This is a genomic window from Caulobacter sp. GW822-FHT01G02, assembly GCF_058802865.1.
Genome location: NZ_JBXAON010000007.1, coordinates 168,230 through 221,463 on the forward strand (window position 1 = coordinate 168,230; position 53,234 = coordinate 221,463).

The following is a 53,234-nucleotide window of genomic DNA, read 5'->3' on the forward strand; positions in this document are numbered from 1 at the left end:
GAATAGGACCTAGAGGCCCGCCAGCTTTCGGATGCCGTCGCCGGTCAGCCGGCGGATGATCCATTCGTCCATCGCGGCCGCGCCGAGGCTGTCATAGAAGGCGATCGACGGGGCGTTCCAGTCGAGCACCGACCACTCCAGGCGGCCCAGCCCCTCGTCGACGCAGCGCTTGGCGAGGTTCGCCAGCAGCGCCTTGCCCGCGCCGGAGCCGCGCGCGGAAGGCCGCACGAACAGATCCTCCAGATAGATCCCGTGCCGGCCGACGAAGGTCGAGTAGTTGTAGAACCACAGGGCGAAGCCGACCGGCTGGCCGTCGAGCTCGGCGATGTCCGCGAAGGCGCGGGCCTTGGGACCGAACAGAGCCGCGGCCGTATCGGCCTGCGTCGCCTCCACCGTGTCGAGCAGCTTTTCATAGTCCGCCAGATCGAGGATGAACTGGTGGATCAGGGCGGCGTCGGCGGGCGTGGCCGAGCGAATGGAAACGGACATGGCGGTCTCTGCGGACTATCGGGACTTCGTTCTGGAGCAACTGGCCCCGCTGGGCCAGATCACCGCGCGCCGGATGTTCGGCGGAGTCGGCGTCTACGCGAACGGCCTGTTCTTCGCGCTGATCGACGACGACGTCCTCTATCTCAAGGGCGACGACGCGCTAAAGGTCGCGTTCGAGGCCGCCGGCTCCCACGCCTTCGACCCGTTCGGCGAGGGCAAGCCGATGGCCTACTGGGCCGCGCCGGTCGAGGCGCTCGACGACCAGGACATCCTGCTGGAATGGTCGCGCAAGTCGCTGGAGGTCGCGGCCCGATCAAGCGCCAAGAAGGCGGCGGGCAAGAAGAAGCGCTAGCCGATCTTCACGCCCGGCGGCGGCGGGCTGCTCTCCGGCACGAAGAAGTCCGGCATCAGGGTCGCGGCCGGATCGACCTTGTACTGGTCGAAGTCGCGGACGCCCTCGCCGTACAGGAAACTATCATCAATCAAGAAGTTCCCCGAGAACTCACGCGACGGCTTGCTGAAGATCGCATGGGCCGCGTCGGCCATGATCTCGACCGTCCGACAGTGCTTGAGGCCCTCGTCGCCGGTCAGGGCGAACTGGATGGCGGCGGTGGCGATGCCGGTGCGGGGCCACAGGGCGTTGAAGGCGACGCCGTCGCTCTTGAACTCTTCCGCCATGCCCAGCACGCACATCGACATGCCGAACTTGGCCATGGTGTAGGCCACGTGCGAGCCGAACCAGCGCGGCGACATGTCCAGCGGCGGCGACAGCATCAGGACGTGCGGGTTCTCAGCCTTCTTCAAGTAGGGGATGCAGGCCTTCGAGGTGACGAACGTGCCGCGCGTATTGATCTGGTGCATCAGGTCGTAGCGCTTCATGTCGGTCGACAGCGTCCCGGTCAGCGAGATGGCCGAGGCGTTGTTCACGCAGATGTCGATCCCGCCGAACTGGGCGACAGCCTTCTCGACCGCCTCCTGGACATTGGCCTCCTCGCGCACGTCGACCACCAGCGGCAGGGCCTTGCCGCCGGCGTCCTCGATTTCCTTGGCGGCCGTGTAGATGGTGCCGGGCAGTTTCGGATGCGCCTCGGCCGTCTTGGCGGCGATGACGATATTGGCCCCGTCCCGCGCGGCGCGCAGGGCGATGGCCAGGCCGATGCCGCGCGAGGCGCCGGTGACGAAGAGGGTCTTGCCCCGAAGCGAATTGGGCTGGCTCATGCGGGTTCTCCACGCGCTTTGATCAGGTCGACGCCGGCGACGACGAAACCGAGAATGAAGCTCATCTTGGCCACGTGCGCGACGGGACCGTGATCCTTCAGAGCGACGCCGACAAGGCCGATGACGAGCGCGGCGATCCACAGGCCGGCAGGAATGCGAAATGCTTTCGCCCGTAGGAGATCGAGAGCCCAAACCACCATGCCGACCGACCAGACGCTGGAAGCGATCAGGTACGAGGCCTCGCCGAACATCCTGGCCGACGAGGTCCGCACCAGCATCACGCCCAGCAGGCCTAGGACGAAGCCGGCCAGGCCCAGGACGCTGGCCGTGCGCCGACTCGCCGACCAGACGCCCAGCATGCCGAACATCAGCAGCAGATCGATGGCCACGTAGACGAGGTGCGGCTGCGGCTCGACCAGATGTGGATAGATGACGAACGGCGCGACGATGTCGATCACCGCGCCGACGATCGTGGCGATCCCGGCCAGACGCAGGATGGACCGGTCGTCCATCAGGCGCCCGCGCCCGTGGTCTTGACCGAAAGGTCCCACAGGCGGTCGGCCGCGTCTGGGTCGAGGGCGTGGGGCATGACGCCGTTCCAGGGGTGCTCCTGGCTCCACGGGACGGCCTGGTTGCAGTCCTCCAGATAGAGCCCGCCGACGCCGTCCAGCTCGTCGCCGACCGCGGCCCATACGCTGGTCGCCGCGCCCTGCTCGGTGCTCTTGAAGCCCTCGCGCGGCTTGTCGTGCTCGTCCAGCCAGCCCATGGCCCGCTGCTCGTCTAGTGTCATGTGCCGCTGTAGCGGAGTCATGATGCCGCCGGGCATGACGGCGTTGGCGTTGACGCCCTGGTCCTTGAACCGCTTGTCGAAGCCGACCGCGAACAGGCTGTTGGCGGTCTTGGCCTGGCCGTAGGCTTCCCACTTGTCGTAGGGCCGGGTCTGGTAGTTCGGGTCCTCGAAATGCACCGGCGAGCGACGGTGACCGATCGAGGACAGCGACACCAGTCGCGATCGGTGGCCCGAGTGCTCGGCGCCGTCGACCAGGTTCGGCGCCAGCAGCGCCGACAGCAGGAAATGGCCGAAGTGGTTCGTGCCGATCTGCATCTCCAGCCCGTCGGCCGTGCGCGACAGCGGGCAGGCCATGACGCCGGCATTGTTGATCAGGATGTTCAGCCGGCGATCGCCCCAGCGGTGGGCGAAGTGGCGGATGGCCTCGAAACTGGAAAGGTCCAGCATGCCGAAGCTGACGCGCTTCAACCCCGCCTCTTCGTTGATCTGGTTGGCGACCTCTTCGCCCAGCTCCGGCTTGCGGGCGGCGATGATCACCTCCGCGCCCGCCAGGGCCAGGGCCCGCGCCGTCTCGACGCCGATGCCGGTGGCCGCGCCGGTGACGATCGCCACCCGGCCTGACAGGTCATGGCCCGCGACGACCTCGCGCGCCGTCGACTTCGCCCCGAAGGGCGAGGTGATCCGTTCCGCCATCTGATCCTCCCAGATCGTAGTGTTGTCGGTGGAGCTTAGCCCACCTTCGAGAAGTCGGGAGCCCTTCGTTCGGCGAAGGCCATGAAGGCTTCGCGGGCCTCGGCCGTCTGCAGGCGCGCGGCGAACTCGGCGCCCTCCATGTCCATCAGGGCGGCGATCTTCTCGGCGTCGCGCATCAGGCGCTTGGTGACGGTCAGGGCCCCCAGCGGACGCTTGGCCAGTTGATCGGCGGCGGCGCGGGCGCGGGCCCGCAGGTCGCCAAGCTCGGCCGAGCCGTTGGCTATGCCCCAGGCCACGGCGGTGGCGCCGTCGATCGCCTCGCCCAGGGCGAACATGGCGTAGGCGCGGGCGTGGCCAATGCGGGCCGGCAGCAGCCAGCTGGAGGCGGCCTCGGGCACCAGGGCCAGGTTGACGAACGGCGTGGTCAGGCGCGCGTCCGGGGTCACGAACACCAGGTCGCAGTGCAGCAGCATGGTCGTGCCCACGCCCACGGCCTGCCCCTGGACGGCGGCGACCAGCGGCCGGGTGGCGTTGGCCAGGGCCTTCAGGAAGCGGATCACGTGCCGCTCGCCCGTGAAGGCTCCGGTGGCCTGGGCCGCGAAGTCCTGCAGGTCGTTGCCGGCCGTGAAGCTGTCGCCGTCGGCCTGGATGACCACGACGCGGACGGCGGGATCCGCCTCGGCCGCCTCCAGGCTGTCGGCCAGCACGCCGTACATGGCGTTCGACAGCGCGTTCTTCTTCTCCGGACGCGCCAGGGTGAGGGTCATCACGCCGGCGTCGATCTCGACCTTTACGTGATCGGTCATTGTTGGTCTCCCTTGGGGAACTTGGTCTGCAGACTGGCGAGCCAGCGCGCGACGACGCCGATCTCCTCCTCCGTGAAGCCTTCGGTGAGGTGGGCGTTGACGCCATCAAGACCCGCCTTCGCGGCCTGGCGAGCGGCGCGGCCCTTGGCGGTCAGGCGCAGGCGCATGGCGCGGCCGTCCTTGGGATCGGCCTGGCGCTCGACCAGCTCGGCGCGGGTCATGCGGTCGATCAGGCCGGTCATCGCCGAAGGGGCCAGGTCCAGCGCGTCGGCGGCCTCGCCGATCAGCGCTCCGTCCTGCTCACCCAGATAGAACAGCACCCCCGACTGGGCGGCGGTCAGGCCGCCCTTGGCCGCCATCTTGCCCTCGATCCAGCGCTGCACGCGCCGATGGCCGGCGTTGAGCAGGAAGATGAGACGGCGATCAGCGGACACGGACATGGCCGCAGATTATGTTTCGTATGCGAAATGTCAAACGAGCGTTTCTAGTCGGGACTAGAAAAAGCCGCGTACCAGGCCACGCCGTCTCCATCCAGCTGGCGCCGGATCTTGCCGCGACCGATCAGGCAGTTGAGATGCGCCAGCGCCTCGCCCGTCGCCATGCCCAGCAGGTCTGGCCCGATCGGCCGCGCGAACAACGCCCCGAAGGTGTCGACCACACGCTTGGACTCGGCCAGCTTCTTTTCCAGCCGCGCCAGGCCCCGTTCGTGACCCGAGATCAGGCCGTCGATCCGGGTGTGCAGCCCCTCGAACGGATCGTTGTGGGCCGGCAGCACGATGACGTCGTCGGGAACCGTCGCCTTGACCTTGGCCAGCGAGCGCAGCCAGTCGCTCAGAGGGTCGGCGTCCGGCTCGGTCGGGAAAACCGAGACGTTGGACGAGATGCGCGGCAGCACCTGGTCTCCGGAGATCAGCACATTGAGTTCGGGGCACCACAGGCAGGCATGGTCGGGCGAGTGGCCCTGCCCCGTCACCACCCGCCAGGTCTTGCCGCCGATGTCGAAGTCCTCGCCGTCGGACAGCCGGCGATAGCTGTCGGGCAGGGCGTAGATCGCCTTGCCGAAGCCGCCGAAGCGGGCCTTGTAGTTCTCGATAGCGTCCTCGTCCCAGCCTGCGGCCTGAAAGAACTTCACCCCGTCCTCGGGCGCCTCGCGGCCGGTGTCGGCGACCAGCATCCGGCACTGGAAATATTCCAGCCGGGTCATCCACAGCCGGCAGTCGAACTTGCGGGTCATCCAGCCGGCCAGGCCGATATGGTCGGGATGCAGGTGGGTGACGATCACCCGGGTGAGCGGCTTGCCGCCCAGGGCGCCGGCGAAGGCGTCGCGCCAGGCCTGGCTGGTCTCGCGGGTCTGGACGCCGGTGTCGACGATCGCCCAGCCCTCGCCATCCTCGATGGCCCAGACATTGATGAACTGCAGCGAGCCGCCCAGCGGCATGCGCAGCCACAGGACGCCCGGCGCGACCTCGACCGCGCCGCCCGAACCGGCCTCCGGCGCGGTTTCGAACGGATAGACCAGCCGCCCGGCCTTGCGGACTTCCGGCGTCTCGGCCGCCGCTTCGTCTTCGAATCCGTCGCGCATTTTCGTTCCCTCAGGCCCCGTTCAACCGGCGCTTGTCGTTGATCCAACCCATTTTTTGCCCTGAAACCCAGTCATCATCACGCCTGGGTCGGACGGTGTCTTGACCCCTGATACAAGCACGCGCTTATGTCCGCGCGAGGAATCCACCCAGGAGATGTTACCCATGAGGCCTTTCGCGATCGGCCTGTCGGCCGCCCTCGCGGTCGCCATTCTCATTCCGGCCGCTGTCATTTCGGCGCCGAAGGAAGAGAAGAGCAAGCCCGCCGCCATCGACGCCAAGTCGCGCGAGATCGGTAAGAAGGACGCCCCGGCCGTCATCCAGGCCAGCGGCGCGAGCTGCACCGTCTCCGACGCCCGCTACATGGGCGAGGACAAGAAGGCTGGCGACAAGTACTACGAAGTCGCCTGTAACGAAGGCATGGGCTTCGCGGTCATCGCCAAGAAGGAAGGCGCCCCGCAGCTGTATTCCTGCCTGGAATCGAGCCAGCCGGGTCCGGACGGCAAGGTCGGCGGCCTCGCCTGCCTGCTGCCGGGCAACGCCAACCCCGGCGCTCAACTGGCCCCCTACGTCAAGAAGGCCGGCGTGACCTGCGAGCAGGAAAACGCCCGCGCCATCGGCTCCGGCGCCAAGAACTCGTTCTTCGAGGTCGCCTGTAAGGGCGGCGCCGGCTACATCGTCCAGACGACGAACCCGATGAACCTGAACGGCGAAGTCGTCGCCAACAGCTGCCTGCTGTACGAAGAGGGCGGTAATGTCAGCTGCAAGCTGACCAACCGTCAGACCCAGCTGCAACTGGTCGACACGCTGAACACGGCCGCGGCCAACAACTGCGTGATCAAGGACCGCCGTTACGTCCTCAGCACCAAGAACGACAACTATTTCGAAGTCGCCTGCCAGGACGGCAAGGGCTACATGTATCAGCAGGCGATGGCCACCAACGCCTTCGTCAAGTCGATCCCCTGCGCCCAGGCCGGCTTCGTCGGCGGCGGCTGCACCATGACCGACGCCGTCGCCGCTCAGACCGAGCAGGCCGGCTTCTACAGCAAGCTGTCGGCCAAGGCCGGCTTCCCCTGCGACGTCGAGAAGTACGGCATGCTGCCGAGCGCCGATCCGAAGAAGGAAGTCGTCGAGCTGAAGTGCAAGGGCAGTGAAGTCGGCGCCATCGCCGTGTTCGCCGCCGCCGGCGGCGGCACGGTGTTCGACTGCCTGACGGCCGAGCTCAACGGCTACCGTTGCTCCTTCACCAAGAAGGACACGCAGTACGCCCGCCTGAGCCAGGATCTGGTCGGCTTCAACAAGGCCTCGTGCAAGGTCTCGGACGTCCGCGTCATGGGCTCGACCGACAACGAAGGCTTCGTCGAAGTCGCCTGCTCGGACGGTCTGCCGGGCTGGGTGCTGGGCTATCCGACGGGCGTCGCCAAGCCGGCGGCCAAGGAGTTCCTGTCCTGCGCCCAAGCCAAGGGCATCGGCGGCGGCTGCAAGCTGCCGACCAACAAGGTCAAGGGCTGATCCCAGCGCTTGATCTCTGAATGACGAGGCCCGCCGGAGCGATCCGGCGGGCCTTTTCTTGGCTAGAGCGCCGCCTCGATCAGGCGCGGCCCGGGCGCGGCCATGGCCCGGGCGAAGGCGTCGTCGAACGCTTCGGCGGTCTCGGCGCGTTCGGCCGGCATGCCCATCCCCTGAGCCAGCTTCACCCAGTCGATGCGAGGGTCGCCCAGATCCAGCAGCCGCGAGGCCGCCGGGCCCGGATTGCCGGCCCCGGTGCGGGAGAGCTCGATGCCGAGGATCCGGTAGGCGTGGTTGGCGAAGACCACGACGGTGACGTCCAGTTGCTCGCGGACGATCGTCCACAGGCCCTGCAGCGTGTACATGCCCGCTCCGTCGCCGGTCAGGGCCAGGACCTTGCGGTCCGGGCAGGCCACGGCGGCGCCGATCGCCAGCGGGATGCCCTGACCGATCGCGCCCCCCGTGAGAGACAGCCAGTCGTGGGCGCGGGCGGCCCTGGTCTGGGTGAAGATCGGCAGGCCGGCGGTCACCGCGTCGTCCGAGATGACCGTGTCGGCCGGCATGTGCCGCGCGACCGAAGCGCCGATCGCCCAGGCGTCCAGGCGGCCGGCCGGGGCGTCGGGCGCGGCATAGGCCTCGACGGGGCCCGCGGCCGGAGCGCCGATCGCGTCGGCCAGGGCGTTCAGGGCCGCCGCCGCGTCGACCTCACGGCCGCACAAGGTCTCGACCGAACAGCCTTCGGGAACCAGCACGCTCGGCCGGTCCGGATAGGCGAAGAAGGCCACCGGACGCTGGGTCGAGACCAGGACCATCAGGTCGACGCCATCCAGATCCTTCAGGGCCTGCTCGCCGAAATAGGGCAGCTTGTCGGGTCGGAAGCGCCCCTCGCCACGGGCCTGACGGGCGGTGAAGGTGTCGGTCAGGATGCGGACGCCGTGCGCCGCCAGCCGCCCGGCCGCCGCCAAGGCGGTCTCGCCGCAGGCGCCCGAGCCCAGCAGCAGCACCGGCTTACTGGCGAACCCCAGCGCCTTGGCGACGCTCTCGACAGCGGCCGTGTCGGGCTCGGCGAAGGCCGGCGGCGTGACGACTGACCCCTTCACCGTCGCTTCGTTCCAGGCGGCGTCGGCGGGCAGGATCAGGCAGGCGTTCCCGCCGGGCGTTCCGTGGCTGGCGACGATGGCCTCGGCGGCCAGCGGGCCGACGCTGTCGGCGGTCTCGGCCGACTTGACCCAGAGCGAATTGGGGGCGGCCAAAGCGGCGATGTCGCTGTTCAGCGGCGCGTCGAAGCCGCGATGATAGGTGGCGTGGTCGCCGATGATGTTGACCACCGGGGTGTACGCCCTGCGGGCGTTGTGCAGGTTGGCCGCGCCGTTCGCATAGCCGGGCCCCAGATGCAGCAGGGTGCAGGCGGGCTTGCCGGCCATGCGGCCATAACCGTCGGCCGCGCCGGTCGCCACGCCTTCGAACAGGCACAGCACCGAGCGCATGCGCGGCTCGCGGTCCAGGGCCGAGACGAACTGCATCTCGCTGGTGCCCGGATTGGCGAAGCAGGCGACGACCCCGTTATCGGCCAGGGTGGTGATCAGGGCGTCCGCGCCGTTCATGCGTTCCTCCGCTTTTTAGGCCTCTTGTCTCCGACATTTCGGCAAGCAGGCCAACCCGGTTGCGCATCAGCCGATCGCCATTGCAGTCTGGTCGGCAAAATCGGGGGGAAACGTTCGATGCAAGGTATGAGCGCGGCCGCGCGTTGGACGTTGATCGCGTCCTTGATCGCCGGCGTCAGCTATGTGTCAACCTGGGGACTGACCCTGCCGCCGGGCGTCGAGACGGCCTGGAAGGGCGCCGGCGTGGCGCTGCTGGCGGTCCACGCGGCGCTGCGGGCCAAGAACCTGGACGGCTGGCTGCTGGCGGCCGTGATGGCCTTTGGCGCGGGCGGCGACGTGTTGCTGGAGACCCACGGCCTGACGGTCGGGGCGGTGTCGTTCCTGCTGGGCCATGTGGTGGCCAGCGGGCTCTATCTGCGGCATCGCAAGCCGGGGACCTTGATCCCGCTGGTCCTGATCCCGGTCGTGGTCGGGATCGCTTATCAGCTCCCGCACGATCGAGCCGGCGCGCCGGGCGTCGCGTTCTACGGCCTGTTCCTGGCGGTGATGGCCACCACGGCGTTGATGAGCCGTTTTCCGGTCAAGACCGTCGGCATCGGCGCCTTGATGTTCGTGGTCTCGGACCTGCTGATCTTCGCCCGGCAAGGCGACCTGCCCGACAACCTGGCCACCGGCCTGGCGGTCTGGGGCCTCTATTATTTCGGCCAGCTTCTGATCTGTCTGGGGGTGGCTAAAGAACTAGAACCCCGTCGTCCGGCATCGTAGCGAACAGCCGCGCCAGCTCGTTCGGCCGCCGGTCCCGCGCCAGGGCCTGGTTGATGTAGCCCTTGTCGGTCAGTTCGCCGCTGGCCGCGTCGGGGGCGCCCTCCAGGATCAGGGCGCGGGCGATCCGGCCGCCGCCGCCCTTGGCCGTCGCGTTCATCCGCAACAAACCTTCGGCGATCGTCGCCCTCACCACCTCGGCGTCCCCCAGCCGCTCGCAGGCCTTGGCGTCGAGGAACAGCATCAGGCCGACGCCGTCCTGCCCCTCGCCGCAAACCACCGCGTCGGAGACCACGCCGCCGATCGCCGACACCGCCGCCACCCGCAGGGCCCCGGCCGCGACGAAGGTGCCGCTGGCCAGCTTGAAGTTCTCGACCAGCCGCCCGTCGAACACCAGCCCCGCCGCCGGGTCCTCCGGATCGGCCAGACGCGCCGCATCGCCCAGGCGGTAGAAACCGTCCTCGTCGAAGGCCTGCTCGGTGGCTTCCGGCTGATCCAGATAGCCCGGCGAGACCTGCGGCCCCTTCACCCGGACCTCGAACTTGCCGCCGTCGCCATCCTTCGTTCCTGGGGCCGGGACCAGCTTCACCGCCGTGCCTGGCGTCGGCAGCCCCACCATGCCCGAGCGGGCGTTCAGCCAGTGGATGTTGCAGGCCGTCGGCCCGGTCTCCGTCGCGCCATAGCCGGCCGCGAAGGTGATCCGCTCGCCGATCGTCCGCACCGCCACGGCCTGGACGCGATCCAGGATCGACTGGGCCATCGAGGCCCCGCCGTACTGCAGCACCCGCACCTTTTCGAAGAACCTGGCCGCCAGCGCCGCGTCACGCTCCAGCTCGCCGACAAACAGCCCCCAGCCGGCGGGGACCATGTTGTGATAGGTCGTCGCCACCTCGCGCAGGTTCCGCACCGTCTCGGCGAAGCGGCCGGGCGCGGGCTGGCCGGCGTCGATGTACAGGGTCCCGCCCCGATGCAGCACCATGTGCAGGATGGCGTTGGCCCCCAGGCTGTGGCTCCAGGGCGCGGAATTGACCAGCACGGGCGGCTCGGGATCGGCGTAGCAGGCCTCGATCTGGGCGGCGTTCAGCGCGATGTTGGCGTGGGTGCAGACCACCGCCTTGGGCCGTCCCGTGGAGCCCGAGGTCAGCAGCAGCTTGGCGACGTCGCCGGGCTGGGCGACCGGCTCGATCGGCGGACTCTCCAGCAGATCGTCGAAGGTCACGTCGCCCGGCCGCGCGTGGCGGCTGACCACGACCGGCAGGCCGGCCAGGAACGGCGCGGCCAGGGCGTCGCCGAACGCTTCGGCGTCGTCGGCATAGACGGCCGCCGGCTTCAGCCGCTCGACGGCGTGTTGCAGCCGGGTCAGATCCGCGCCCTTCAGACCATATTGCGGCGAGACCGGCGCGGCGGGCGCGCCCAGGCTCATGGCGGCATAGGCGATCAGGGCGTGGTCGACGCCGTTGCGGGCCAGGATCAGCAACGGCTGACCGCGCGACAGGCCCAGGCCCGCGAGCCCGCCGGCCAGGGCCGCGACCTTGGCCTTGGCCTCGCCGTAGCTCACCTTTCGCCAGTCGTCGCCCCCCTGCCCATTGGCGCGCTCGGCCAGCCAGACCCGATCCGGCGCCTCGGCGGCCCACCGCGCCAGCGGCTCGGTCGTGGTCCGCACCGCGTCCGAATAGGCCATCGGATTGCGCAGGATCAGCGTCTCGCCCTCATGGCCCCCAAGTCGCTCGACCTCCAGCGCGCGGGGCGCGTAGCGGGCGTCGCGGAAGGGAGCGGTGTGGGGGCTGGATCCGTCCATGCCCTGTTATGCGACCGCCAGCGGCGCGGTTCAATCCGGCCGCCGCGGCGCCCCTCTCGACATTTTTCGTTGTCCGCTGTCGAATCTCGCGGAGCCGGCGCGTCTCAGAGGTCGAAGCGCCGCGATGGTCGCGGGCTCGTCGGGAGATATCGCCATGCAATACGCCCTTTTGATCTACGAGAACGAAGACCTCTACCGCGCGGGCGACGGCCGGGCGTTGGACGGGATCATCGCCGCCCACCAGGCCCTGGCCGGCGAGTTGGCGGCCACGGGCGTCCTGAAGGGCGGCTCGGGCCTGAAGACGGTCGACACGGCCACCACGGTGCGCAAGACCGACGGCCAGCATGCCCTGCACGACGGTCCCTATGCCGAGGCGCGCGAACAGCTGGGCGGCTTCTACCTGGTCGAGGTTCCGGACCTGGACGCGGCCCTGGCCATCGCCAAGCGGATCCCGCTGGCCGGCGACGGCGCGGTCGAGGTCCGCCCCGTCATCGACGAAGATTGAAGACGCCCGACCCCAGAATGGCTCTTGAAGGGGCCGCGCGGGAGGCCGGCGGGCGCATCGTCGCCGCCCTGGCCGCGACCTTCCGCGACCTGGACCTGGCCGAGGAGGCCTGGGCCGAGGCCTGCGCGCGGGCCGCCGCCGTCTGGCCGACGGCCCCGCCCCTGGACCCGGCCGCCTGGCTCTACGTCACGGCGCGGCGCCATGCGATCGACTTAATCCGTAAACGGATCATTCATCAGCGCCTGGCGCCGGACGCCCCCGAACCCCAGCCCTCCGCCGAGGACATCCTGGCCTGCGACGCCCGTCTGATCCCCGACGAGCGGCTGCGGCTGATCTTCGTCTGCTGTCATCCGGCCGTCGCGCCCGAGGCTCGCGCGGCCCTGACCCTGAGGCTGGTCTGCGGCCTGTCCGTGGAGGAGATCGCCCGCGCCTTCCTGGTCGCCGAGCCGGCCATGTTCCAGCGCCTGACCCGGGCCAAGAAGAAGATCGCCCAGGCCGGCGTGTCGTTCGAAGTCCCCGATCCCGAGGCCTGGCCCGAGCGCCTGGCGGCCGTGCTCTCGACCCTGGAGGTCGCCTATGCCCGCGCCCACGAAGACGCCGCCGGGACCGGCCAGCATGCCGGCTATGCCCGCGAGATGCTGGACCTGACGGCGGTATTGGCCGAGCTGCTGCCGAACGAGCCGGAATGCCTGGCCTTCGCCGCCCTGGTCCGCTTCGCCGAGGCGCGGCGGCCGGCGCGACTGGATGCGGAAGGGGCGATGGTCCCGCTGTCGGAGCAGGATCCCAAGCTGTGGCGGCGACCGCTGATCCTGGAGGGCGAGGCGCTGCTGCGGGCGGCCGCGCGCTTGAATCGGCCTGGGCCGCGCCAGCTGCGGGCGGCGCTGCACGGCGTCTGGTGCATGCGCCGCGCACTGGCCGAACCGCCGCCCTGGTCTGCCGCCCTGGCGCTGTACGACCTGTTGCTGGCCTGGCGGGAAGATCCATTCGTCCGGATCAACCGCGCCGTGGCGCTGGCCGAGGTCGCTGGGCCGGCGGCGGGCCTGGCCGAGATCGAGAAACTGGACGCCGCGCGGCTGGACGACTTCCAGCCGTTCCATGCCGTGCGCGCCGACCTGCTGGCGCGGCTGGGCCGGCGGGACGACGCGCTGGTGGCCTATGATCGGGCGCTGAACATGGCGCCTGGACCGGCGGAGCGGCTATGGTTAATCCGTAAACGGACTAATCTCTAGCCAGCCAGCGTCTCCAGGAACCGCACCGGCTCGCCCTTGCCTTCCGCCACGATCTCGTCGTCGCGCATGACCACGACGCCGCGCACGATGGTCGCCATCGGCCAGGCCTTAGCTTCGAAGCCGTCGAAAGGAGTCCAGCCGGCGCGGTTGGCCATCTGGTCGTGAGTGATGACCTTGCGGGCCTTCATGTCGACGATGGTGAAGTCGGCGTCGAAACCCTCGGCGATGCGGCCCTTGTCGGCCAGGCCGAACACGCGGTTGACGCCATGGCTGGTCAGGTCGACGAAGCGTTCCAGGCTGAGCTTGCCGTCGACCACGTGGGTCAGCATGACCGGCACCAGGGTCTGGACGCCCGGCATGCCCGACGGCGAGGCCGGATAGGGACGGGCCTTTTCCTCGCGGGTGTGGGGCGCGTGGTCGGAGCCCAGGACGTCGGCGATGCCGGCCTCGACGCCGCGCCAGACGCCGGCCACGTGGTCGGCCGAGCGGATCGGCGGGTTCATCTGGGCGAAGCCCTTCAGCCGCTCATAGGCCTCGGGGGCGACCAGGGTCAGGTGCTGCGGCGTGACCTCGACGCTGGCGACGTCCTTGTTCTGGGCCAGGAAGTCGATCTCTTCCTTGGTCGTGACGTGCAGCACGTGGATGCGCTTGCCAAGGTTCTTGGCGATGCGGACCAGGCGGTGGGTCGACTGCAGGGCGGCCTGGGCGTCGCGCACCTCGGGGTGGCTGGTCCAGTCGCCGGGACGGGCCAGATGGCGGCGGTCGGCCAGGCGGTACTCATCTTCCGAGTGGAAGGCCGCGCGTCGGTTGACGTGGCGCAGCACGTTCTCGACCCCCTCGTCGTCCTGCACCAGCAGCGAGCCGGTCGAGGCGCCCATGAACACCTTGATGCCGCAGCAGCCCGGCAGGCGCTCCAGCTCGCCCAGGAACGTCGCGTTCTCGTGGGTGCCGCCGACATAGAAGGCGTGATCGGTGTGCATCCGGTTCCTGGCGCGGGCCAGCTTGTCGGCCAGGGCGTCGGGGTCGGTGGTGGTCGGCTCGGTGTTGGGCATCTCGAAGACGGCGACCACGCCGCCCAGGGCCGCGCCGCGCGAGCCGCTCTCCAGGTCTTCCTTCCACTCCAGCCCCGGCTCGCGGAAGTGGACCTGGCTGTCGATGACGCCCGGCAGAACGGTCAGGCCGGCCGCGTCGAACACCTCGCCGGCCGAGGCGTGGGAGAGGTCGCCGATGGCGACGATCTTGCCGCCCCGGACGCCGATGTCGGCGATCCCGCGTCCCGCGTGGTTCACCACTTCGCCACCACGCACGATCAGGTCGAAAGTCTGGGTCATGGGACGGCTCCTGGCGATGGGTTGAGGCGGTCGTAGGACCGGCTCGCTCGCGAGGCAACCGAAACTAGCTGGCGTCCCGCTCGGCCGCGCGTTCCTCGGCCAGGGCCTCTTCGACGACGGCCAGTTCAGGCGAAACCTCTTCGACCGACGCCTCGACGGGTTCGGGCGCGGGCTCTTCGGCCAGCGGCGCGATCTCGGCGCCGGCGGCCTCCTCGGCGATCGTGTCCTCGACCACCGCTTCCTGCGGCGAGACCTCGGCGCTCGGCTCGGTGCGGATCAGCAAGGCCTTGGCCTCGCGGACCACCGTGGCCACCGGCAGGTCGCTCATGTGGCGGATGGCCTGCGAGAGGTCCGGGTCGACGGCCAGGAACTGGTCGAAGCCGCGCGGGCCCCGCACCGCTACGGCCTTGTCGCCCCAGGGCGCATAGCGGCGCTCGTCCGAGGGTCCGAACAGGCCGAGGGTCGGCGCGCCGGCCGCGGCGGCGATGTGCATCAGGCCCGAGTCGTTGCCGATGAACAGGCGCGCCCGGCGCAGGCAGGCATAGGCGGTCAGCAGGTCCACCTTGCCGGTCAGGTCGATGGTGCGGCCGCGGGCCGAGGCCCTGCGCAGCTCCTCGATCATGCGGGTGTCCTCGGGTCCGCCCAGGATCAGCAGGCGCCCCCCGGCCATCGGGCCATCCTTGTCGAGCAGTTGGGCCACCGTCTGGGTGAAGCGCTCGATCGGCCAGACCTTGCCGACCCAGTTGGCGGCCGGTCCGACGGCCAGGATCGGTCCCTCCCCCTGTCCTGCGATTGGGGCCAGCAGATCATCCGCCAGGGCCTGGACATCGGGCGTGATGTAGAGGTGCGGCGCGGGCGGGTCGCCTTCCAGCTTCAAGGTGCGGGCGGCGTCGACCACCTTGTGCACGACCTCGCCCGGCAGCTTCTTCCAGATCGCCCGCTTGTCGCGGCGCAGGAAGAGGGCCGTGGCCGATCCGCGCAGGTCGACGACCAGGCTCCACTTCTTGTGGCGCACCTGCCGCCAGAGCTTGAACCAGTGGCCCTTGCCCTTGCCCTTCTCCATGACGATCACGCGGTCCAGGCCCGGCACGTGGGCGAACAGCGGCGCGGCCAGCGGACCGGCGACAATCGTGAAGCGGGCGTTGGGAATCTGGTCGGCCAGCATCCGGATGAGGCCGGACGAAAGCACCGCATCACCGATGCGGGTGGCCGTGATGAAGAGAATCGGGAAAGCCCGCTGTGTCATCGGACTATCCATAGATCAGTCGGCGAGTCGGCGCATCCCACGTTAACAGTTGAGCTTTCCCCGTTTTCAGGGACTGGTTTTGGTGCGGACTCGGCGCCACATCTCCTGGCATGAGCTCGCTTAATGTCGCCCGCCTCGCTTCCCGCGCCGTCATCACCGTGTCCGGCCCGGATTGGCGCGGCTTCCTGCAGGGTCTGCTGACCCAGGACGTCGAGACCCTCGCGCCGGGCGAACTGCGCTTTTCCGGCCTGCTGACGCCGCAGGGCAAGCTGCTCTACGACCTGTTCGTGGCCGGGACTGATGACGGCGCCCTGCTGGACGTGGCAGCCGAACACCGCGCGGCGATCCTGCACCGCCTGACCATGTACCGCCTGCGCGCCAAGGTGACGCTGGAGGCCAGCGACCGGCCGGTGCTGGCGGTGTTCGGCGACGGCGTCTCGGGCCCCTATGTCGACCCACGCCTCCCCGGCCTGGGCGCGCGCGCCTATGACGACCGCCCCTCCACCACCGACGAGGACGCCTACGAGGCCCATCGCCTTGCCCTCGGCGTCCCCGGCCCCGCCGACTGGGGCAGCGAGACGACCTATCCGATCGAGGCCGACTTCGACCTGATGGCCGGCATCGACTTCAAGAAGGGCTGCTTCGTCGGCCAGGAGACGACCAGCCGCATGAAGCGGCGCGGCGTGATCAAGAACCGCATGCTGCCGATCACCTTCGACGGCCCCGCCCCGGCCTTCGGGACCGAGGTGCTGGCGGGCGGGCTTCGCGCGGGCGAGGTGCTGAGCGGCCGCGACGGCCGGGCCCTGGCCCTGCTGCGCCTCGACCGTATCGAGGGCGCGGACCTGACTGCCGACGGCCGGCCGGTGCGCGTCGACCGTCCGGCCTGGCTGGCCTAAAGAACGGCTCGCCTAGGGTCTTTCGTTCTCGAAAAGTTCTGCTAGCGTCACCGCATGACCGAGAGCACGCGCTGCACCTGGAAGGGCATGAACGGGGACCCGTTCTACGAGGCCTATCACGACGATGAATGGGGCGTTCCCGAGTGGGACAGCCGCGCCCTGTGGGAGAAGCTGGTGCTGGACGGCTTCCAGGCCGGACTGTCGTGGATCACCATCCTGCGCAAGCGCGAGGGGTTCCGCGCCGCCTTCGCCGACTTCGATCCGGAGAAGGTCGCCCGCTTCAATGACGCCGACCGCGCCCGGCTGATGGCCGACGCCGGCATCATCCGTTCGAACGGCAAGATCGACGCGGCCATTTCGGGCGCGCGGATCTATCTGGACATGCGCGAGCGGGGCGAGGACTTCGGCCAATTCCTGTGGGACATGGTCGGCGGCGCGCCGATCCAGAACGCATGGCGCGCCGGAGAGGTCCCGGCCCAGACGCCGTTGGCCGTCGACATGGCCAAGGCGCTGAAGGCCAAGGGCTTCAAGTTCTGCGGCCCGGTGATCGTCTATGCCTTCATGCAGGCCACCGGCTTGGTCAACGACCACTTGGTGACATGCTATCGTCACGAGGAATGCCGGGCGATGGCCAGGCGGGTCTAGGGGCGGAGGCTCCTTCGACTAAGCCCCCCGCTGGCTGACCCGCACCCAGTCGACCTCCATCGTCGCCGGCAGGGCGGTCTCGTCGACGCCCTTGGCGTTGGCGCTCTCGGGCCAGCGGCCACCGAAGGCCAGGTTGAGGATCAGGTGAAAGGGCTGGTCGAACGGCGCGGCGGTTGCCTCCCCCTTCTCGTCGCGCTTCCACTGCGCCGCCTTGGCCTCGGCATAGCGCTGGCCGTCGACGAACCAGACGATGGCTTCGGGCGACCACTCGACCGCGTAGACGTGGAAGCCGGTGGGAGAGGCCGGCATCGGCGTGGCCGTGCTGACCTGCCTGTGAGCGCCGGCCGCATCGCCGGCGAAGTGGATCGTGCCGAAGATCCGGTTCTCACGACCGCCCTCGCAAGATCCGCACGGCGCGCCCAGATTGACCGTCTCCAGGATGTCGATCTCGCCCGAGCGCGGCCAGCCGCCATAGGCTCCGCGCTCCGGCATCATCCAGATCGCCGGCCAGACGCCCTGACCGCCCGGGACGCGAGCCCGGGCCTCGATGCGACCGTAGAGCCACGACGCCTTGCCCTTGGTCAGGATCTTGCCCGAGGCGTAGTCGCCGGTCTTCATCGGCCCCGTCGGCCCAGCCCACGGATTGGTCAGGCCCTGGGTCTTGCGCTTGATCGTCGTCAGCTTCAGCACGCCGCCGCCGACGGACACCGTCTGCGGGCTGAACACGTAGCACTGCCGCTCGTCATTGCCGCCTCCGCCGCAGTCGGCGGCGTAGGTCCATTTGGCGTCGTCCAGCCGGTCACCGTCGAATTCGTCGGACCACACCAGCCTCCAGCCCTCCTCCTCGGCGTGGGCATGGGTTGGCGCGGCGGCCGAGAGCAGGCCAAGGGCGACAGCGACGGTCTTGAAGGTCATGACCCATCTAGACGCGCCGGATCCGGTTTCTCCAAGCGTGACCAGCCCGTTTCCAGCCAGGCCGGCGCCAGGCGGCGCGCGCCCGAGGCGCCGAGATGGTCGTCGTCGAAATAGATCGGCTCCCCGTCCATCATCGCCAGGCAACGACCGTTACGGCACAGGGTCTCGGACGGGAACACCACCGCCACGTTCGGGCGATCCTGGACAGCGGCGCGCAGGGCGTCCTCGGCCGGCAAGGTCCGCGACAGAGGCAGGTCGGCGGCGACGCTGGCGCAGACCCCCGGCCAGCCGCCGATCTGCTTCTGCTGGGCCAGGCACTCGGGCGCGCCCAGGGTTAGCTCCGGGAATGGCCCGACCACCAGCACCCGGACATCGGGCCGGCGACGGGCGATGGCGTCCAGCGTGGCCTTCAGGGCGGTCGACACGCGCTGACGCTTCCCAGGCTGGCCGATCACCTCCATCGTCACGCGCGGCGAGTTGACGTCGTAGAACGGCGGCGCGTCGCGATAGAGCGGCCAGCGGCCCATCAGCACCACCAGCTTCAGCTTCCGGTCCGAGGCGATCAAGGCCATGGCCTGGTCGGCGGCGGCCGCGCACTCCAGCTTGAAGCGGTACATCGTGCGGACATTGACCCCGACCAGCGGCGGGCAGCCGCCGCGCGCTGCCTCACGGACGCTCCAGCCGCGGGCCACCGCCCAGTCGACCACGCCGGGAGTCAGGGCGTCGGCGTGGGAGTCGCCCCAGACCAGGACGTCGTCGCCGACACCGTCTGGATGCGCGCCGAAGCGGCAGTCCTCGGGCTTGGCCGTCCTGGCCTTCTCGAAGCAGGCCTTGCGGGCCGGATTGACGTCGGTCTCCTCCAGGTCGGCCAGGACCTTGGCGGCGGGAGACAGCCGCTGGGGCAGGCCGTGGCTGAAGAACAGCGCCGCGCCGATGGCGATCGGGACCAGCAGCGGCAGGAGCCGGACGCCCAGGCGTCGCCAGGGACGATCGATCGGACCGCGCCGGAACGGCTGTTCGATGAAGCGCCAGGTCACGACGGCCAAGGCCAGCGACAAGGCGACGAGGCCCAGGCGCTGCAATATCGTCAGCGGCTGCTGGGCGACGTCGGCGGCCAGGACCAGCAGCGGCCAGTGCCAGAGATAGAGCGAATACGACACCCGCCCCAGGCAGACGACCGGCGCCAGGCGCAGGATGGCCGGGCCCGGGCGGGCGCCCATGCCGCACCAGATCAGCAGCGCCGTCCCCAGACAGACCGGAACGGCCGAGAGCCCCGGAAAGACGCTGGCCTCGCTCAGCAGGACCAGGCTGGCGGCGATCATCAGCCCGGCGATCACCCCGGCCAGATTGGCCGTGGCGCGGTCCCCCGGCGGCTTGACCAGGCCCAGGGCCAGAACGCCGCCGGCCAGGAACTCCCAGACCCGCGTTGGCAGGCCAAAGAAAGCCCAGGTCGCCGCGCCCAGCCCGACCAGCGCCTGGGCCAGCACCAGCGAGGCCAGCAGCAGGACCAGCGCCAGGGTCGCTCGCCGACCCCGCAGAGGTTTCCACCACAGCAGGGCGATCAGCGCCGGCCAGACCAGATAGAACTGCTCCTCGACGCCCAGCGACCACAGGTGCAGCAGGGGGTTCTGCTGGGCGCCCGGCGCGAAATAGCCGGCGGTCTGGGCGAATAGCATATTGGCCGCGAACAGGCCCGAGGCCGCGGTCGCCGCGCCGGTCATGGCCAGCAGGCGCGGCATCTCGATCACCACCGCCAGGGCCGCCGTGACCAGCACGACCAGCAGATAGGCGGGGATGATCCGCCGCGCCCGGCGCAGGTAGAAGCCGCCCCACGAGAAAGTTCCCGCGTCGCGCGCTTCGGCGATCAGCCGGGTGATCAGGAAGCCGGAGATGACGAAGAACACGTCGACCCCGACGAAGCCGCCAGGCAGCAGACCCGGAAAGGCGTGGTGGATGACGATGGCCGCCACGGCCAAGGCGCGCAGGCCGTCGATGTCGCGCCGATAGCCGTGACCGGTGTCCATGCTCGCCCCTAGTATTACATCTGTAATCAACTGAGCGACGTCACGCCGCGCCGTCAAGGTGAATTATTACGCTCGTAAAATTCTTTCCCGCCTCCGCGAACCGGCCTAAACACCGGCCCATGCGCACCGGACCCGACATGATGCTGGAGCTGGCCTGCGGACCGGGGCCGGTCTGCGGGGTGGACGAAGCTGGGCGCGGTCCGTGGGCCGGACCGGTCAGCGCCGGCGCCGTGATCCTCGATCCCGACCGGGTGCCCAAGGGCCTCAACGACTCCAAGAAACTCACCGCCAAGGCCCGCGCCGCCCTGGAGGAAGAGATCAAGGCCGTCGCCATCGCCTGGGGCGTGGGCCTGGCCTCGATCGAGGAGATCGCCGAGCTCAACATCCTGCACGCCGCGGGCCTGGCCATGTGCCGGGCCATCGAGGGCCTGTCGGTGACGCCCGCCATCGCGCTGGTGGACGGCAACTACGCCTTCAAGCTGCCCTGCCCGATCAAGACCGTGGTCAAGGGCGACAGCCTGTCTTGCTCAATCGCCGCCGCCTCGATCCTGGCCAAGGAAGCCCGCGACCGGATCATGGTCGAGATGGACGCGGTCTATCCCGGCTACGGCTTCGCCGGCCACAAGGGCTATCACGCGCCGATCCATGTCGAGGGTCTGCGCAAGCTTGGCCCTTCGCCGATCCACCGTATGGGCTGGGCCCCGGTGAAGGCCGCGCTGGCCGGTGAGCTGGCGCTGGGCGACGACCTAGACCTCTGATCCGAAAGAGGTTTTGAGTCTGATCGGACTCAAGACCACGCGTTTTGCGCGCATTAACGTCCCGCTAACCACGTCTGCTCACCCCGCATTTACCAGCAAGACTCATGATTCCGTTCTCTTTTGTAGGGACGCGGGACATGAAGTTCGGGCCGGAAACCATCATCCTGGGCGACTGCATCGAGCAGATGAACGCCCTGCCGGAGAAGTCGGTCGACCTGATCTTCGCCGATCCGCCCTACAACCTGCAACTGGGCGGCGACCTGCTGCGTCCCGACAATTCCAAGGTCGACGCCGTCGACGACCACTGGGACCAGTTCGAGAGCTTCGCGGCCTACGACAAGTTCACCCGCGAATGGCTGAAGGCCGCCCGCCGCGTGCTGAAGGATGACGGCGCGATCTGGGTGATCGGCAGCTATCACAACATCTTCCGCGTCGGCGTGGCCGTGCAGGACCTGGGCTTCTGGATCCTCAACGACATCGTCTGGCGCAAGTCCAACCCGATGCCCAACTTCAAGGGCACCCGCTTCGCCAACGCCCACGAGACCCTGATCTGGGCCTCCAAGAGCCAGAACGCCAAGCGCTACACCTTCAACTACGACGCCCTGAAGATGGCCAATGACGAGGTGCAGATGCGCTCGGACTGGACCATCCCGCTGTGCACCGGCGAGGAGCGCATCAAGGGCGTGGACGGCCACAAGGCCCACCCGACCCAGAAGCCGGAAGCCCTGCTCTATCGGGTGATCCTGTCGACCACCAAGCCGGGCGACGTGATCCTGGATCCGTTCTTCGGCGTCGGCACCACCGGCGCGGCCGCCAAGCGCCTGGGCCGCAAGTTCATCGGCATCGAACGCGAGGCCGAATATCTGGAACACGCCAAGGCCCGCATCGCCAAGGTCGTGCCGATCGCGCCGGAAGACCTGGACGTCATGGGCAGCAAGCGCGCCGAGCCGCGCGTGCCGTTCGGCACGATCGTCGAGAGCGGCCTGCTGTCGCCGGGCGACACCCTCTACTGCAGCAAGGGCAACCACGCCGCCAAGGTCCGCCCGGACGGCTCGATCACGGTCGGCGACCTGTCGGGCTCGATCCACAAGATCGGCGCCCTGGTGCAGAGCGCGCCAGCCTGCAACGGCTGGACCTACTGGCACTTCAAGACCGACGCGGGCCTGGCCCCGATCGACGTGCTGCGGGCGCAGGTGCGCGCGGGGATGAATTAGATCAGCCGCTCCGCCGCCAGCGCTGCTTTCAGGAACACGCTGGGCAGAGCGCCCAGGCCTTCGCGCGGGGTCCAGACGAAGTCGCCAGCGTTCACGCCGTCCGCCGCGAACACCCTCAGCGTCAGGGAGAAGTGCGTGAACACGTGCTCGACCGCGCCGAGGTCGCGCCAAGCGACCGCGACCGGCGCCGCGGCCACCGCCTCGGCGTCGGAGAACGGCGCGGCGCGCCAGTCGCTGGTCGGCAGGCCCAGCATCCCGCCCAGCAGACCCTTGGGCGGACGGCGGACCAGAGCCATATCGTCGCCGCGCGTCAGGACATAGGCCACGCCGTGGCGGCGCGGGCGGTCGGCCTTCTTGGTCTTGCGCGGATAGGTCTCGGGCGCGCCGCCCTTGTAGGCCGCGCACCAGTCCGAGATCGGGCAGCGGTCGCACAGCGGGGCCTTGGGCTTGCAGACCGTGGCTCCGAGATCCATCAGCGCCTGGGCCCAGTCGCCGGGGCGATCGTCGGTGACGAGTTCTCCGGCCTGGGCCTTGAGTTCGGGCTTGCTGTCCGGCATCGGCGCCTCGACGGCGAACAGCCGCGCCATCACCCGCTCGACATTGCCGTCGACGACATTGGCCGCGCGGTCGAAGGCGATGGCGGCCACGGCGGCGGCGGTATAGGCCCCGACGCCGGGAAGGGCGCGTAAGGACTCCTCGGTATCCGGGAAGACGCCGCCGTGCTGGTTCGCCACCGCCCGCGCGCAGGCTAGCAGGTTGCGGGCCCGGGCGTAGTAGCCGAGCCCCGCCCAGGCGGCCATCAGGTCGCCGTCGTCCACCGCCGCGAGATCCGAGACCGTCGGCCAACGCTCGGTGAAGCCCAGGAAATAGGGCGTGGCGTGCGGCACGGTGGTCTGCTGCAGCATCACCTCCGACAGCCAGACGCGGTAGGGGTCGCCCCGCACGCCGGCGCGGCGGTCGGCGGGCGAGACGCGCCAGGCCAGGGTCCGGGCCTGGGCGTCATACCAGGCCAGCAGGGCCGCGCGGATCGCATCGCGACGAGAAAGGGATTGGGCTTTCATCATCCCTCGCCTACCGCGAACCGAGCCCGGCATGCTAGTTTCCTCGCATGCGCCGCCCCCTGCCCACCGCGGAAGAAGCCCTCGCGATCCTGCGCGCCAAGCGTACGCGTCCACAGCGCCGTCCGCCGCCGCCCGCCGGCAAGAGCCTGGCGCCGTTGCTGAAGTCGCTGGAAGAGCGCTTCGGCAAGGGGCCCGCCGCCCTGCAGGCCCGCTGGCGCGAGATCGTCGGCGACACGCTCGCGCGTCGGACGGAGCCCGTCCGCATCATAAAAGGCCGCAATGGCGAAGGCGGCGCGCTGGAGCTGCGTGTCGACGGCCCCGTGGCCTCGCTGATCCAGCACCAGGCCCCGCAGATCACCGCCCGTCTCGACATGCTGCTGGGCAAGGGCGTCGTCACCCGCCTGCGCATCGTCCAGGGCCCGGTCAAGGCCGCCGCCGCGCCGGTCGCACAACGTCCGCGCCGCAAGCCGCCTCTGGACGCGGCGCAGGAAAAGCAGCTCTCCGACAGCCTGGCCGACCAGCCCGACGGCGGTCTCAAGGACGCCCTGCTGAAACTGGGGCGCGGCGTGCTGCGCGAGCATCCTTGAGCCGACGATCCCCCCCATGATCCGCCCGACGATGTGATTGACAACCCGACCCTGATCGCGCTGTTGCAAGGCCTTATCGGCGCCCTTTTCGCCGCCTCTAAGAATCGCGCTTAACTTCGCCGCCGTACCGCAAGGAAGATCGAACATGCGTCCGCTGACCCGCCGGCTCCTGACCGCCGTCGCCCTCACCGCCTCGCTGGGCGCTCTGACCGCCTGCGGCCCCACGGGAACCAAGGTCACCGCCGACGACATGACCCTGGGCAACCCCGCCGCCAAGGTCACCGTGGTCGAATACGCCTCGGTCGCCTGCCCACACTGCGCCACCTGGAACGCGGAGGTCTTCCCGGCCTTCAAGGCCAAGTACATCGACACCGGCAAGGTCAACTACGTGGCCCGCGAAGCCCTGACCGGCGAGCCGCGCCTGGCCAACGCCGGCGCCATGCTGGCCCGCTGCGCCGGCAAGGATAAGTACTTCCAGGTCACCGACGCGATCTACGCCGCCCAGATGCGCATCTTCCAGACCGGCGACATCCGCGGCGAACTGCTGACCATCGCCCAGGCCGCCGGCATGAGCGAAGACCAGTTCAACGCCTGCCTGACCGACGAGAACGCCGCCAAGTCGGCGGAGCGTATCGAAAAGTCGATGAAGGCCGACAAGATCGAGGGCACCCCGACCTTCATCGTCAATGGCAAGAAGGTCGGCGGCGAGTCCGGCGGCGAGGTCACCCTGGCCCAGCTGGACGCGGCCATCGCGGAAGCCTCGAAGTAATGGGCCTCGACCGGCGCGCGCTGATCGTCTCGGGCCTCGCTGTCGCGGCGAGCCCTCTGGCCGCGCGCGCCGCGCCGCTGCCGCCGGCCCCGGGCGAGATGGTGCTGGGCTCGGCCAAGGCGCCGGTCCAGTTGGTGGTCTACGCCTCGGCCAGCTGCCCGCACTGCGCCCACTGGTGGACGACGGTGCTGCCGGAGGTCCGCAAGGCCTTCATCGACACCGGCAAGGTGCGCCTGGTGTTCCGCGAGTTCCTGACCCCGCCCAACGAGTTCGCGGCCGCCGGCTTCATCCTGGCCCGCCGCATCCCGGGCAAGTACTTCGAGGTGCTGACCACCGTCTTCCAGAAGCAGGAAGAGATCTATCGCAGCGAGAAGCTGTTCGAGGGCCTGCAGGCGATCGGCAAGCAGTACGGCCTGACCGACGCGCAGTTCAAGGCGACGCTGGAGGATCCGGCGGCCCTGAAGGCCGTCAACGAGCGCATGGCCAAGGCGGTGGACGATGGCGTCGAGGGCACGCCGACCTTCTTCGTCAACGGCGCGCCCTACGATCACAGCGCCGACTTCGCCGTGCTCTCCAAGGCCTTCGCCGCCGCGGCGAAGGGCTAGGGTTCCAGGGGACCGCCTCCGTGCAGTTCCAGCGCCTGCGCCTTTCGGGCTTCAAGTCCTTCGTCGAGCCGACCGAGTTCCGGATCGAGCCCGGGCTGACGGGCATTGTCGGCCCGAACGGCTGCGGCAAGTCCAACCTGCTGGAAGCCCTGCGCTGGGTGATGGGCGCCAATTCCGCCAAGGCCATGCGGGCCGGCGGCATGGATGACGTGATCTTCGCCGGCAGCGGCGCGCGGCCCGCGCGCAACCACGCCGACGTCGCCCTGACCATCGACAATGCCGACCGCACCGCCCCCGCCCAGTTCAACGACGACCCGGTGCTGGAGGTCGTCCGCCGCATCGATCGCGGCGAGGGCTCGACCTACAGGATCAACGGCCGCGAGGTCCGGGCCCGCGACGTCCAGCTCCTGTTCGCCGACGCCTCGACCGGCGCCAACTCACCAGCCCTGGTCCGCCAGGGCCAGATCAGCGAGCTGATCGGCGCCAAGCCGCAGAACCGCCGCCGCATCCTGGAAGAGGCCGCCGGGGTCTCGGGCCTGCACACCCGCCGCCATGAGGCCGAGCTGCGCCTGCGGGCCGCCGAGAGCAACCTCGCCCGGCTGGAGGATGTCGCCCGCGAGCTGGAGACGGCGCTGAATCGCCTGCGCCGCGAAGCCCGCCAGGCCGAGAAGTACAAGCGCCTGTCGTCCGAGATCCGGGCCGTGCAGGGCGCGGTGCTCTACACCCGCTGGACCGAGGCCCGCGACACGCTGGAGCGGACCACGAGCGAGGCCACCAACGCTGCCCGTCTGGTCGAGGAAACGGCCCGCGCCAGCGCCGCCGCCCAGGTGGCGATCACCGAGGCCGAGGCCGCCATGCCGCCCCTGCGGGAAGAGGCGACCATCGCCCAGGCGATCCTGGGCCAGCTGGCCATCCAGAAGGACCGCGCCGAGCGCGAGGCCGAGGCCGCCGCCGCCGAGTTCGAACGCCTCTCCAATGACCTGGCCCGCATCGACGCCGACCTGGCCCGCGAGGCGCAGGCCAAGGACGACGCCGCCGCCGCCCTGGCGCGCATCGACGCCGAACTCACCGAAGTGCGGGAGCTGGTCGCCGCCGCGCCGGAGCGCGGGCCCGAGCTGGCCGCCGCCGCCAAGACCGCCGAGGAGGCCCGCGCCGCCGCCGAGGCCGCTGTCGAGCAACTGGCCGCCCGCGTCGCCGCCGAGGAAGCCCAGTTCCGCGCCGCCGCCGCGCGCTTCTCGGAAGCCGAGGCCCGCGCCAATCGCACCAACCGCGCCCTCGACCAGGCCAAGGCCGAGCGCGCCGCCGTCGGCCCCGAGATCGACCCGGCCGCCGCCGACGCCCGCCAGCGTTTCGCCAACGCCGAGGCCGCCCTGGCCGCCGCCCGCGCGGCGCTGGAAGAGGCCGAGGCCGAACGGGTCAAGGCCGCCGAGCAGGAGGCCCAGGCCCGCCAGCTGGCGCGCAATGTCGAGGACCAGCTGGGACGCCTGCGCACCGAGGCCCGCGGCCTGGCCCAGCTGACCGCGCCGCGCAGCAAGAGCGGTCATGCCCCGGCCCTCGACAGCGTCGCGCCGGACAAGGGCTATGGCGCGGCTCTGGCCGCCGCTCTCGGCGACGACCTGGACGCCGCGCTCGACGCCAAGGCGCCGTCCTACTGGGGCGGGGCCGAGGCGCCGGCCCCGACCTGGCCCGAGGGCGCGCAGCCGCTGGCTCCTCTGGTCAAGGCGCCGCCCGCCCTGGCCGCCCGTCTCTCGCACGTCGCCGTCGTGACCCGCGCCGATGGCGACCGGCTGCGAGCCGCGCTGAAGCCCGGCATGCGCCTGGTGTCCAAGGAAGGCGACCTGTGGCGCTGGGACGGCTTCGTGGCCCGCGCCGACGCGCCCAAGCCCGCCGCCGTGCGGCTGGAGCAGCGCACGCGCCTGGCCGAGGTCGAGACCGAGATCGACCTCATGACCCCGCGCGCCGAGGCCACCGCCGCCGCGCTGAAGTCCGCCGCCGACCGGATGCGCGCCGTCGAGGACCTGCTGCGCGACAAGCGTCGCGGTCCGCCGGACGCCGAGCGGCTGCTGAACGGCGCCCGCGAGGCCGTCGCCAAGTTCGAGCGCGAACAAGCGATGCGGGCCGCCCGCGCCCAGTCGCTGGACGACACCATCGCCCGCTTCGAGGCCGAGAAGACCGAGGTCGACGCGGCCTTGGCGGAGGCCCGCGAGGCCCACGCCGCCGCCCAGACGTCGGGCGATCTGCAACCTCAACTCGCGCAGGCGCGCCAGGCCTCGGCCCAGGCCCGGGAAGCGGCCAGCGCCGCTCGCACGGCCCTCGACGTCGAGACCCGCGAACGCGCCGGCCGCCAGCGCCGCCTGGAGAGCCTGGAGCGCGACCGCGCCGACTGGGCCAAGCGCGCCGAGACCGCCGGCAAGCGCGCGGAGTCGCTCGCGGACGACCGCGTGAAAGCCGCCGCCGCCCTGGAGGGCGCGCGCGAGGCGCCGGCGGCGCTGAAGGAGAAGCTGGTCGTCCTGTTGGACCAATTCGCCGCCGCCGAAGCCCGTCGCGCCAAGGCCAGCGACGCCCTGGAAGCCGCCGAGACCACCCGCCTCAACAACGACCGCGCCGCCCGGGCCGCCGAGCAGGCCGCCGGCGAGGCCCGCGAGAAGCGCGCGGCCCTGGTCGCCCACCTGGACGGGGCCCGCCAGCGCTTCGGCGAGGTCGCCTCGGCCATCCGCGAGCAGGCCCGCATGGAGCCCGAGGAGCTGGGCCGTCACGTCGCCGGCGAGGCCGTGGCCGTCCCGAAGGACGCCGCCGGGGTCGAGGCCCACCTGTTCGCGCTCGAACGAGAGCGCGACGCCATCGGCCCGGTGAACCTGCGCGCCGAAGAGGAGGCCCAGGAATATGCCGGCCGCCTGGAGACCATGCGGGTCGAGCGCGCCGACCTGTCGGGCGCGGTCGGCAAGCTGCGGGCGGGCATCGAGGAGCTGAACGCTGAGGGCCGCGAGCGCCTGCTGGCCGCCTTCGACGTGATCAACGCCAACTTCCAGACCCTCTTCCAGGCCCTGTTCGGCGGCGGCCAGGCCGAACTGAAGCTGATCGAGAGCGACGACCCGCTGGAGGCCGGCCTGGAGATCTTCGCCTGCCCGCCCGGCAAGCGCATGGCCAGCATGAGCCTGATGAGTGGCGGCGAGCAGGCCCTGACCGCCAGCGCCCTGATCTTCGGCGTGTTCCTGGCCAATCCGGCCCCGATCTGCGTGCTGGACGAAGTCGACGCGCCGCTGGATGACGCCAATGTCGACCGCTACTGCAACATGCTGGACGAGATGCGCCGGCGCACCCAGACCCGCTTCATCGCCATCACCCACAACCCCGTGACCATGAGCCGGATGGACCGCCTGTTCGGCGTCACCATGGCCGAGCGGGGCGTGAGCCAGCTGGTCAGCGTGGATCTGTCGACGGCCGAGAAGCTGGTCGCGGCCTAGAACCCGACCGCCTGCCGCAGCGGGTTGGCCGGATCGGCCAGAAGCTTCACGGCCATGGCGCACGAGATCACCACCAGCAGCGGCCGGATCAGCTTGGGTCCGAAGCGCATGGCGAGCCTTGAGCCGACCTGGGCGCCGATAAACGCTCCGGCGGCCATGGCCAGGCCGACCGGCCAAACGACCGCGCCCTTCAGGATGAACAGGCTCAGGCTGCCGACATTGCTGGCGGCGTTGGCCAGCTTGGTGTGGGCCGTGGCCTTCAGCACGCCGTAGCCCAGCAGGGTGACGATCGCGACCATGTAGAAGGCCCCGGCGCCAGGTCCGAAGATGCCGTCGTAGAAACCGACCAGCGGGGCGACGAAGCAGGCGAACGGGATCAGCGCCATGCGCGGCGCGACGTCTTCGGTCTTGAGGGCGCGCGAGAAGCCGAAATAGAGGGCGATGGCGATCAGCAGCAGCGGCACGATGGCCCGCAGCAGGTGCGGCGACAGCAGGCTGGCGCAGAGCGCGCCGCACAGGCCCGCGACCGCGGCGGCGCCAGCGACCGGCAGGGCCGTCTTCCAGTCGATCAAGCCGCGACGGGCGAAGGCGCTGGTCGAGGAGATGGCGCTGACCGCGCCTTGCAGCTTGTTGGTGCCCAGGGCCTGGACCGGCGACAGGCCCGCCAGCAGCAGGGCGGGCAGGGTCACCAGACCGCCGCCGCCGGCTATGGCGTCCAGCGCGCCAGCGAGCGCGGCGACCACGAACAGGCTGGCGATGACGTCGAGAGGGACCATGAGCGGCTCATGATCCCGTTCGAGGCGTCGATCAAGGGAAAGGCATGGCAAAGAAAAAGGGGCCTGATGAGGCCCCTTCTCGGATCAGCCCAGGAGGCTGCCCCACGCGTGGGCGCGAGACGCCTTGCTGTTGCTGGTCTTGCCCAGGGCGCGCAGCTCGTCGCGTTCCTTCGCCTTCTCTTCCTTGCGCACGCGCATCTCGGCGGCTTCGAGAGCCTTGCGTTCCTTGCGCTCGGCGCGCTTGGCGGCCATCAGCTCTTCTTCGCGAGCCAGGGCCTCGAGGCGGGCTTTTTCCTTGGCCTCGGCGCGGGCGGCGCGGACAGCCTCGAGTTCGGCGGCGCGCAGTTCCTCGCGCTTGTCGAAATCGGGGTCCTGGACGGTCGGCTTGGCCTTGAACTTTGCCAGCATGGCCTTCTTGGCCTCTTGCTGGGAGGAGATGCGATCGGCGAATCCGGTGTTCTTCAGGTGCGACATGAATCTTCGTATTGTTTGGAGGCGGCGGCTCTAAAACCCAGATCGACGAAAAAATCAATGCGTGATTGGGCTGCGCCGCACCTTGCCTATGGGGTGTGGCGCCGAAAGAACGCGTGTGATGTAGGAAGCCGTTCCCGCCTCCGGTAGGGGCGCGAACGAACGGCCAATCGAATGAAAAGCGGGATGGTTTTGCCTTCCCTTTAAGCCAAAGGCGAAATCCTTAAGTATTCCCGTAACTTGGCCCGGGAAGCGCTTACCTTGACGCACTGCGGCGAGGTCTATAGGTTCCGCGCCGATCAAGCCGGCCGGAAATGCGCCTTGTTTTGGCGCGCCCGCGGCGTTTTCGGACCTGCCGCTCCCATGCCCAAGGCCGACGAACCGAACGACAAGGCTCTGGTAAGCCTCGACGCTCGGCTCGACGCATTTGAGGCGAGGAAGGCGGCGGAAAAGCCGGCGAAAGCCGCGTCCGAGAAGGCCAACCAGGACGGCTATCGCCTCCTGGCGGATCTGATCGGGGGCGTACTGGTGGGTCTCGGCTTCGGCTGGTTGCTCGACCACTATGTCCACACGAGCCCCTGGGGCATGGTCGGCGGTCTGCTGATCGGCTTGGGGCTCTCGATTTTCTCCGTCGTCCGCAAGGCGACGAAAATGAGCGCGCAGGCGTCGGCGCCGTCCCCTCAAGGGAATGCCGGCGGAGACACGGGAGGCGGGTCAACCGCCCCCAAGCAGAAGAGAGACTAGGGCCGATGGCCGATCCGATGCACCAGTTCCAGATCCAGAAGATCGTGGAACTGCCCACCGTGACCGTTCCCGGCCTCGGCGCTATCGACCTGTCGATCACGAACTCGGTGTTCGCGATGATGCTGGCGGCGCTGCTGGTCATCACGTTCTACAGCCTGGCGGCGCGCAAGGCCGTCATCCCGGGCCGCCTGCAGTCGGTCGGCGAGATGCTCTACGGACTGGTCGACGGGCTCTCGGAGTCGATCATCGGCCACGACGGCAAGAAGTTCCTGCCCTTCATCTTCACGCTGTTCGTCTTCGTGCTGTTCATGAACATTCAGGGCATGTTCCTGGTGTTCACCGCCACGTCGCAGCTGGCCGTGACCCTGACGCTGGGCCTGATGGTCATCCTGACCGTGGTCGCCGTCGGCTTCGCCAAGAACGGCCTGAAGTTCTTCAAGCTGTTCGCCCCGTCGGGCGTGCCATGGCCGCTGTATTTCCTGCTGGTGCCGATCGAGATTCTGTCGTTCCTGATCCGCCCCATCACCCTGGGCCTTCGTCTGTTCGGCAACATGCTGGGCGGCCACGTGGTGCTGAAGATCTTCGCCGGCTTCGTGATCGCCCTGGGCGGTCTCGGCGTACTGGGCTGGGCCGGTTCGGCCCTGGCCCTGACCTCGGTCGTCGCCCTGACGGCCCTCGAGTTCATGGTGGCCTTCCTGCAGGCCTTCGTGTTCGCGGTGCTCGCCTGCGTCTACATCAACGACGTCGTGCACCTCGACAGCCACTGATCAACCTTTAGTCTTTCCAACAAATACCCTTCCAAGGAGTCTCTATCATGGACGCTGCTGCAGCTAAGTACATCGGCGCTGGCCTGGCCATGCTCGGCATGATCGGCGCGGGCGTTGGCCTGGGCGTGATGTTCGGCAACTACTTCCAAGGCGCCCTGCGCAACCCGACGGCCGCCGCTCAAGAGCGCCCGATGCTGTTCCTGGGCATGGCCCTGACGGAAGCCCTGGGCATCTTCGCCCTGGTCATCGCCTTCCTGATCCTGTTCTCGTAATCCGACCCTGGAGCGCGGCGCTTCAACGGAAGCGACGCGCTCCATGCTTTTGTTTTCTCGCGCTTCCTGGAGCGGGCCGGATCACGGTCCGCTCCAAGCGCACTAGCTGAGAGGCGCCTTCGCCCATGGCGACGGAACATCACGGCACGGTCGAGACGACTGAAGCCCCCAAGCACGAAAGCGGCGGCCTTCCGCAGCTGCAGTTCGAGCATTGGGGTGGTCAGATCGTCTGGCTGCTGCTCATCTTCGCCGTCCTCTACGCGGTGCTGTCGAAGGGCCTGCTGCCCCGCGTCAGCGGCGCGATCGACGAGCGCGGCGCCAAGATCGCCGGCGACATCGCCGACGCCCGTCGCCTGAAGGACGAGGCGGAAGCCCAGGCCCGCGCGGCCGCCGCCGAAGTGGCCGAGGCGCGCGCCAAGGCCCAGAAGACCGCGGCGGACGCCAAGGCCAAGGCTTCGGCCGAAGCCGCCGAGCGTCAGGCCAAGGAAGAGGCCGTCCTGGCCGAGAAGCTGGCCGCGGCCGAGGCTTCGATCCAGGCCGCCCGCGACACGGCCATGAGCCATGTCCGCGAAGTGGCTCAGGAGACGGCCGGCGCGATCGTCGAGAAGCTGACCGGCAAGGTGGCCACCGCCGCCGAGCTGAAGTCGGCCCTGGCCTAAGGAGCGCTGACGATGGAACACGAATCCCTGTTCAGCCTCTCGAACCCCGAGTTCTGGGTTCTGGTCGCCCTGGTGATCTTCTTCGGCCTGCTGGTCTATCTGAAGGTCCTGCCGGGCGCGCTGTTCGGCGCCCTGGACGGCTACGCCGCCAAGATCAAGGCCGAGCTCGACGAAGCCCAGCACCTGCGTGAAGAGGCCCAGGCCCTGCTCGCGGACGTCAAGGCCCAGCGCGAGGAAGCCGAGCGCCAAGCCGTCGCGATGATGGACGCCGCCAAGGCCGACGCCAAGCGGATGGCCGAGGAAGCCAAGGAAAAGCTCGAGGAGCAGATCAAGCGCCGCGCCGAAATGGCCGAACGCAAGATCGCCCAGGCCGAGGCGCAAGCCGCCGCCGACGTGAAGGCCGCCGCGGTCGATCTGGCCGCGCAAGCCGCCGAGACCGTCCTGGCCGCCCGCCTCGCCGGTTCGACCAACGACGGCCTGGTCGACGCCGCGATCCGCCAGATGGGCGCCAAGCTGCAATAGCGGCTAGCGACATCGGACAAGACAAGAGGGCGCGGATCGCAAGGTCCGCGCCCTTTCTTCTGGGCGCCTTCGAAAGCGGACCCGGCAGGCGTTTGAGGAGAGGGGGAAGCCGACTTCACTCCCGGTCCCGCGAAAGCTCCGTCTCGCATCACGAAGCAGGCATAGGGATTTTCAAGGACGCGGACCTTAAGCACACGCGGCTAACTGACGCGGACAGCCCAAGCCGAGGTCTCCGTTAACGCCGTCCATGAGCACTATCGCCGTTAATCAGCGAGGTTCGACATGCTTGGCTCCCTAAAGATCGCCCACAAGCTCGTGGCGGCCTTCACCGTGCTGGTGACCTTGGTGGCTTTGGTGTGCGTTCTGGTCCTGACCGGCGAGCAAACCATCAAGGCCAGGGCGGCCGAGGATCACCGCGACCTGACGCGCGACAGCCTGATGGCCAAAGCCAACGACGCCCTTGTCGAACAACAGAACGCCGTCCGCGGCTATCTGGCGACCAACGATCCGTCATTCCTCAAGCGCTACAACGGCTTCAAGGCCGACTATGCGGCGGCTCTCGATGTCCTTCTCGCCGAGCCCACCGACAACGGCGACAAGGACCGTCTGACGCGCTTCGCCTCGGCCGTTCAAACCTTCTCGGGCCAGACCGATCTCCAGATCGCCCAGGGCGGAGATCCGACAAAACTAGAGGCCGCCCGCGCATCATTGCTGACCGCAGGACGTCTCACCGCCGTCCGCAAGGTTGGCAAGGAGATCGCCGAACACTCCGAGGCCGCGCGGAACCAGCGCGAGGCCTCGCTGTCGGCGCTATATCGTTGGGCTGAAATCGGCCTGGGCGTTGTCGGCGTGCTGACGATCGGCCTTGCCTGCGCCATGGGTTGGCTTCTGACCCGGGCGATCGCCAACCCTGTCCGCGATATGACCGCCACGATGCGGAGCCTGGCGGCCGGCGACAACACCGTCGAAGTGCCCGCGGTCGGACGAAGCGATGAGATCGGGCAAATGGCCGATGCGGTGCTGGCCTTCAAGCAATCGGCGATCGACAAGCTGAAGGTGGAGCATAGGGCGGAGGATCAGCGCCAAGCGGCCGAACGCGATCGCGTGATCCATGACGCCGAGCGCGCCGCCCATGCCCGCGAACAGGCCATCGTGGTGGAACATTTGGGCGTGGCGCTGGATCGCCTCGCGGCTGGCGACCTCACCTATCAGATCCAGACCGGATTTCCCGCCACCGCCGCCAAATTGAAAGAGGATTTCAACGCCGCCATTCAGCACCTCAACATCGCTATGGCGGCCATCGACGGCGGCGCGCGTAGCATCCTTGGCGGCTCATCGGAGATCAGCAAGGCCGCCGATCAGCTGGCCCAGCGCACCGAACGCCAGGCCGCGAGCATCGAAGAAACCGCCGCCGCGCTTGAAGAACTGCTGGCGACGGTCCGCCGCTCGGCCGACGGCGCCGCCTCGGCCAGGACTCAGGTCCAGACCGCGCGCGACGACGCCGAGCGCGGCGGCGCGATCGTCGCCGAGGCGGTGATCGCCATGAGCGCCATCGAAAAGTCGTCGCACGAAATCGAGCAAATCCTCAGCGTCATCGACGAGATCGCCTTCCAGACCAATCTCTTAGCCCTGAACGCTGGGGTGGAGGCGGCTCGGGCCGGTGACGCCGGACGTGGCTTCGCCGTCGTCGCGCAGGAAGTGCGGGCCCTGGCCCAGCGCTCCGCGGAAGCGGCCAGAGCGATCAAGGGCCTCATGCTGGCCAGTTCCGGTCATGTGGAGAACGGCGTGCTGCTCGTCAACCAGACGGGCGAGGCGCTCCAGCGCATCGTCGGGGGCGTCCGACAATCGGCCCAGGTCATGGAGCAGATCGCCGCCGCGGCTCAGGAGCAGTCGCAGGGATTGGGCGAGGTCAATATTGCCGTCAACCAGATGGATCAAGTCACCCAACAGAACGCCGCGATGGTCGAGGAATCAACCGCCGCCAGCCGCTCGCTGGCCGACGAGGCGCATGAACTGACACGCCGCGTGGGGCACTTCACAATCGACGCCGACGCCGCGCGCTTAGCGGCTTAGAACCCCCCTCCGCGCGGCAGCCTGGCCCCGAGATGAAAGGCGCCGACGGGCGGATCTTCCAAGGCCGCCTTTGCCCAGAAGCGAGCGCCATTCATCAGCAACGCCAAGATCCGGCGCGGGTGGGGAACAGCTATCGGCGCCGGCCGGATACCGGACCTCGGATCACGCTTTCGGACGAAGTGTCGGTCCTGGCGTGAAAAACGGACGTCAGGCCCGGCTTTCAGCGCCGGGGCGGATGGGATGCAGGCCGTACCAGATGACGAAGCCGATCATCATCGCCATACCGACAGCGGATGGCAGAACCTGGCTCAGCGGCTGCCACTCGGCCAGCAGATTGCCCACCCCGGCTGAAAGCATGGCGAAGTAGAAGCCGATCATCTTCACGCCGTGATCCAGGGGACGGACCCAGCGATACCAGGCCCCGACCCACAGCGACCGGCTTAGATCATAGGCCGTCATCGTCAGCAGATAGCCGATGGTCGTGTAGCCAATGGCCGGGGTCCAGGACGCCGTGCCTCGCCCCATCTGGAAAGCCACGAGCAGAGCCATCCCCACGCCCAGGGTCGACAGCAGGGTGTCCGGCAGGCGTGGCCCGCGCCGGTTGAGCGACAAGGTCCGCAAGCCGCTGAGATACTGATACCCGGCCGTGAGGGTCGCGGCGACCAGCGGCGCCGGCGGTCGAAACAGGATCACCGCCAGCACCGCGCTGGACAGGACCACAAGACCCAATCCCGCGGTGGCGCGCCCCGACCAGCGATGCAGCGGACCGCCTTTGCGGCAGAACAACGGTATGAGACCGATGAGCAGGGCCAGCGCCCCGGTCGAGACGTGGGCGGCGATGTTCAACGTGTGCGCGTCGGTCATGCGAAGACTATGTTGAGGCGGAGCCCACCATAGCAAGCAAATAGGATGAGGCCGGCCTCGCTCCAACGTTCAACTTGGCCCGAAAGCCGACGCCCGTCCCTAGGCCGTCTTCGCCATCTTCCGCGCGACGTACTTCTTCACGCGCTTGCGGGTCTTCTTCAGCAGGCGCCAGCGGGCGCGGCGCAGGACCATCTTCTCGGTACGGAGCATCTGCTGCCAGACGACCAGCAGCACTTCAGGCTCGCGGCGCATCAGGCGGCGGATCGGGAAGACCAGCTTGGGGTGGCGCTTCTGCCAGCGGATGAAGGTCTTCCGCGCGGCGAACGAGTAGCGCAGCACGATCATCAGCCCGATGACCAGCAGCGGCAGGCCCAGGTGCCCCGGCAGCGGCGTCAGCACCGCTCCGGCCAGGATCACCAGCGTGCCGAAGCCGATGGCGATCCAGCGGAAGGTGCGGGCGGCGGACTCGCGCAGCAGCAGGGCCAGCCGCGCACGGCGGCGAACCTTGTGCTTAATATCGTCAATCGTGGCGACCGCGCTCACCTTTGGCTGCGCTTCACGGCGCGCTGCTTCAGCGACTTGCGCCAGCGAACGGCCACCCGCCACCTGCGCGGCACGATCAGGCGCTCGACGCGCAGGGCCTGCTGCCAGGCCACCAGCACGACTTCCGGCTCGCGGCGCAGCAGGCGGCGCAGCGGGAAGATCAGCTTGGGGTGGGCGTGCTGGAAGCGGACGAACTGCTTGCGGGCCTTGAACGAATTGCGCAGCACCAGCATCAGGCCGACCACGGTCAGCGGCAGCCCCATGGGGCCGGGCAGCGGCGCGATCAGTATGCCGCCGATGACCAGCAGCACACCCAGTGTCACCAGAATGACGCGCAGAAAACGCGCGACGAGCTCGCGGGCGAGGTCATCGGCGGTGCGTTGGGCGCGCGGCATGGCGAGTGCGAAAGCAGTCATGGGAGGACGAAACGGGCTTGCGCGCCGCTTGCTCCCTGGAAAAGCCAGTCAGCCCGGATGCGCCCCCCCGATATGTGGAGACAACAGGGCGCCGTAAAGGCGCCCTGCCGTCGCAAGGGGGGTATGGAATTTGCTATTCAGCGGCTAGTGGCGCCGCGGCCACAGGTTTCCACCTCAACCGGGGCTTGCGGGCCGCCAGGGTCTCATCGAGGCGGCGGAGCGGAGCGTGGAACGGCGCGCCCTTGAAGCGCTCCGTCTCGCCCGCCTTGGCCGCGCCGGCGAGCAGGCGAAGCGCCTCGATGAAGCGATCCAGCTCCTGCTTGCTCTCGGTTTCGGTCGGCTCGATCAGCATCGCGCCGTGGACGACCAGCGGGAAGTACATGGTCATCGGGTGGAAGCCCTCGTCGATCATCGCCTTGGCGAAGTCGAGCGTGGTCACCCCGGTGCCTTCCAGCCAGCTGTCGTCGAACAGGGCCTCGTGCATGCACGGACCGTCCGGGAAGGCCGGGCTCATCACGTCCTTCAGGCGGGCCTTGATGTAGTTGGCGTTGAGGACGGCGTCCTCGGCCACCTGCCGCAGGCCGTCGGCCCCGTGGCTGAGCATGTAGGCGTAGGCGCGGACATACATGCCCATCTGGCCGTGGAAAGCGCTCATGCGGCCAAAGGCGGTCTTGGCCCCCTCTTCGCCGGCGTGCTCGACCAGGGTGAAGCCGTCGTGGCCGTGGACCAGCCAGGGCGTCGGCGCGAAGGGCGCCAAAGCCTCCGACAGCACCACAGGACCCGCGCCCGGACCGCCGCCGCCGTGGGGCGTCGAGAAGGTCTTGTGCAGGTTGATGTGCATGGCGTCGACGCCCAGGTCGCCCGGGCGCACCCGGCCGACGATGGCGTTGAAATTGGCGCCGTCGCAGTAGAAGTAGGCGCCGGCCGCGTGGGTCAGCCGGGCGATCTCGACGACGTCGCGTTCGAACAGGCCGCAGGTATTGGGGTTGGTGACCATGATCGCCGCGACGTGGTCGCCGAGCTTGGACTCCAGGTCCGCCATGTCCACCCGGCCGTCTTCCGTCTGGGCGATCTCGACGACAGTGTAGCCGACGAAGGCCGCCGTGGCCGGGTTGGTGCCGTGGGCGCTGGTCGGAGCCAGCACCGTCTTGCGGTGGCCCTGACCGTTGGCTTCGTGGGCCGCGCGGATGGCCAGCATGCCGCACATCTCGCCGTGGGCGCCGGCCTTCGGCGTCAGGGCCACGGCCGGCATGCCGGTCAGGGTCTTCAGCCAGTGGGCCAGACGGTCCATCAGCTGCAGGGCGCCCTGCACGGTCGACTGCGGCTGCAGCGGGTGAATGTCCGAGAAGCCCGGCAGCCGCGCCATCTTCTCGTTCAGGCGCGGGTTGTGCTTCATCGTGCACGAGCCCAGCGGATACAGCGCCAGGTCGATGGCATGGTTCTTCTGGGAAAGGCGCACGTAGTGGCGGACGGCTTCGGGCTCCGACAGGCCCGGCAGGCCGATGGGCTCGGCGCGCAGCAGGCCGGCCAGGTCGCTCGACGGGGCGGCGGCTTCCGGCAGGTCGACGCCGGTCTTGTTCCAGCCGTCCAGTTCGAAGATCAGGGCCTCGTCCTGAAGGAGACCACGACCGCCGGTCAGGGTCTCGTGGCCGGTGGCGGCGTCGTTCGCGGTTTCGGGACGCGTGGGGCGGCCGACGTTGTTCATGCTCATTGGGCCACCGCCTTGGTGAGGATCTTGGCGAAGAAGGGGATGTCGATATCGAGCGTGGTCTCGGTGGCCGCGACCAGCAGCACGTCGTTCAGGCCCGCGTCCGCGTCGAGGCGCGAGAACGGCACGCCGGCGATGACGCCATGGCCGGCCAGGGTCTCGACGACCTCGGCCGCATCCTTCGGCAGCTTGATCGCGAACTCGTTGAAAAAGCGCGGGGTCAGGATCTCGACGCCCGGCACGGCCTTCAGGGCGTCGCGCAGGGCGACCGCCTTCTGGTGGTTCAGGGCGGCAAGCTGGCGCAGGCCAGTCTCGCCCAGCAGGCTCATGTGGATCGAGAAGGCCAGGGCGCAGAGACCGCTGTTGGTGCAGATGTTCGAGGTGGCCTTGTCGCGGCGGATGTGTTGCTCGCGGGTCGACAGGGTCAGGACGAAACCGCGCTTGCCATCGGCGTCGATGGTCTCGCCGCACAGGCGGCCCGGCATCTGGCGGACGAACTTCTCCTTGCAGGCGAAGAGGCCGACATAGGGGCCACCGAAGTTCAGGCCGTTGCCGATCGACTGGCCCTCGGCCACGGCGATGTCGGCGCCCATCTCGCCGGGCGACTTCAGCAGGCCGTACGAAACGGCTTCGGTCGTTACCACGATCAGCAGCGCGCCGGCCGCCTGGGCGGCCTCGGCGATCCGGGTCACGTCGGTGACCGTGCCGAACACGTTCGGGGTCTGGACGACGACGCAGGCGGTGTCGGCGTCGATGGCGGCGATCACCGCGTCCTCGGCGTCGATCGCTGGGGCCATCGCCTGGGTGCTGACGCCGGCCGCGTGGGCCAGGGTCTCGATGGTCTCGACATAGTGCGGGTGGACACCGCCCGACATCACCGCCTTGTTCCGGCGGGTGACGCGCTGGGCCATCATCACCGCCTCGGCCGCGCCGGTCGAGCCGTCATAGAGCGAGGCGTTGGCCACCTCCATCCCGGTCAGGGCCGCGACCTGGCTCTGGAATTCGAACAGCACCTGCAGCGTGCCTTGGGCGATTTCCGGCTGATAGGGCGTGTAGCTGGTCAGGAACTCCGACCGCTGGATGATGTGGTCGACCGTGGCGGGCACGTGGTGGCGATAGGCGCCGGCCCCGCAGAAGAACGGTCCCTCCCCCGCCGAGCGGTTGCGACGAGCCAGGCCGGCCATCTCGCGCTCGACCTCGATCTCGCCGGCGTGCAGCGGCAGGTCGACGGTTCCGGAACGCTGGGCCGAGGCCGGCACGTCGATGAACAGGTCGTCGATCGACTTGGCGCCGATCGCGCCGAGCATCTCGACGCGGTCTTCGGGGGTCAGGGGGAGGTAACGCATCTTTCGGTCCTTCTCCCTTCCCCCTCAATGGGGGAAGGGGCGGGGATGGGGGGTGTCTACGGCGGTGGAGCTAGAGCGTGCTCAGGAATGCTTCGTACGCGTCGCGGTCCATCAGGGCGTCGACCTCGGCCGGGTTGCTCAGCTTGATCTTGGCGAACCAGCCGCCGCTTTCCGGCAGGGCGTTGACGGTTTCCGGCGCATCGCCCAGCTCGGCATTGCCTTCGACGACCTCGCCCGACACCGGGGCGTAGACGTCGGAGGCGGCCTTGACGCTTTCGACGACGGCCAGTTGCTCGCCCTGCTTGACGACCTTGCCGGCCTCGGGCGTCTCGACGAACACCACGTCGCCCAGCTGCTCGGCGGCGTAGGCGGTGATGCCGACGGTGGCCACGTCGCCCTGGACGATGACCCATTCATGATCTTTGGTGAAACGCATTGCCTGGGCCCTTGATTAGAGTTTGCGGACGTAACGGTTGGCGACGAACGGGGTGGCGACCACTTCAGCGGCGGCGGCCTTTCCACGAACGATGACCTTGAGCTTCGTCCCCACGGCCGCATAGGCCGGCGGGGCGAAACCGATGGCGATGGGGAAGCCCAGGCTGGGGGCGAAGCCGCCGCTGGTCACATTGCCGATGACATTGCCCGCTTCGTCGGCGATCTCGGCGCCTTCGCGGGCCGGCGCGCCTTCCAGCACCTTCAGATTGACGCGGACGCGCGACAGCTCGCCGGCCAGTTCCTTGGCGATCCGGGCCGCGCCCAGATAGTCGCCAGCCTCGCGGCGCGACTTGCCGACCGCGAAGTTCAGACCGGCCTCGATTGGCGAGACCGTCTCGTCCAGGTCATGGCCGTACAGCGGCAGGCCCGCTTCCAGGCGCAGGCTGTCGCGCGCGCCCAGGCCGATCGGCTTGACGCGCTCATCGGCCAGCAGGGTGTCCCAGATGTGCTCGGCGGCGTCGGCCGGAACCGAGATCTCATAGCCGTCCTCGCCCGTATAGCCCGAGCGAGAGATGATCGCGTCGACGCCGAAGGCGGTCAGGGCCAGCGTGTCCATGAACACCATGCCGGCGGCTTCCGGAACATGAGCGGCCAGGACGGCGGCGGCCTGCGGACCTTGCAGCGCCAGCAGCGCGCGGTCCTCCAGGCGGGTCACCGTGGCCTCGCCGGCCAGGGCCTCGGCGATGATCTTGTAGTCGTTGTCCTTGCAGGCGCCGTTGACCACCACGAACAGGCCGTCGTTGTCGGGGCGCGCCGTCATCAGGTCGTCGATGATCCCGCCCTCGGCGTTCAGCAGCACGCCATAGCGTTGCTTGCCGGCCTTCAGGCCCTGGTAGTCGGCCGAGACCACCTTCTCGAAGCTCTTGGCCGGGTTCTCGCCCCGGATACGCGCCTGGCCCATGTGAGAGACGTCGAACAGACCGGCGTGCTCGCGGGTCCAGAGGTGCTCCTTCAGCACCCCGTCCTTGTACTGCACCGGCATCGAGTAGCCGGCGAACGGCACCATGCGCGCGCCAAGCGCCACGTGGGCCTCGTACAACGGGGTCTTCTTGAGGTCTTGATCGGACACTGGACAGGCTCCAAGCGGGGTCGGCGACGGGACCGGCGTCCGCCGGCAAGTCGCCCCCGCTGTCCCTTGGACCTGAGAGATTCCGGCCTCGCCCCTCTGCCGGACGGGTTTGGCCTTGCTCCTTCGGCGAGCCGCCCTTTCGGGAGGCCTCTTTCCAGCGTTCCTAAACCCGCGCGGTCCTTTTGCCTGAGCGTTTCCGGGGCGGTTGCGCCTTCGGCCTCGGGAGCGAATCCCGATGTCTCCCGCGAGGGTCTTCGGGGTGATGCGGGAGGGTCACCTCAGAGTCAAGCTGGACCGGCTTCTTTCAACTCCGATTTCCCCGGCGAATGCCGGGGCCCGGATTCATCATGAGAGTCGGACGTGCTCGCGCCCACGCGACGAGCAGAACCACTAGCGCGCTTGGCTTCGATCTGGGCCCCGGCATTCGCCGGGGAGATCGGACAACTTAGAGGTTCAAGCCTACAAACCAGTCGTCCTCGCCGATCGGCGGGCCGGGCGGGATGACGACCTTGGCCTTGCCTTCCTCGATCAGCCCGGCCAGGCGGTCGCCGCTTTCATCGGTGACGACGCCAGCCAGGGCGCGAGCCTGGGCGCGGTCGGCGGCGTCGCTTGCGGTCACGGCCTTGAGGCCCTTGCCCCAGTCGGCCAGACGCGCGCGGATCACGGCGGCCGCGGTCGGGGACAGGTCCTTGTCGCCCAAGGCGTTGGCCAGGTTGACCACCATCCTCTGGCGGACGCGACGCGCCAGCTCGGCTTGGCGGCCCGTCGCCTTGCCATCGAAGGCGGCGAAGGCCAGGGCCTTGTCCAACAGCCCCTCGACACCCGGCTGGGCCGGATCGCGGCGCTTGGCCTCCATGAGACGGTTCAGGCGCGCCGGCGCGAACAGGTCGCCCCAGACGAGGTCGGCGGCGACGTCGGCGGTCGCGGGGAGGTCGAAGACCGGCCCCTGGCCGAAGGTCTCGACATCATTGGCCTTGTCGGCGCCCTGCGACTGGCCCGAGGTCAGGACATCCAGGGTCTTGTCGGAGAGGTCCAGCGCGGCGGGCGCCAGCGTCCTCAGCAGCGCGTCGATGGCGGCGGCCTGGCGGGCGGGCGGAACGATCTTGCTGGCCTCCCGGCCATCGCCCTCGGCGGCGTAGGTGAAGTCGACGCCGCCGACCAGCTTGGCCGTCGCGTCGACCTGATAGCGGTGGAAGATATAGATCGGCACGATCACGCGGCGCAGATCGGCCACCGACCCGCCCTTGGGCAGGTTGGCCAGGCCGAAACGGTCCAGCGCGATCTTGCGCACGGCCATCAGATGGTCGAGCTCGACGACCGGATCGGAACCGTTGTCCCAGACCGCGCCGACCGGATGCGGCGTGTCCTGCCCGCGCGCATCCTCGTCGGAGACATAGCGCAGGCCGTCGGCCTGGCTCTTGTCGGCCTTGGCCTTCAGCCAGGCCTTCTCGTCGACGCCAGCCGGGGCGACGCCATACAGCCAGTCGATCACGAACTTGTCCCAGGCGCCGATCCCGCGCCCATAGGCGTCGGAGAAGTCCAGCTGGCCGCCCTTGATGGCGATCCTCGGGGCCGGATAGTCCATCACAGAGGCGCGGTCGCCATAGGTGCTGGCGGCGAAGTTGTGCTGCAGGCCGATCGAGTGGCCGATCTCGTGCGGCGACAGCTGGCGGATGCGGGCCAGCGAGATCTCGATCGGATCGTTGGGGCCGCCCTGGCCAGTGGCCGCCGCGCCTTCCAGTCCCTCGAAGATCAGCCGGTCCTGGCGGACGCGCTGCGAGCCCAGCAGCACGTCGCCCTTGATGATCTCCCCCGTGCGCGGGTCGACCACCGCGTGGCCGTAAGACCAGCCGCGCGTCTGGCGGTGGACCCAGTTGACGACGCTGTAGCGAGCGTCCAGCGGGCTGACGCCCTCGGGCAGCAGCTCGACCTTGAAGGCGTCGATGAAACCTGCGGCCTCGAAGGCCTGGTTCCACCAGCGGCCGCCCTCGATCAGCGCCGAGCGCACCGGCTCGGGCGCCGCGCGGTCAACATAGAACACGATCGGCTTCTTGACCGGCGAGCGGGCGGCGGTCGGATCGGTCTTCTCCAGCCGGAAGCGGTGGACCAGCCGATAGACCAGCGGCTCGCCCAGCGGCGCGGAATAGTCGGCCACGGTGTGGTCGATCACGCCCACGCGCGGATCGTTCTGGCGCGGCTGATAGCCCGGCTCGGGCAGGGCCACGAACGAGTGGTGCAGGGCCAGGGTCACGTTGCGCGGGTCGGGGACGATGCCGCGAACCTCCGAACCCGGATCGTCGCCGACGAAGGTCTCGACCGCCTCCAGCTCGACGTTCAGCGGGAAGACGTTCACCGCCCCCGTGTCGGCGTAGGACAGGCTGTCGTTCAGACGGAAGTCGCCCTGCTTGCCGCGCTTCAGCGTCTTGGCGACGCCTTGGGCGTCACGGGTGAGGAAGCTGGTCACATCGACCAGAAGGCCCCCGTCCGGACTTTCAGCCTCGATGGCGTTCGACCAGACGCTGGAGATCGGGAACGAGTCGGCCACCGCCTTCTGCTCGTCGACCGAACCCCGCGCGGCCGAGAAGCCCCAGTTCTCGAACTGGGCGATGACCTTGCCGCCCACGCGGCGGAAGGCGATGATCTGGGTGTCGCCCGGCGCCGAGCGGTCCAGACCCGTCGGGTTCGAGCCCAGACCCGACCGCAGATAGGTCTGGTAGATATAGCGCCCCGCGATCCCGTCCGCGCCCGGCTTGGGCAGCAGCACCAGGATCTTGCCGTCCTTCTTGTCGACGAACACCGGCAGGAGGCCGTCCTTGCGTTCGAGGCCGGCGGTGGCGTCGGCGAACTTGTTGGTTTTGGGCTTGGCCTTCTCGGCGAAGGCCGGCGCGGCGATCGCGCTGACGCAGGCGCTCGCCATCAACATGGCGACCACGGACTTGTTCATAACCCCTCCCGACACACGCAAGCGCGGCCGGGACTGTCGTGCGCCCTCGCGGCGATTGCAACCGCCGCGAGGGACTCGAACCCTACATCCGTTCCGGCGCTTCGATGCCGAGCAGGTCGAGGGCCAGCACCAATTGGCGCAGGGTGGTCTCGGCCAGGCTCAGGCGGGAGGCGCGCAGTTCCTCGGTGTCGGCGCTGACGATCGGGCAGGCCGCGTAGAACTTCGAGAACGACTGAGCCAGCTTGTAGGCGTGCTCGGCCACGAAGTTGGGGGCCTTCTTGTCATAGGCCTCCTGCAGAGCGCCCTCGAAGGCGTCCAGCAGCATGGCCAGGTCCCGCTCGGCAGGTTCGCGGATCACGATGCGACCGGCGACGGCGCCGGCCTCGGCGGCGCGGCGCAGCACGCTCTTGATCCGCACCGACTGGTACAGCAGGTACGGTCCGGTCTTGCCCTCGAAGCTGGTGAAGCGGTCGAGGTCGAAGACGTAGGAGGTGCCGCGGAAGTTCTGCAGGTCGGCGAACTTCAGGGCCGCGACGCCGACCTTGTGGGCGGTGTCCTCGAACTGCTCTTCGGTCAGCTCGGCGCCGAGGCCGGCTTCGCGCAGGCGCTCGCGGGCCTTTTCGCGGGCCATCTCGATCAGGTCGTGCAGCTTCAGGACGCCGCCGGCGCGGGTCTTGAAGGGCTTGCCGTCCGCACCGTTCATGGTGCCGAAGCCGATGTGCTCCAGCGAGCCCTCGGCGGCGTAGCCGGCCAGGTAGGCGGCGCGGAACACGGTCTCGAAATGCAGGGCCTGGCGCTGGTCCACGCAGTAGAGGATCAGGTGGGGGTCGAACGACTTGCGGCGGTCCAGGATCGTCGCCAGGTCGGTCGTGCCGTACATGGCCGAGCCTTCCGACGACACCACCAACAGCGGCGGCACGTCCTGCTTGTCGCCCTCGCGGGCCACCCGGACGATGCGGGCGCCCTGGTCGTCGACCAGCAGGCCCTTGTCCTCCAGCTGGCGGACCATCGGCTCGATCAGGTCGTTGACGTCGCTCTCGCCCTTCCAAAGGTCGAAGTCGACGCCCAGGGCGTGGAACTCGCGCTCCAGGGCCACGCGGCTGACATTGACGAAGTGACGCCACAGCAGGCGATAGCCGAAGCGGCCGTTCTGCAGCTCGGCGGTGGCCTTGCGGGCGCGCTCCTTGAACGCCGGATCTTCCTTCTGGCGCACCGAGGCGGCCGGATAGATGCGGTCGAGGTCGGCCAGGGTGATGCGGCTCTCGAACTCGGCCATCACCTTGGCCTCGTCGGCGGCGCTGAAGCCGCGCGGAGCCTCGGGAAGCTTCTGCATCAGGGCGTTGATGAACGCGTCCTCGTCCATGATGGCGCTGATCAGCAGGCCCATCTGGAAGCCCCAGTCGCCGAAGTGGGCGTCGCCCACCACGTCGTCGCCGCGGAAGCGGTACAGCCGCTTGACCGACTCGCCGATGATCGAGGCGCGCAGGTGGCCCACATGCATCGGCTTGGCGACGTTCGGGCCGGCATAGTCGACCAGCACCCGGCGCGGGCTTTCCAGCAGCTGGGCGCCGGCGCGATCGTCGGAAGCGATCTCGCGGGCGCGGGCCGACAGGGCCTCGTCGCTGACGCGCATGTTGATGAAGCCGACTCCGGCGATCTCGACCGAGGCCAGGCGCGGGTCGCCCTTGAGGATATCGACGACCTGCACGGCGATCTCGCGCGGATTGCGCTTGGCGCTCTTGGCGGCCGCGAGGGCGCCGTTGCACTGGAAATCAGCCAGGTCGGGACGGTCGGAGGCGGTGACGCGTCCGAATTCGGGAGGCAGTCCGGCGGCCTGGAAAGCGGCCGCGGCCGCCTCGCTCAGGGACCGCTTCAAATCGTTCATTGCTTGGTGGTGTTCCCTGCTTGCCCAGCTTGCTGAGCCTGTGCGGCCTGACCGGCATTGACGCGGAAGCGCTTGCCGTCGCGGTTGAAGGCGGCCATTTCCGGGGTCACGTCGAAGCCCAACAGGACCTCGAAGTTGCTGCCGCTGACCTTGTCATCGGCGCGCGGAATGGTGATCTGCTCGATCGTGTCGGTGGCGTATACGCGATCCTTGCCAGGCGCGAAGGTCACCGGCAGGTCGAAATATTCCTTGGCGATCACGGACTGGTTCCGCTCGGTGACGGCGACCCAGTAGCGATAGACGTGCTTGTCGCCCTCGGCCTGCGGGCCGCGGCCCAGCTGGAACAGGGCTTCGATGCGGATCCTGATAGGCTCGTTGGCCTTGTAGGCGCAGCCCGACGAGATGCTCTGGATCTCGCCCGTGAAGCCGGCCTGGTTGGCGGCTTCCTTGCCGTCCTTGAACTCGACATAGCGGCTGGCGTCGTACAGCACCTTCACATAGGGGCACGGGCCGGCGTTGCGCAGCTGCTGCAGCGGCGCCTTGGGCTGGTTCCACTCCTCGTCGCGCTTCTTCTTCTTCGCGGCGCCGCCGTCATCGTCGGGGCCACCGCCCTGGCCGCCGCCGGGCCCCATCTGCGCATGAACAGTCGTCGCCGTCGCGACGAACGAGACGGCCATCATGGCGCTGAGGGCGAGCGGAAGAATGCGGCGCATGAAACGTCCGGTTCGAGAAAAAGAAGAGCCAAGCGGGACCATGCAGCCCCTTCGGCGTCATGCAGCCTGATAAAGGCATATGCGTGACGTCGCAACGACGCAGACTCCTGGCGCCGGACCATCCGAACGACTAGTTTCCGCCCATGAACGCCCATACGCCCGCCCCCATGCCGGTTCGTCGCCCGATCTCGCTCGTGCTGGCCAGCCCGCGCGGCTTCTGCGCCGGCGTGGACCGCGCCATCCAGATCGTCGAACGCGCCGTCGAGAAGTTCGGCGCGCCGGTCTATGTGCGCCACGAGATCGTCCACAACCGCCACGTGGTCGACCGCCTGAAGGCCCTGGGCGCGGTGTTCATCGAGGAACTGTCCGAGGCCCCCGACGACCGCCCGGTGGTGTTCTCGGCCCACGGCGTGCCCAAGTCGGTGCCGGCCGAGGCCCAATCGCGCCAGATGATCTATCTGGACGCCACCTGCCCGCTGGTCTCCAAGGTCCACGTCGAGGCCCAGAAGCACTATGACGCCGGCCGCGAGATCGTGCTGATCGGCCACGCCGGCCACCCGGAAGTCATCGGCACCATGGGCCAGCTGCCCGAGGGCTCGGTCACCCTGATCGAGGACATCAAGGACGCCGCCGCCTGGGAACCCAAGGACGCCGCCAACGTGGCCTTCCTGACCCAGACCACCCTGTCGGTCGACGACACCGCCGACATGGTGGCCCTGCTGCGCGAGCGCTTCCCCGGGATCGCCGCTCCGCACAAGGAAGACATCTGCTACGCCACCACCAACCGCCAGGACGCGGTCAAGCACCTGGCCGAGCAGTCGGAACTGGTGCTGGTGGTTGGCTCGAAGAACTCGTCCAACTCAGTGCGCCTGAAGGAAGTCGGCCTGAAGGCCGGCGCCACCGCCGCCTATCTGATCGACGACGCCAACGGCATCGACTGGACCTGGTTCGACGGTGTCTCGCGCGTGGGCCTGACCGCCGGCGCCTCGGCCCCGGAGGATCTTGTGCAGGGCGTCATCGACGCCATCTCGGCGCGCTTCGACACCACCGTCGAGGAACTGGTCGAGGCCCGCGAAACGATCACGTTCAAGCTGCCGAGGCTGCTGACGGCCTAAACTGGGCGGAGCCGAAACCTCGTCCTTCGACAAGCTCAGGATGAGGTTTCTACCGCAGCGGCGCCAAAAGTAGCCCTCATCCTGAGCCTGTCGAAGGACGAGGGCTGCCCACACCCTTGACCGCCGGCCTCCCGTCGAGCATCCCGACGCCATGGCCGTCTATACCGACATCACCGACGCTGAACTCGAAGCCTTCCTGGCGGGCTACGACCTGGGCTTGCCCCTGGCCTTCAAGGGCATCGCCGAGGGGGTGGAGAACTCCAACTTCCTGCTCGAGACGGAGAAGGGTCGCTATATCCTCACCGTCTACGAGCGGCGGGTGAGGGCCGACGATCTGCCCTATTTCCTGAACCTGCTGACCTGGCTGGCCGACAGGGGCTATCCCAGCGCCCGGCCGATCCCGGACCGCAAGGGCGCCACCCTGGCGACCTTGCGCGGCAAGCCGGCCGCCATCGTCGAGTTCCTGCCCGGCCTGTCGGTGCGCAAGCCCACCGTCGCCCACTGCCGCGAAGCCGGCGAGGGACTGGCCTGGCTGCATCTGGCCGGCGAGGGCTATCCCGGCCGCCGCGCCAACGACCTGGGCCAAAGCGCCTGGTCGCCGCTGTTTTCCAAGCACCGCAAGGCCGCCGAGGACCTCAAGCCCGGCCTGTCGGCGACCATCGACAGCGACCTGGCGCAGCTGGCCCTGATGTGGCCGCGCAACCTGCCGTCGGGCGTGATCCACGCCGACTATTTCCCGGACAACGTCTTCTTCGAGTCGAACGGCAAGTTCGCCGCGGCGATCGACTTCTATTTCGCGTGCGAGGACAGCTACGCCTACGATGTGGCCGTCACCCTGAACGCCTGGTGCTTCGAACCTGACGGCAGCTTCAACATCACCGCCGCCAAGGCCTTGCTGAACGGCTATGAGCGCCGCCGGCCGCTGAGCCCGGCCGAGAAGGAAGCCCTGCCGATCCTGGCGCGCGGCGCGGCCATCCGCTTCTTCCTGACCCGCCTGGCCGACTGGGGTTCGACGCCCGCCGGCGCCCTCGTAAAGCCCAAGGACCCGCTGGAGTACGAGCGCAAGCTGGCCGTCCACCGCGAAGGCCTCGTGCTGTTCGCATGACGCCCAAGGTCACGATCTATACCGACGGGGCCTGCAAGGGGAATCCGGGTCCTGGCGGCTGGGGCGCCATCCTGTTCTATGGCGACAAGAAGAAAGAGATCTGCGGCGGCGAGCCGGCGACCACCAACAACCGCATGGAGTTGATGGCCGCCATCCAGGCGCTGGAGCTGCTGAACCGCCCCTGCAAGGTCGAGCTGCATACCGACAGCCAGTACGTGATGAAGGGCATCCAGGAGTGGATCCGCGGCTGGAAGGCGCGCGGCTGGAAGACCGCCGACAAGAGCCCGGTCAAGAACGACGACCTTTGGAAGCGCCTCGACGCCGCCCGCGAGCGGCACGATGTCGACTGGCGCTGGGTCAAGGGTCACGCCGGCCATCCGCTGAACGAACGCGCCGACGCCCTGGCCAACGAAGGCCTGCGCCAGGCCAATCCGAGGGTGTTTTAGGCCTCGAGAACGCCCGGCTCCTCGCCGCTCACGAACGGCAGGCCTTCGTCTTCCCAACCCGTGATCCCGCCGATCATCAGCTTCACCGGTCGGCCCAGCCTCGCCAGCTTCAGGGCCGCGCGGTCGGCGCCGTTGCAGTGCGGGCCGGCGCAATAGACGACCAACAGGGTGTCGGCGGGCCATTGCGCCATCCGCTCGGCGGTCATGTCGGCGTGGCGAAGGTGGATCGCGCCCGGCACGTGACGGCGGGCATAGGCCTGCGGCGAGCCGACGACATGCAGCAGGACGAAATCGACCTCGCCCGCCTGCAGGGCGGCGGCGACGTCGGCGCAATCGGTCTCCAGCGACAGCCGCGCGGCGAAGTGGGCGGCGGCGTCTCGAGAGGACGCGGCGGGGATCTCGGACACATAGCTCGGCTTGGGGCTCATGACGGTCTCCAACGGTTGACGCCGATAGACTTGCCTTGGCGCGACCGTACGCGTTAGCTGGCGAGATCGACATCGACCGTAAAGATCATGCCAAACCGTCAGCCTCTTGTCGTCGTCCTCGCCTATGACGGCCTCTGCACCTTCGAATATGGCGTGGCGGTCGAGCTGTTCGCCTTGCCGCGTCCGGAGATGGGCGCGGACTGGTACCGCTTCGCCACCGCCGCCGTGGAGCCGGGCGACCTGAAGGGCCTGGGCGGCGTGCGGATCGTCGGCGACGGCGGGCTCGAGTTGCTGGAACAGGCCAGCGTCATCGTCGCGCCCGGCTGGCGGGGGATCGATCATCCCGCGCCCACGCCACTGATCGAGGCGCTGCGAAAGGCCCACGCCAGGGGCGCGCGGCTGATGTCGATCTGCTCGGGGGTGTTCGTGCTGGCGGCCACGGGTCTGCTGGACGGACTCCGGGCCACCACCCACTGGCGCTATGCCGACGCCTTGCGCCAGCGCTATCCGGCGATCGCAGTCCAGCCCGACGTGCTCTATGTCGACGAAGGCGACTTGCTGACCTCGGCCGGCAGCACGGCGGGCATCGATCTTGGCCTGCACCTGATCCGCCGCGACTTCGGGCCCGAAGCCGCCAACACCGTCGCCCGCCGTCTGGTCATGCCGCCGCATCGCGACGGCGGCCAAGCCCAGTTCGTCGAGCGGCCCGTGCCCGTGGCGCATGAGGCCTCGCGGCTTTCGCCGATCCTCGACCGCATGCGCGCCGATCTGGCCGGCGACCACACGATCAAGGCCCTGGCCGGCGCGGCGGGGATGAGCGAGCGGACCTTCCTGCGCCGCTTCGAGGCCGCCACCGGCGAGACCCCGGCCCGCTGGCTGCTGGCCGAGCGCCTCAACCGGGCGCGGGACCTGCTGGAGAGCTCGACGGCCGGGATCGAGCAGGTCGCGCGGGCCGTGGGCCTGGGCGCCCCGGCCCTGCGCCATCACTTCCGCCGCCAGTTCTCGACCACGCCCGGCGCGTACCGGGCGCGGTTCGCCAAGGCCTGAGGGTAAAGAGGGTTTAGATGACCGGCGCGTCCTCTGGCTCGCCGACCAGGATCCGGCCGAGACTGAGCTCGATCCAGTCGGCCAGGCCGCGCACCTTCTCGGCGACCTCCAGGCCCAGGGGCGTCAGGCTGTACTCCACATGCGGCGGCACAACCTGGTAGGCCACGCGGCGCACGAAGCCGTCGCCTTCCAGCTGCTGCAGGGTCTGGGCCAGCATCCGCTCGCTGACCCCGCCGATGCCCCGGCGAAGTTCGCTGAAACGATGTGTCCCCGTCTCCAGGGCCATCAGCGCCAGCACGCCCCAGCGGCTAGTCACGTGCTGGAGCACCGCGCGCGACGGACAGTCGGGCGCCATCAGGTCGCCGCGTAGCAGTTTCTCGGAGAGCGGCGCGGCAGGGGGCGAATTTTCTTTCATGCTTACATTCATGTGGGTACTTACGAAAAGTAAGCAAGGCGCCCAGATCGGTCCCATCACACCCCATCGGGAGAACGATCATGACCATCGCCATCACCGGCGCCACCGGCCAGTTGGGCCGCCTCGTCGTCAAAAGCCTCAAGACGCGCGTTCCGGCCGGCGACATCCTCGCCCTGGTCCGCGATCCGGCCAAGGCCGCCGACCTGGGCGTGGCCGCGCGCGCCGCCGATTACACCCGGCCCGAGACCCTCGGCCCGGCGCTCCAAGGCGTCGACACCCTACTGCTGATCTCCGGCAATGAGGTTGGCCAGCGCCTGCCCCAGCACCGCGCCGTCATCGAGGCCGCGCAGGCCGCCAGCGTGACGCGGATCGCCTATACCAGCATCCTGCGCGCCGACACCTCGCCGCTGGTCCTGGCCGACGAGCATAAGGCCACCGAAGCGCTGCTGAAGGCTTCGGGTGTCGCCTACACCCTGCTGCGCAACGGCTGGTACGCGGAGAACTATGCCGGCGCGATCCATGGCGCCGTCGCGTCGGGGGCGCTGATCGGCAGCGCTGGCGAAGGCAAGATCTCGGCCGCCGCCCGCGCGGACTACGCCGAGGCCGCCGCCGTCGTGCTGGCCACGGACGGCCACGAGAACAAGACCTACGAACTGGCCGGCGACACCGCCTTCACGATGGCCGAACTGGCCGCCGAGATCTCGGCCAAGGCCGGCAAGGCCATCCCCTACAACGACCTGCCCGAGGCCGAATACGCCAAGATTCTGGAAGGTCTGGGCCTGCCCGCCGCCTTCGCCGCGATCCTGGCCCAGTCGGACGTCGGCGCGTCGCAAGGCGGCCTGTTCGACGACGGCCATCAGCTGTCGGCCCTGATCGGCCGCCCGACCACGCCGATCTCGGCCCTTGTTGCCAATCTCGTCTCCTAGGGGGCTTGCTGGCTTAAGAAGCTGTGGGCGGTCCCGGAAAGTCCTCGCCAAGGCTCTCCGGGTTTGCCAAGCCGGCGCGATGAACCGCGTCGGCTACTACCGCCTGCCGCCCGTCAGGGGCGTCTTCTTCAGCCCGGTCCAGGAGGAGCGCCTGCTGCTCCTGGGCTGCCAGGAGGTGTTCAGCGACCGGTGCCTGACCAACGCCATCATCCGCCCCGGCCTCGACAAGGCCCTGGCGGCGCTGGCGCCCGGCGGAACCCTGGCGGTGCTCAGCCTGCACGCCCTGGCCGGCACGACGACGGACCTGCTGGAGGCGGTGCTGAAGCTGAAGGCCCGCGGCCTGCATCTGGTCGTGGCCCAGCCCGCGATCGACACCAACGCCGATCCCGGCTTCTTCGCCACCTGCGAGACCCTGACGGCCTTCAACGCCGAACGCGCCATGGTCAGGGCCGCCGAGGCGGCCCTGGTGAGCAAGGGCGGCGGCGCGCAGGGGCTTAAAGCCGGCGCGGCGGAGACCGACTGAACGGCGCCATTTTCTTGTCATCCCGGAAGCCTCGCAGAGGCTGTCCGGGACCCAGGGGTCGACGCAATGCGGTTGCCCCTGGGTCCCGGCTCTACGCTTCGCTTCGGCCGGGATGACAAGAGAGGAGTACAGCGCCGAGGCCGATCACACCTTCAGCCGGTAGCCCGTCTTGAAGATCCAGCCCACCGCCGTCAGGCAGATGACCAGGAACACGCCGGTCATGGCCAGGCTGACGCCGACGCCGACGTCCGACTGGCCGTAGAAGCTCCAGCGGAAGCCGCTGATCAGATAGACCACCGGGTTGAACAGGGTGACCTTCTGCCAGACTTCCGGCAGCATCTTGATCGAGTAGAAGCTGCCGCCCAGGAAGGTCAGCGGCGTCACGATCAGGGCGGGCACGATCTGCAGCTTCTGGAAGTTGTCGGCCCAGACCCCAATGATGAAGCCGAACAGGCTGAAGGTCA

General features: G+C 69.0%; 55 protein-coding genes, 1 pseudogene and 1 riboswitch (2 of these 57 running past the window's edge). Of the genes and pseudogenes, 26 read left to right on the forward strand and 30 right to left on the reverse strand.

The window, feature by feature from the left end:
• Nucleotides 1-6: the final stretch of an MFS transporter gene (locus AC1RNC_RS20340; protein WP_492888091.1), read on the forward strand. Its footprint begins 1,260 nt before the window's first position; 6 of the gene's 1,266 nt are visible here — the last part of the coding sequence; its start codon lies off the left edge, out of view; it ends in the stop codon at nt 4-6.
• 3 nt (nt 7-9) lie between these two features.
• On the opposite strand, the gene AC1RNC_RS20345 is transcribed toward AC1RNC_RS20340, so the two are convergent.
• Entirely contained in the window at nt 10-489 is a 480-nt protein-coding gene (locus AC1RNC_RS20345; RefSeq protein WP_492888092.1) for a GNAT family N-acetyltransferase, read from the reverse strand.
• On the opposite strand from AC1RNC_RS20345, the gene AC1RNC_RS20350 reads away from it, so the two are divergent.
• Nucleotides 476-841, forward strand: coding sequence for a TfoX/Sxy family protein (locus AC1RNC_RS20350; RefSeq protein ID WP_492888093.1), 366 nt, complete (start codon nt 476-478; stop codon nt 839-841). The genes AC1RNC_RS20345 and AC1RNC_RS20350 overlap by 14 nt on opposite strands.
• Here AC1RNC_RS20350 and AC1RNC_RS20355 read toward each other — a convergent pair.
• From AC1RNC_RS20355 to AC1RNC_RS20380, 6 genes are read right to left on the reverse strand one after another with little or no spacing between them, the layout of a single operon-like run.
• Nucleotides 838-1,707 (reverse strand): SDR family oxidoreductase, encoded by an 870-nt coding sequence (locus AC1RNC_RS20355; RefSeq protein WP_492888094.1) that lies wholly within the window; start codon nt 1,705-1,707, stop codon nt 838-840. The two genes, AC1RNC_RS20350 and AC1RNC_RS20355, sit on opposite strands and share 4 nt — an antisense overlap.
• Nucleotides 1,704-2,219, reverse strand: a complete 516-nt coding sequence (locus AC1RNC_RS20360; RefSeq protein ID WP_492888095.1) for a hypothetical protein — start codon at nt 2,217-2,219, stop codon at nt 1,704-1,706. Before AC1RNC_RS20360 ends, AC1RNC_RS20355 begins: the two co-directional genes overlap by 4 nt.
• Nucleotides 2,219-3,190: an SDR family NAD(P)-dependent oxidoreductase gene (locus AC1RNC_RS20365; RefSeq protein ID WP_492888096.1), complete on the reverse strand. Its 972-nt coding sequence runs from the start codon at nt 3,188-3,190 to the stop codon at nt 2,219-2,221. The genes AC1RNC_RS20360 and AC1RNC_RS20365 overlap by 1 nt, the downstream gene beginning before the upstream one ends.
• Before the next feature lie 35 nt (nt 3,191-3,225).
• The gene (locus tag AC1RNC_RS20370; protein WP_492888097.1) at nt 3,226-3,996 is read right to left on the reverse strand and encodes an enoyl-CoA hydratase-related protein; all 771 of its coding nucleotides are present in this window, start codon (nt 3,994-3,996) and stop codon (nt 3,226-3,228) included.
• The gene (locus tag AC1RNC_RS20375) at nt 3,993-4,436 is read right to left on the reverse strand and encodes a MarR family winged helix-turn-helix transcriptional regulator (protein ID WP_492888098.1); all 444 of its coding nucleotides are present in this window, start codon (nt 4,434-4,436) and stop codon (nt 3,993-3,995) included. Before AC1RNC_RS20375 ends, AC1RNC_RS20370 begins: the two co-directional genes overlap by 4 nt.
• 44 nt (nt 4,437-4,480) lie before the next feature.
• A complete protein-coding gene (locus AC1RNC_RS20380; RefSeq protein ID WP_492888099.1) occupies nt 4,481-5,578 on the reverse strand; it encodes an MBL fold metallo-hydrolase in 1,098 nt (365 codons plus the stop codon).
• Between the two features lie 154 nt (nt 5,579-5,732).
• Between AC1RNC_RS20380 and AC1RNC_RS20385 the strand changes: the two genes are divergently transcribed.
• Nucleotides 5,733-7,088, forward strand: coding sequence for a hypothetical protein (locus tag AC1RNC_RS20385; protein ID WP_492888100.1), 1,356 nt, complete (start codon nt 5,733-5,735; stop codon nt 7,086-7,088).
• Nucleotides 7,089-7,150: 62 nt separating this feature from the next.
• On the opposite strand, the gene AC1RNC_RS20390 is transcribed toward AC1RNC_RS20385, so the two are convergent.
• Nucleotides 7,151-8,689: an acetolactate synthase large subunit gene (locus AC1RNC_RS20390; protein WP_492888101.1), complete on the reverse strand. Its 1,539-nt coding sequence runs from the start codon at nt 8,687-8,689 to the stop codon at nt 7,151-7,153.
• Nucleotides 8,690-8,806: 117 nt separating this feature from the next.
• On the opposite strand from AC1RNC_RS20390, the gene AC1RNC_RS20395 reads away from it, so the two are divergent.
• Nucleotides 8,807-9,454: a lysoplasmalogenase gene (locus AC1RNC_RS20395; RefSeq protein ID WP_492888102.1), complete on the forward strand. Its 648-nt coding sequence runs from the start codon at nt 8,807-8,809 to the stop codon at nt 9,452-9,454.
• Here the strand turns inward: AC1RNC_RS20395 and AC1RNC_RS20400 are convergent.
• A complete protein-coding gene (locus AC1RNC_RS20400) occupies nt 9,420-11,249 on the reverse strand; it encodes a feruloyl-CoA synthase (protein WP_492888103.1) in 1,830 nt (609 codons plus the stop codon). The genes AC1RNC_RS20395 and AC1RNC_RS20400 overlap by 35 nt on opposite strands.
• 154 nt (nt 11,250-11,403) lie before the next feature.
• Here AC1RNC_RS20400 and AC1RNC_RS20405 point away from each other — a divergent pair, with 154 nt between their 5' ends.
• Both AC1RNC_RS20405 and AC1RNC_RS20410 read left to right on the forward strand, forming a co-directional pair.
• Nucleotides 11,404-11,754, forward strand: a complete 351-nt coding sequence (locus AC1RNC_RS20405; protein WP_492888104.1) for a YciI family protein — start codon at nt 11,404-11,406, stop codon at nt 11,752-11,754.
• Between the two features lie 17 nt (nt 11,755-11,771).
• The gene (locus tag AC1RNC_RS20410) at nt 11,772-12,983 is read left to right on the forward strand and encodes an RNA polymerase sigma factor (protein ID WP_492888105.1); all 1,212 of its coding nucleotides are present in this window, start codon (nt 11,772-11,774) and stop codon (nt 12,981-12,983) included.
• Here AC1RNC_RS20410 and AC1RNC_RS20415 read toward each other — a convergent pair.
• Together AC1RNC_RS20415 and AC1RNC_RS20420 are read right to left on the reverse strand one after the other, a co-directional pair.
• Nucleotides 12,980-14,314 (reverse strand): dihydroorotase, encoded by a 1,335-nt coding sequence (locus AC1RNC_RS20415; protein ID WP_492888106.1) that lies wholly within the window; start codon nt 14,312-14,314, stop codon nt 12,980-12,982. The two genes, AC1RNC_RS20410 and AC1RNC_RS20415, sit on opposite strands and share 4 nt — an antisense overlap.
• Nucleotides 14,315-14,378: 64 nt before the next feature.
• The gene (locus AC1RNC_RS20420; RefSeq protein ID WP_492837380.1) at nt 14,379-15,560 is read right to left on the reverse strand and encodes a glycosyltransferase family 9 protein; all 1,182 of its coding nucleotides are present in this window, start codon (nt 15,558-15,560) and stop codon (nt 14,379-14,381) included.
• A 110-nt stretch (nt 15,561-15,670) separates the two neighbouring features.
• Here AC1RNC_RS20420 and ygfZ point away from each other — a divergent pair, with 110 nt between their 5' ends.
• The gene (gene ygfZ / locus AC1RNC_RS20425; protein ID WP_492888107.1) at nt 15,671-16,456 is read left to right on the forward strand and encodes a CAF17-like 4Fe-4S cluster assembly/insertion protein YgfZ; all 786 of its coding nucleotides are present in this window, start codon (nt 15,671-15,673) and stop codon (nt 16,454-16,456) included.
• Between the two features lie 54 nt (nt 16,457-16,510).
• Complete coding sequence (locus AC1RNC_RS20430; RefSeq protein ID WP_492888108.1) at nt 16,511-17,101, forward strand: DNA-3-methyladenine glycosylase I; 591 nt, start codon at nt 16,511-16,513, stop codon at nt 17,099-17,101.
• Between the two features lie 18 nt (nt 17,102-17,119).
• On the opposite strand, the gene AC1RNC_RS20435 is transcribed toward AC1RNC_RS20430, so the two are convergent.
• Nucleotides 17,120-18,016, reverse strand: coding sequence for a glycoside hydrolase family 16 protein (locus tag AC1RNC_RS20435; protein ID WP_492888109.1), 897 nt, complete (start codon nt 18,014-18,016; stop codon nt 17,120-17,122).
• Nucleotides 18,013-20,040: an acyltransferase family protein gene (locus tag AC1RNC_RS20440; protein ID WP_492888110.1), complete on the reverse strand. Its 2,028-nt coding sequence runs from the start codon at nt 20,038-20,040 to the stop codon at nt 18,013-18,015. Before AC1RNC_RS20440 ends, AC1RNC_RS20435 begins: the two co-directional genes overlap by 4 nt.
• Before the next feature lie 119 nt (nt 20,041-20,159).
• On the opposite strand from AC1RNC_RS20440, the gene rnhB reads away from it, so the two are divergent.
• Both rnhB and AC1RNC_RS20450 read left to right on the forward strand, forming a co-directional pair.
• A complete protein-coding gene (gene rnhB / locus AC1RNC_RS20445; protein ID WP_492888111.1) occupies nt 20,160-20,798 on the forward strand; it encodes a ribonuclease HII in 639 nt (212 codons plus the stop codon).
• Between the two features lie 137 nt (nt 20,799-20,935).
• Nucleotides 20,936-22,012 (forward strand): site-specific DNA-methyltransferase, encoded by a 1,077-nt coding sequence (locus tag AC1RNC_RS20450; RefSeq protein ID WP_099575541.1) that lies wholly within the window; start codon nt 20,936-20,938, stop codon nt 22,010-22,012.
• Here AC1RNC_RS20450 and mutY read toward each other — a convergent pair.
• Complete coding sequence (gene mutY / locus AC1RNC_RS20455; RefSeq protein WP_492888112.1) at nt 22,009-23,073, reverse strand: A/G-specific adenine glycosylase; 1,065 nt, start codon at nt 23,071-23,073, stop codon at nt 22,009-22,011. The two genes, AC1RNC_RS20450 and mutY, sit on opposite strands and share 4 nt — an antisense overlap.
• A 47-nt stretch (nt 23,074-23,120) precedes the next feature.
• Between mutY and AC1RNC_RS20460 the strand changes: the two genes are divergently transcribed.
• From AC1RNC_RS20460 to smc, 4 genes are all read left to right on the forward strand, one after another.
• Nucleotides 23,121-23,660 (forward strand): DUF721 domain-containing protein, encoded by a 540-nt coding sequence (locus AC1RNC_RS20460; RefSeq protein ID WP_492888113.1) that lies wholly within the window; start codon nt 23,121-23,123, stop codon nt 23,658-23,660.
• A 145-nt stretch (nt 23,661-23,805) separates the two neighbouring features.
• Complete coding sequence (locus tag AC1RNC_RS20465) at nt 23,806-24,429, forward strand: DsbA family protein (RefSeq protein ID WP_125155091.1); 624 nt, start codon at nt 23,806-23,808, stop codon at nt 24,427-24,429.
• Nucleotides 24,429-25,034: a thioredoxin domain-containing protein gene (locus AC1RNC_RS20470; RefSeq protein WP_492888114.1), complete on the forward strand. Its 606-nt coding sequence runs from the start codon at nt 24,429-24,431 to the stop codon at nt 25,032-25,034. Before AC1RNC_RS20465 ends, AC1RNC_RS20470 begins: the two co-directional genes overlap by 1 nt.
• Nucleotides 25,035-25,054: 20 nt before the next feature.
• Nucleotides 25,055-28,498, forward strand: a complete 3,444-nt coding sequence (gene smc / locus AC1RNC_RS20475; protein ID WP_492888115.1) for a chromosome segregation protein SMC — start codon at nt 25,055-25,057, stop codon at nt 28,496-28,498.
• On the opposite strand, the gene AC1RNC_RS20480 is transcribed toward smc, so the two are convergent.
• Together AC1RNC_RS20480 and AC1RNC_RS20485 are read right to left on the reverse strand one after the other, a co-directional pair.
• Entirely contained in the window at nt 28,495-29,274 is a 780-nt protein-coding gene (locus AC1RNC_RS20480; RefSeq protein WP_492888116.1) for a TSUP family transporter, read from the reverse strand. The genes smc and AC1RNC_RS20480 overlap by 4 nt on opposite strands.
• Before the next feature lie 84 nt (nt 29,275-29,358).
• Nucleotides 29,359-29,748 (reverse strand): DUF6481 family protein, encoded by a 390-nt coding sequence (locus AC1RNC_RS20485; protein ID WP_492888117.1) that lies wholly within the window; start codon nt 29,746-29,748, stop codon nt 29,359-29,361.
• A gap of 360 nt (nt 29,749-30,108) precedes the next feature.
• Between AC1RNC_RS20485 and AC1RNC_RS20490 the strand changes: the two genes are divergently transcribed.
• From AC1RNC_RS20490 to AC1RNC_RS20515, 6 genes are all read left to right on the forward strand, one after another.
• Nucleotides 30,109-30,489: an AtpZ/AtpI family protein gene (locus tag AC1RNC_RS20490; RefSeq protein WP_492837395.1), complete on the forward strand. Its 381-nt coding sequence runs from the start codon at nt 30,109-30,111 to the stop codon at nt 30,487-30,489.
• Nucleotides 30,490-30,494: 5 nt separating this feature from the next.
• Nucleotides 30,495-31,256 (forward strand): F0F1 ATP synthase subunit A, encoded by a 762-nt coding sequence (locus AC1RNC_RS20495; protein ID WP_492888118.1) that lies wholly within the window; start codon nt 30,495-30,497, stop codon nt 31,254-31,256.
• Between the two features lie 47 nt (nt 31,257-31,303).
• Nucleotides 31,304-31,528 (forward strand): F0F1 ATP synthase subunit C, encoded by a 225-nt coding sequence (locus AC1RNC_RS20500; RefSeq protein WP_004615714.1) that lies wholly within the window; start codon nt 31,304-31,306, stop codon nt 31,526-31,528.
• 125 nt (nt 31,529-31,653) lie between these two features.
• Nucleotides 31,654-32,187, forward strand: coding sequence for a F0F1 ATP synthase subunit B family protein (locus AC1RNC_RS20505; RefSeq protein WP_492837397.1), 534 nt, complete (start codon nt 31,654-31,656; stop codon nt 32,185-32,187).
• A gap of 12 nt (nt 32,188-32,199) precedes the next feature.
• The gene (locus AC1RNC_RS20510) at nt 32,200-32,709 is read left to right on the forward strand and encodes a F0F1 ATP synthase subunit B (protein ID WP_492888119.1); all 510 of its coding nucleotides are present in this window, start codon (nt 32,200-32,202) and stop codon (nt 32,707-32,709) included.
• A gap of 282 nt (nt 32,710-32,991) precedes the next feature.
• Nucleotides 32,992-34,782, forward strand: coding sequence for a methyl-accepting chemotaxis protein (locus AC1RNC_RS20515; protein ID WP_492888120.1), 1,791 nt, complete (start codon nt 32,992-32,994; stop codon nt 34,780-34,782).
• Nucleotides 34,783-34,989: 207 nt separating this feature from the next.
• Here the strand turns inward: AC1RNC_RS20515 and AC1RNC_RS20520 are convergent, their stop codons facing one another.
• The 10 genes from AC1RNC_RS20520 to AC1RNC_RS20565 all read right to left on the reverse strand — a co-directional run bounded on the left by AC1RNC_RS20520 (nt 34,990) and on the right by AC1RNC_RS20565 (nt 46,765).
• Entirely contained in the window at nt 34,990-35,646 is a 657-nt protein-coding gene (locus AC1RNC_RS20520; protein WP_492888121.1) for a hypothetical protein, read from the reverse strand.
• A 99-nt stretch (nt 35,647-35,745) separates the two neighbouring features.
• Nucleotides 35,746-36,189, reverse strand: a complete 444-nt coding sequence (locus tag AC1RNC_RS20525; protein WP_492888122.1) for a hypothetical protein — start codon at nt 36,187-36,189, stop codon at nt 35,746-35,748.
• Nucleotides 36,186-36,605, reverse strand: a complete 420-nt coding sequence (locus AC1RNC_RS20530; protein ID WP_492888123.1) for a hypothetical protein — start codon at nt 36,603-36,605, stop codon at nt 36,186-36,188. The genes AC1RNC_RS20525 and AC1RNC_RS20530 overlap by 4 nt, the downstream gene beginning before the upstream one ends.
• A 133-nt stretch (nt 36,606-36,738) precedes the next feature.
• Nucleotides 36,739-38,316 (reverse strand): aminomethyl-transferring glycine dehydrogenase subunit GcvPB, encoded by a 1,578-nt coding sequence (gene gcvPB, locus AC1RNC_RS20535; RefSeq protein WP_492888124.1) that lies wholly within the window; start codon nt 38,314-38,316, stop codon nt 36,739-36,741.
• Nucleotides 38,313-39,659 carry an aminomethyl-transferring glycine dehydrogenase subunit GcvPA gene (gene gcvPA / locus AC1RNC_RS20540; RefSeq protein ID WP_492888125.1) on the reverse strand — a complete coding sequence of 449 codons (1,347 nt, stop codon included), beginning with the start codon at nt 39,657-39,659 and terminating at the stop codon, nt 38,313-38,315. Before gcvPA ends, gcvPB begins: the two co-directional genes overlap by 4 nt.
• 70 nt (nt 39,660-39,729) lie before the next feature.
• A complete protein-coding gene (gene gcvH, locus AC1RNC_RS20545; protein WP_125155078.1) occupies nt 39,730-40,095 on the reverse strand; it encodes a glycine cleavage system protein GcvH in 366 nt (121 codons plus the stop codon).
• 15 nt (nt 40,096-40,110) lie between these two features.
• Nucleotides 40,111-41,223 (reverse strand): glycine cleavage system aminomethyltransferase GcvT, encoded by a 1,113-nt coding sequence (gcvT, locus tag AC1RNC_RS20550; RefSeq protein WP_492888126.1) that lies wholly within the window; start codon nt 41,221-41,223, stop codon nt 40,111-40,113.
• A gap of 164 nt (nt 41,224-41,387) precedes the next feature.
• Nucleotides 41,388-41,478: riboswitch (glycine riboswitch) on the reverse strand.
• 190 nt (nt 41,479-41,668) lie between these two features.
• Nucleotides 41,669-44,167 (reverse strand): zinc-dependent metalloprotease, encoded by a 2,499-nt coding sequence (locus tag AC1RNC_RS20555; protein ID WP_492888127.1) that lies wholly within the window; start codon nt 44,165-44,167, stop codon nt 41,669-41,671.
• An 82-nt stretch (nt 44,168-44,249) separates the two neighbouring features.
• Nucleotides 44,250-46,052, reverse strand: a complete 1,803-nt coding sequence (argS, locus tag AC1RNC_RS20560; protein ID WP_492888128.1) for an arginine--tRNA ligase — start codon at nt 46,050-46,052, stop codon at nt 44,250-44,252.
• The gene (locus AC1RNC_RS20565) at nt 46,049-46,765 is read right to left on the reverse strand and encodes a Tat pathway signal sequence domain protein (RefSeq protein ID WP_492888129.1); all 717 of its coding nucleotides are present in this window, start codon (nt 46,763-46,765) and stop codon (nt 46,049-46,051) included. The genes argS and AC1RNC_RS20565 overlap by 4 nt, the downstream gene beginning before the upstream one ends.
• Before the next feature lie 167 nt (nt 46,766-46,932).
• Between AC1RNC_RS20565 and ispH the strand changes: the two genes are divergently transcribed.
• The 3 genes from ispH to rnhA all read left to right on the forward strand — a co-directional run bounded on the left by ispH (nt 46,933) and on the right by rnhA (nt 49,431).
• Nucleotides 46,933-47,880, forward strand: coding sequence for a 4-hydroxy-3-methylbut-2-enyl diphosphate reductase (gene ispH, locus AC1RNC_RS20570; RefSeq protein ID WP_492837410.1), 948 nt, complete (start codon nt 46,933-46,935; stop codon nt 47,878-47,880).
• Between the two features lie 151 nt (nt 47,881-48,031).
• A complete protein-coding gene (thrB, locus tag AC1RNC_RS20575) occupies nt 48,032-48,985 on the forward strand; it encodes a homoserine kinase (protein ID WP_492888130.1) in 954 nt (317 codons plus the stop codon).
• Entirely contained in the window at nt 48,982-49,431 is a 450-nt protein-coding gene (rnhA, locus tag AC1RNC_RS20580) for a ribonuclease HI (RefSeq protein ID WP_492888131.1), read from the forward strand. The genes thrB and rnhA overlap by 4 nt, the downstream gene beginning before the upstream one ends.
• On the opposite strand, the gene AC1RNC_RS20585 is transcribed toward rnhA, so the two are convergent.
• Nucleotides 49,428-49,859: a rhodanese-like domain-containing protein gene (locus tag AC1RNC_RS20585; protein WP_492888132.1), complete on the reverse strand. Its 432-nt coding sequence runs from the start codon at nt 49,857-49,859 to the stop codon at nt 49,428-49,430. The genes rnhA and AC1RNC_RS20585 overlap by 4 nt on opposite strands.
• 87 nt (nt 49,860-49,946) lie before the next feature.
• On the opposite strand from AC1RNC_RS20585, the gene ftrA reads away from it, so the two are divergent.
• Entirely contained in the window at nt 49,947-50,906 is a 960-nt protein-coding gene (ftrA, locus tag AC1RNC_RS20590; RefSeq protein ID WP_492888133.1) for a transcriptional regulator FtrA, read from the forward strand.
• Nucleotides 50,907-50,919: 13 nt separating this feature from the next.
• Here the strand turns inward: ftrA and AC1RNC_RS20595 are convergent, their stop codons facing one another.
• A complete protein-coding gene (locus AC1RNC_RS20595; RefSeq protein ID WP_492888134.1) occupies nt 50,920-51,333 on the reverse strand; it encodes a winged helix-turn-helix transcriptional regulator in 414 nt (137 codons plus the stop codon).
• Nucleotides 51,334-51,401: 68 nt separating this feature from the next.
• Here AC1RNC_RS20595 and AC1RNC_RS20600 point away from each other — a divergent pair, with 68 nt between their 5' ends.
• Complete coding sequence (locus AC1RNC_RS20600) at nt 51,402-52,247, forward strand: SDR family oxidoreductase (RefSeq protein ID WP_492888135.1); 846 nt, start codon at nt 51,402-51,404, stop codon at nt 52,245-52,247.
• Between the two features lie 79 nt (nt 52,248-52,326).
• Nucleotides 52,327-52,770 (forward strand): recombinase family protein, encoded by a 444-nt coding sequence (locus AC1RNC_RS20605; RefSeq protein ID WP_492888136.1) that lies wholly within the window; start codon nt 52,327-52,329, stop codon nt 52,768-52,770.
• On the opposite strand, the pseudogene AC1RNC_RS20610 reads toward AC1RNC_RS20605, so the two are convergent.
• Nucleotides 52,742-52,918: pseudogene (locus tag AC1RNC_RS20610) on the reverse strand (hypothetical protein). The gene AC1RNC_RS20605 and the pseudogene AC1RNC_RS20610 overlap by 29 nt on opposite strands.
• Nucleotides 52,915-53,234 carry the 3' portion of an ABC transporter permease gene (locus tag AC1RNC_RS20615; RefSeq protein ID WP_492888137.1) on the reverse strand. It continues 442 nt past the right edge of the window, so only the last 320 of its 762 coding nucleotides appear in the window; the start codon falls outside the window, past its right edge — the gene reads right to left on this strand; the stop codon is at nt 52,915-52,917. The pseudogene AC1RNC_RS20610 and the gene AC1RNC_RS20615 overlap by 4 nt, the downstream one beginning before the upstream one ends.

Bases quoted from the DNA above. Each gene is read 5' to 3' on its own strand.
- AC1RNC_RS20600 (WP_492888135.1), top strand. From the start codon at position 51,402: ATGACCATCGCCATCACCGGCGCCACCGGCCAGTTGGGCCGCCTCGTC.
- mutY (WP_492888112.1), bottom strand. From the start codon at position 23,073: ATGAAAGCCCAATCCCTTTCTCGTCGCGATGCGATCCGCGCGGCCCTG.
- AC1RNC_RS20410 (WP_492888105.1), top strand. From the start codon at position 11,772: ATGGCTCTTGAAGGGGCCGCGCGGGAGGCCGGCGGGCGCATCGTCGCC.
- AC1RNC_RS20595 (WP_492888134.1), bottom strand. From the start codon at position 51,333: ATGAATGTAAGCATGAAAGAAAATTCGCCCCCTGCCGCGCCGCTCTCC.
- AC1RNC_RS20415 (WP_492888106.1), bottom strand. From the start codon at position 14,314: ATGACCCAGACTTTCGACCTGATCGTGCGTGGTGGCGAAGTGGTGAAC.
- AC1RNC_RS20520 (WP_492888121.1), bottom strand. From the start codon at position 35,646: ATGACCGACGCGCACACGTTGAACATCGCCGCCCACGTCTCGACCGGG.
- AC1RNC_RS20365 (WP_492888096.1), bottom strand. From the start codon at position 3,190: ATGGCGGAACGGATCACCTCGCCCTTCGGGGCGAAGTCGACGGCGCGC.
- AC1RNC_RS20565 (WP_492888129.1), bottom strand. From the start codon at position 46,765: ATGCGCCGCATTCTTCCGCTCGCCCTCAGCGCCATGATGGCCGTCTCG.
- AC1RNC_RS20355 (WP_492888094.1), bottom strand. From the start codon at position 1,707: ATGAGCCAGCCCAATTCGCTTCGGGGCAAGACCCTCTTCGTCACCGGC.
- AC1RNC_RS20380 (WP_492888099.1), bottom strand. From the start codon at position 5,578: ATGCGCGACGGATTCGAAGACGAAGCGGCGGCCGAGACGCCGGAAGTC.
- argS (WP_492888128.1), bottom strand. From the start codon at position 46,052: ATGAACGATTTGAAGCGGTCCCTGAGCGAGGCGGCCGCGGCCGCTTTC.
- AC1RNC_RS20400 (WP_492888103.1), bottom strand. From the start codon at position 11,249: ATGGACGGATCCAGCCCCCACACCGCTCCCTTCCGCGACGCCCGCTAC.
- AC1RNC_RS20350 (WP_492888093.1), top strand. From the start codon at position 476: ATGGAAACGGACATGGCGGTCTCTGCGGACTATCGGGACTTCGTTCTG.
- AC1RNC_RS20515 (WP_492888120.1), top strand. From the start codon at position 32,992: ATGCTTGGCTCCCTAAAGATCGCCCACAAGCTCGTGGCGGCCTTCACC.
- AC1RNC_RS20480 (WP_492888116.1), bottom strand. From the start codon at position 29,274: ATGGTCCCTCTCGACGTCATCGCCAGCCTGTTCGTGGTCGCCGCGCTC.
- AC1RNC_RS20505 (WP_492837397.1), top strand. From the start codon at position 31,654: ATGGCGACGGAACATCACGGCACGGTCGAGACGACTGAAGCCCCCAAG.
- AC1RNC_RS20430 (WP_492888108.1), top strand. From the start codon at position 16,511: ATGACCGAGAGCACGCGCTGCACCTGGAAGGGCATGAACGGGGACCCG.
- AC1RNC_RS20500 (WP_004615714.1), top strand. From the start codon at position 31,304: ATGGACGCTGCTGCAGCTAAGTACATCGGCGCTGGCCTGGCCATGCTC.
- AC1RNC_RS20435 (WP_492888109.1), bottom strand. From the start codon at position 18,016: ATGACCTTCAAGACCGTCGCTGTCGCCCTTGGCCTGCTCTCGGCCGCC.
- AC1RNC_RS20420 (WP_492837380.1), bottom strand. From the start codon at position 15,560: ATGACACAGCGGGCTTTCCCGATTCTCTTCATCACGGCCACCCGCATC.
- AC1RNC_RS20555 (WP_492888127.1), bottom strand. From the start codon at position 44,167: ATGAACAAGTCCGTGGTCGCCATGTTGATGGCGAGCGCCTGCGTCAGC.
- AC1RNC_RS20375 (WP_492888098.1), bottom strand. From the start codon at position 4,436: ATGTCCGTGTCCGCTGATCGCCGTCTCATCTTCCTGCTCAACGCCGGC.
- rnhB (WP_492888111.1), top strand. From the start codon at position 20,160: ATGCGCACCGGACCCGACATGATGCTGGAGCTGGCCTGCGGACCGGGG.
- ftrA (WP_492888133.1), top strand. From the start codon at position 49,947: ATGCCAAACCGTCAGCCTCTTGTCGTCGTCCTCGCCTATGACGGCCTC.
- AC1RNC_RS20370 (WP_492888097.1), bottom strand. From the start codon at position 3,996: ATGACCGATCACGTAAAGGTCGAGATCGACGCCGGCGTGATGACCCTC.
- AC1RNC_RS20360 (WP_492888095.1), bottom strand. From the start codon at position 2,219: ATGGACGACCGGTCCATCCTGCGTCTGGCCGGGATCGCCACGATCGTC.
- AC1RNC_RS20470 (WP_492888114.1), top strand. From the start codon at position 24,429: ATGGGCCTCGACCGGCGCGCGCTGATCGTCTCGGGCCTCGCTGTCGCG.
- AC1RNC_RS20395 (WP_492888102.1), top strand. From the start codon at position 8,807: ATGCAAGGTATGAGCGCGGCCGCGCGTTGGACGTTGATCGCGTCCTTG.
- AC1RNC_RS20485 (WP_492888117.1), bottom strand. From the start codon at position 29,748: ATGTCGCACCTGAAGAACACCGGATTCGCCGATCGCATCTCCTCCCAG.
- AC1RNC_RS20405 (WP_492888104.1), top strand. From the start codon at position 11,404: ATGCAATACGCCCTTTTGATCTACGAGAACGAAGACCTCTACCGCGCG.
- gcvPA (WP_492888125.1), bottom strand. From the start codon at position 39,659: ATGCGTTACCTCCCCCTGACCCCCGAAGACCGCGTCGAGATGCTCGGC.
- AC1RNC_RS20495 (WP_492888118.1), top strand. From the start codon at position 30,495: ATGGCCGATCCGATGCACCAGTTCCAGATCCAGAAGATCGTGGAACTG.
- AC1RNC_RS20440 (WP_492888110.1), bottom strand. From the start codon at position 20,040: ATGGACACCGGTCACGGCTATCGGCGCGACATCGACGGCCTGCGCGCC.
- AC1RNC_RS20530 (WP_492888123.1), bottom strand. From the start codon at position 36,605: ATGACTGCTTTCGCACTCGCCATGCCGCGCGCCCAACGCACCGCCGAT.
- AC1RNC_RS20390 (WP_492888101.1), bottom strand. From the start codon at position 8,689: ATGAACGGCGCGGACGCCCTGATCACCACCCTGGCCGATAACGGGGTC.
- AC1RNC_RS20510 (WP_492888119.1), top strand. From the start codon at position 32,200: ATGGAACACGAATCCCTGTTCAGCCTCTCGAACCCCGAGTTCTGGGTT.
- gcvH (WP_125155078.1), bottom strand. From the start codon at position 40,095: ATGCGTTTCACCAAAGATCATGAATGGGTCATCGTCCAGGGCGACGTG.
- AC1RNC_RS20385 (WP_492888100.1), top strand. From the start codon at position 5,733: ATGTTACCCATGAGGCCTTTCGCGATCGGCCTGTCGGCCGCCCTCGCG.
- AC1RNC_RS20465 (WP_125155091.1), top strand. From the start codon at position 23,806: ATGCGTCCGCTGACCCGCCGGCTCCTGACCGCCGTCGCCCTCACCGCC.
- rnhA (WP_492888131.1), top strand. From the start codon at position 48,982: ATGACGCCCAAGGTCACGATCTATACCGACGGGGCCTGCAAGGGGAAT.
- AC1RNC_RS20460 (WP_492888113.1), top strand. From the start codon at position 23,121: ATGCGCCGCCCCCTGCCCACCGCGGAAGAAGCCCTCGCGATCCTGCGC.
- AC1RNC_RS20450 (WP_099575541.1), top strand. From the start codon at position 20,936: ATGAAGTTCGGGCCGGAAACCATCATCCTGGGCGACTGCATCGAGCAG.
- AC1RNC_RS20585 (WP_492888132.1), bottom strand. From the start codon at position 49,859: ATGAGCCCCAAGCCGAGCTATGTGTCCGAGATCCCCGCCGCGTCCTCT.
- thrB (WP_492888130.1), top strand. From the start codon at position 48,032: ATGGCCGTCTATACCGACATCACCGACGCTGAACTCGAAGCCTTCCTG.
- ispH (WP_492837410.1), top strand. From the start codon at position 46,933: ATGCCGGTTCGTCGCCCGATCTCGCTCGTGCTGGCCAGCCCGCGCGGC.
- AC1RNC_RS20490 (WP_492837395.1), top strand. From the start codon at position 30,109: ATGCCCAAGGCCGACGAACCGAACGACAAGGCTCTGGTAAGCCTCGAC.
- AC1RNC_RS20605 (WP_492888136.1), top strand. From the start codon at position 52,327: ATGAACCGCGTCGGCTACTACCGCCTGCCGCCCGTCAGGGGCGTCTTC.
- AC1RNC_RS20345 (WP_492888092.1), bottom strand. From the start codon at position 489: ATGTCCGTTTCCATTCGCTCGGCCACGCCCGCCGACGCCGCCCTGATC.
- ygfZ (WP_492888107.1), top strand. From the start codon at position 15,671: ATGAGCTCGCTTAATGTCGCCCGCCTCGCTTCCCGCGCCGTCATCACC.
- gcvPB (WP_492888124.1), bottom strand. From the start codon at position 38,316: ATGAGCATGAACAACGTCGGCCGCCCCACGCGTCCCGAAACCGCGAAC.